General features: G+C 53.5%; 53 protein-coding genes (2 of these 53 cut by a window edge). 26 read left to right on the top strand and 27 right to left on the bottom strand.

What is annotated here, in order from left to right:
• Window positions 1–2,278 carry the 3' portion of a YhdP family phospholipid transporter gene (locus RG807_RS13975; protein WP_309045432.1) on the top strand. It extends 1,487 nt beyond the left edge of the window, so 2,278 of the gene's 3,765 nt are visible here — the last part of the coding sequence; its start codon lies beyond the left edge, outside the window; it ends in the stop codon at window positions 2,276–2,278.
• A gap of 18 nt (window positions 2,279–2,296) precedes the next feature.
• Here RG807_RS13975 and yjgA read toward each other — a convergent pair whose 3' ends face one another.
• From yjgA to RG807_RS13915, 12 genes are all read right to left on the bottom strand, one after another.
• Window positions 2,297–2,821, bottom strand: coding sequence for a ribosome biogenesis factor YjgA (gene yjgA, locus RG807_RS13970; RefSeq protein WP_309045431.1), 525 nt, complete (start codon window positions 2,819–2,821; stop codon window positions 2,297–2,299).
• 22 nt (window positions 2,822–2,843) lie between these two features.
• Window positions 2,844–4,205, bottom strand: coding sequence for a magnesium transporter (gene mgtE, locus RG807_RS13965; protein ID WP_298448251.1), 1,362 nt, complete (start codon window positions 4,203–4,205; stop codon window positions 2,844–2,846).
• Between the two features lie 68 nt (window positions 4,206–4,273).
• Window positions 4,274–4,543, bottom strand: a complete 270-nt coding sequence (locus tag RG807_RS13960) for an HPr family phosphocarrier protein (RefSeq protein WP_309045430.1) — start codon at window positions 4,541–4,543, stop codon at window positions 4,274–4,276.
• 6 nt (window positions 4,544–4,549) lie between these two features.
• Window positions 4,550–5,434 (bottom strand): RNase adapter RapZ, encoded by an 885-nt coding sequence (rapZ, locus tag RG807_RS13955; protein ID WP_309045429.1) that lies wholly within the window; start codon window positions 5,432–5,434, stop codon window positions 4,550–4,552.
• A 29-nt stretch (window positions 5,435–5,463) separates the two neighbouring features.
• Window positions 5,464–5,934, bottom strand: a complete 471-nt coding sequence (gene ptsN, locus RG807_RS13950; protein ID WP_309045428.1) for a PTS IIA-like nitrogen regulatory protein PtsN — start codon at window positions 5,932–5,934, stop codon at window positions 5,464–5,466.
• Between the two features lie 84 nt (window positions 5,935–6,018).
• Window positions 6,019–6,327, bottom strand: a complete 309-nt coding sequence (gene hpf / locus RG807_RS13945; RefSeq protein ID WP_200202516.1) for a ribosome hibernation promoting factor — start codon at window positions 6,325–6,327, stop codon at window positions 6,019–6,021.
• A 103-nt stretch (window positions 6,328–6,430) separates the two neighbouring features.
• Window positions 6,431–7,966 (bottom strand): RNA polymerase factor sigma-54, encoded by a 1,536-nt coding sequence (locus RG807_RS13940; protein WP_309045427.1) that lies wholly within the window; start codon window positions 7,964–7,966, stop codon window positions 6,431–6,433.
• A gap of 174 nt (window positions 7,967–8,140) precedes the next feature.
• Window positions 8,141–8,866 carry an LPS export ABC transporter ATP-binding protein gene (gene lptB / locus RG807_RS13935; protein WP_298448245.1) on the bottom strand — a complete coding sequence of 242 codons (726 nt, stop codon included), beginning with the start codon at window positions 8,864–8,866 and terminating at the stop codon, window positions 8,141–8,143.
• Between the two features lie 27 nt (window positions 8,867–8,893).
• Entirely contained in the window at window positions 8,894–9,430 is a 537-nt protein-coding gene (gene lptA, locus RG807_RS13930; RefSeq protein ID WP_410802497.1) for a lipopolysaccharide transport periplasmic protein LptA, read from the bottom strand.
• Complete coding sequence (lptC, locus tag RG807_RS13925) at window positions 9,414–10,034, bottom strand: LPS export ABC transporter periplasmic protein LptC (protein ID WP_309045426.1); 621 nt, start codon at window positions 10,032–10,034, stop codon at window positions 9,414–9,416. Before lptC ends, lptA begins: the two co-directional genes overlap by 17 nt.
• A gap of 2 nt (window positions 10,035–10,036) precedes the next feature.
• The gene (locus tag RG807_RS13920) at window positions 10,037–10,600 is read right to left on the bottom strand and encodes a KdsC family phosphatase (RefSeq protein ID WP_309045425.1); all 564 of its coding nucleotides are present in this window, start codon (window positions 10,598–10,600) and stop codon (window positions 10,037–10,039) included.
• A gap of 46 nt (window positions 10,601–10,646) precedes the next feature.
• Window positions 10,647–11,627: a KpsF/GutQ family sugar-phosphate isomerase gene (locus RG807_RS13915; protein WP_309045424.1), complete on the bottom strand. Its 981-nt coding sequence runs from the start codon at window positions 11,625–11,627 to the stop codon at window positions 10,647–10,649.
• Between the two features lie 313 nt (window positions 11,628–11,940).
• Here RG807_RS13915 and RG807_RS13910 point away from each other — a divergent pair, with 313 nt between their 5' ends.
• The 11 genes from RG807_RS13910 to RG807_RS13860 all read left to right on the top strand — a co-directional run bounded on the left by RG807_RS13910 (window position 11,941) and on the right by RG807_RS13860 (window position 20,422).
• Window positions 11,941–12,753, top strand: coding sequence for an ABC transporter ATP-binding protein (locus tag RG807_RS13910; RefSeq protein WP_309045423.1), 813 nt, complete (start codon window positions 11,941–11,943; stop codon window positions 12,751–12,753).
• The gene (gene mlaE, locus RG807_RS13905) at window positions 12,750–13,532 is read left to right on the top strand and encodes a lipid asymmetry maintenance ABC transporter permease subunit MlaE (protein WP_309045422.1); all 783 of its coding nucleotides are present in this window, start codon (window positions 12,750–12,752) and stop codon (window positions 13,530–13,532) included. Before RG807_RS13910 ends, mlaE begins: the two co-directional genes overlap by 4 nt.
• A gap of 34 nt (window positions 13,533–13,566) precedes the next feature.
• Window positions 13,567–14,016, top strand: a complete 450-nt coding sequence (gene mlaD, locus RG807_RS13900; protein ID WP_309045421.1) for an outer membrane lipid asymmetry maintenance protein MlaD — start codon at window positions 13,567–13,569, stop codon at window positions 14,014–14,016.
• 85 nt (window positions 14,017–14,101) lie between these two features.
• Complete coding sequence (locus tag RG807_RS13895) at window positions 14,102–14,716, top strand: MlaC/ttg2D family ABC transporter substrate-binding protein (protein WP_309045447.1); 615 nt, start codon at window positions 14,102–14,104, stop codon at window positions 14,714–14,716.
• Window positions 14,713–15,021 carry an STAS domain-containing protein gene (locus RG807_RS13890; protein WP_309045420.1) on the top strand — a complete coding sequence of 103 codons (309 nt, stop codon included), beginning with the start codon at window positions 14,713–14,715 and terminating at the stop codon, window positions 15,019–15,021. Before RG807_RS13895 ends, RG807_RS13890 begins: the two co-directional genes overlap by 4 nt.
• Before the next feature lie 25 nt (window positions 15,022–15,046).
• On the top strand, window positions 15,047–15,289 hold the full coding sequence (locus tag RG807_RS13885) for a BolA family protein (protein WP_298448233.1): 243 nt from the start codon (window positions 15,047–15,049) through the stop codon (window positions 15,287–15,289).
• Window positions 15,290–15,317: 28 nt separating this feature from the next.
• Window positions 15,318–16,580, top strand: a complete 1,263-nt coding sequence (murA, locus tag RG807_RS13880; RefSeq protein WP_309045419.1) for a UDP-N-acetylglucosamine 1-carboxyvinyltransferase — start codon at window positions 15,318–15,320, stop codon at window positions 16,578–16,580.
• Window positions 16,581–16,609: 29 nt separating this feature from the next.
• The gene (gene hisG / locus RG807_RS13875; protein WP_309045418.1) at window positions 16,610–17,248 is read left to right on the top strand and encodes an ATP phosphoribosyltransferase; all 639 of its coding nucleotides are present in this window, start codon (window positions 16,610–16,612) and stop codon (window positions 17,246–17,248) included.
• A 26-nt stretch (window positions 17,249–17,274) separates the two neighbouring features.
• Window positions 17,275–18,585: a histidinol dehydrogenase gene (hisD, locus tag RG807_RS13870; RefSeq protein ID WP_309045417.1), complete on the top strand. Its 1,311-nt coding sequence runs from the start codon at window positions 17,275–17,277 to the stop codon at window positions 18,583–18,585.
• A complete protein-coding gene (hisC, locus tag RG807_RS13865; protein ID WP_309045416.1) occupies window positions 18,578–19,630 on the top strand; it encodes a histidinol-phosphate transaminase in 1,053 nt (350 codons plus the stop codon). The genes hisD and hisC overlap by 8 nt, the downstream gene beginning before the upstream one ends.
• A gap of 48 nt (window positions 19,631–19,678) precedes the next feature.
• Entirely contained in the window at window positions 19,679–20,422 is a 744-nt protein-coding gene (locus tag RG807_RS13860; protein WP_309045415.1) for a Nif3-like dinuclear metal center hexameric protein, read from the top strand.
• Between the two features lie 32 nt (window positions 20,423–20,454).
• On the opposite strand, the gene RG807_RS13855 is transcribed toward RG807_RS13860, so the two are convergent.
• A complete protein-coding gene (locus RG807_RS13855) occupies window positions 20,455–20,883 on the bottom strand; it encodes a Z-ring associated ZapG family protein (RefSeq protein WP_298448223.1) in 429 nt (142 codons plus the stop codon).
• 194 nt (window positions 20,884–21,077) lie between these two features.
• Between RG807_RS13855 and zapE the strand changes: the two genes are divergently transcribed.
• From zapE to RG807_RS13835, 4 genes are all read left to right on the top strand, one after another.
• Window positions 21,078–22,211 carry a cell division protein ZapE gene (gene zapE, locus RG807_RS13850; RefSeq protein ID WP_309045414.1) on the top strand — a complete coding sequence of 378 codons (1,134 nt, stop codon included), beginning with the start codon at window positions 21,078–21,080 and terminating at the stop codon, window positions 22,209–22,211.
• Window positions 22,212–22,466: 255 nt separating this feature from the next.
• A complete protein-coding gene (locus tag RG807_RS13845) occupies window positions 22,467–24,323 on the top strand; it encodes a DUF1302 domain-containing protein (protein WP_309045413.1) in 1,857 nt (618 codons plus the stop codon).
• 33 nt (window positions 24,324–24,356) lie between these two features.
• Window positions 24,357–25,715: a DUF1329 domain-containing protein gene (locus RG807_RS13840; RefSeq protein WP_309045412.1), complete on the top strand. Its 1,359-nt coding sequence runs from the start codon at window positions 24,357–24,359 to the stop codon at window positions 25,713–25,715.
• A 163-nt stretch (window positions 25,716–25,878) separates the two neighbouring features.
• Window positions 25,879–28,566, top strand: coding sequence for a LuxR C-terminal-related transcriptional regulator (locus tag RG807_RS13835; protein WP_309045411.1), 2,688 nt, complete (start codon window positions 25,879–25,881; stop codon window positions 28,564–28,566).
• A 10-nt stretch (window positions 28,567–28,576) separates the two neighbouring features.
• On the opposite strand, the gene yihG is transcribed toward RG807_RS13835, so the two are convergent.
• From yihG to pilB, 12 genes are all read right to left on the bottom strand, one after another.
• Window positions 28,577–29,494 (bottom strand): 1-acylglycerol-3-phosphate O-acyltransferase, YihG family, encoded by a 918-nt coding sequence (yihG, locus tag RG807_RS13830; RefSeq protein ID WP_309045410.1) that lies wholly within the window; start codon window positions 29,492–29,494, stop codon window positions 28,577–28,579.
• A gap of 44 nt (window positions 29,495–29,538) precedes the next feature.
• Window positions 29,539–30,462, bottom strand: coding sequence for a glucosaminidase domain-containing protein (locus tag RG807_RS13825; RefSeq protein ID WP_309045409.1), 924 nt, complete (start codon window positions 30,460–30,462; stop codon window positions 29,539–29,541).
• A gap of 103 nt (window positions 30,463–30,565) precedes the next feature.
• The gene (locus tag RG807_RS13820; RefSeq protein WP_309045408.1) at window positions 30,566–32,755 is read right to left on the bottom strand and encodes a hypothetical protein; all 2,190 of its coding nucleotides are present in this window, start codon (window positions 32,753–32,755) and stop codon (window positions 30,566–30,568) included.
• A gap of 173 nt (window positions 32,756–32,928) precedes the next feature.
• Window positions 32,929–33,489 carry a YfaZ family outer membrane protein gene (locus RG807_RS13815; RefSeq protein ID WP_298448207.1) on the bottom strand — a complete coding sequence of 187 codons (561 nt, stop codon included), beginning with the start codon at window positions 33,487–33,489 and terminating at the stop codon, window positions 32,929–32,931.
• Window positions 33,490–33,610: 121 nt separating this feature from the next.
• Window positions 33,611–33,799, bottom strand: a complete 189-nt coding sequence (gene yacG, locus RG807_RS13810; protein WP_309045407.1) for a DNA gyrase inhibitor YacG — start codon at window positions 33,797–33,799, stop codon at window positions 33,611–33,613.
• Complete coding sequence (locus tag RG807_RS13805) at window positions 33,796–36,120, bottom strand: response regulator (protein ID WP_309045406.1); 2,325 nt, start codon at window positions 36,118–36,120, stop codon at window positions 33,796–33,798. Before RG807_RS13805 ends, yacG begins: the two co-directional genes overlap by 4 nt.
• 70 nt (window positions 36,121–36,190) lie before the next feature.
• Window positions 36,191–36,934, bottom strand: a complete 744-nt coding sequence (gene tsaA, locus RG807_RS13800; RefSeq protein WP_309045405.1) for a tRNA (N6-threonylcarbamoyladenosine(37)-N6)-methyltransferase TrmO — start codon at window positions 36,932–36,934, stop codon at window positions 36,191–36,193.
• A gap of 5 nt (window positions 36,935–36,939) precedes the next feature.
• Window positions 36,940–38,055 carry a hypothetical protein gene (locus RG807_RS13795; protein WP_309045404.1) on the bottom strand — a complete coding sequence of 372 codons (1,116 nt, stop codon included), beginning with the start codon at window positions 38,053–38,055 and terminating at the stop codon, window positions 36,940–36,942.
• Complete coding sequence (gene coaE / locus RG807_RS13790; protein WP_309045446.1) at window positions 38,027–38,626, bottom strand: dephospho-CoA kinase; 600 nt, start codon at window positions 38,624–38,626, stop codon at window positions 38,027–38,029. The genes RG807_RS13795 and coaE overlap by 29 nt, the downstream gene beginning before the upstream one ends.
• Before the next feature lie 17 nt (window positions 38,627–38,643).
• Complete coding sequence (locus RG807_RS13785) at window positions 38,644–39,519, bottom strand: prepilin peptidase (RefSeq protein WP_309045403.1); 876 nt, start codon at window positions 39,517–39,519, stop codon at window positions 38,644–38,646.
• Window positions 39,520–39,630: 111 nt separating this feature from the next.
• The gene (locus tag RG807_RS13780) at window positions 39,631–40,851 is read right to left on the bottom strand and encodes a type II secretion system F family protein (protein ID WP_309045402.1); all 1,221 of its coding nucleotides are present in this window, start codon (window positions 40,849–40,851) and stop codon (window positions 39,631–39,633) included.
• 2 nt (window positions 40,852–40,853) lie between these two features.
• Window positions 40,854–42,569: a type IV-A pilus assembly ATPase PilB gene (gene pilB, locus RG807_RS13775; RefSeq protein WP_309045401.1), complete on the bottom strand. Its 1,716-nt coding sequence runs from the start codon at window positions 42,567–42,569 to the stop codon at window positions 40,854–40,856.
• 387 nt (window positions 42,570–42,956) lie between these two features.
• Here pilB and RG807_RS13770 point away from each other — a divergent pair, with 387 nt between their 5' ends.
• The 3 genes from RG807_RS13770 (at window position 42,957) to RG807_RS13760 (ending at window position 45,821) form a co-directional block, all read left to right on the top strand.
• Entirely contained in the window at window positions 42,957–43,415 is a 459-nt protein-coding gene (locus RG807_RS13770; protein WP_309045400.1) for a pilin, read from the top strand.
• 110 nt (window positions 43,416–43,525) lie between these two features.
• Complete coding sequence (locus RG807_RS13765) at window positions 43,526–45,310, top strand: PglL family O-oligosaccharyltransferase (RefSeq protein ID WP_309045399.1); 1,785 nt, start codon at window positions 43,526–43,528, stop codon at window positions 45,308–45,310.
• Window positions 45,311–45,383: 73 nt separating this feature from the next.
• The gene (locus RG807_RS13760) at window positions 45,384–45,821 is read left to right on the top strand and encodes a pilin (RefSeq protein WP_309045398.1); all 438 of its coding nucleotides are present in this window, start codon (window positions 45,384–45,386) and stop codon (window positions 45,819–45,821) included.
• A gap of 197 nt (window positions 45,822–46,018) precedes the next feature.
• Here RG807_RS13760 and RG807_RS13755 read toward each other — a convergent pair whose 3' ends face one another.
• Together RG807_RS13755 and RG807_RS13750 are read right to left on the bottom strand one after the other, a co-directional pair.
• Window positions 46,019–48,220: a mechanosensitive ion channel family protein gene (locus RG807_RS13755; protein WP_309045397.1), complete on the bottom strand. Its 2,202-nt coding sequence runs from the start codon at window positions 48,218–48,220 to the stop codon at window positions 46,019–46,021.
• Entirely contained in the window at window positions 48,217–49,578 is a 1,362-nt protein-coding gene (locus tag RG807_RS13750; RefSeq protein ID WP_309045396.1) for an MBL fold metallo-hydrolase, read from the bottom strand. The genes RG807_RS13755 and RG807_RS13750 overlap by 4 nt, the downstream gene beginning before the upstream one ends.
• A gap of 161 nt (window positions 49,579–49,739) precedes the next feature.
• Here RG807_RS13750 and cysQ point away from each other — a divergent pair, with 161 nt between their 5' ends.
• The 7 genes from cysQ to pseB form a co-directional block, all read left to right on the top strand.
• On the top strand, window positions 49,740–50,516 hold the full coding sequence (gene cysQ, locus RG807_RS13745) for a 3'(2'),5'-bisphosphate nucleotidase CysQ (protein WP_309045395.1): 777 nt from the start codon (window positions 49,740–49,742) through the stop codon (window positions 50,514–50,516).
• On the top strand, window positions 50,513–50,992 hold the full coding sequence (gene rfaH / locus RG807_RS13740) for a transcription/translation regulatory transformer protein RfaH (protein ID WP_309045394.1): 480 nt from the start codon (window positions 50,513–50,515) through the stop codon (window positions 50,990–50,992). The genes cysQ and rfaH overlap by 4 nt, the downstream gene beginning before the upstream one ends.
• A gap of 134 nt (window positions 50,993–51,126) precedes the next feature.
• A complete protein-coding gene (locus RG807_RS13735) occupies window positions 51,127–51,912 on the top strand; it encodes a Wzz/FepE/Etk N-terminal domain-containing protein (protein ID WP_309045393.1) in 786 nt (261 codons plus the stop codon).
• 156 nt (window positions 51,913–52,068) lie between these two features.
• Window positions 52,069–53,559: a capsule assembly Wzi family protein gene (locus RG807_RS13730; protein ID WP_309045392.1), complete on the top strand. Its 1,491-nt coding sequence runs from the start codon at window positions 52,069–52,071 to the stop codon at window positions 53,557–53,559.
• A gap of 60 nt (window positions 53,560–53,619) precedes the next feature.
• The gene (locus tag RG807_RS13725; RefSeq protein WP_309045391.1) at window positions 53,620–56,121 is read left to right on the top strand and encodes an SLBB domain-containing protein; all 2,502 of its coding nucleotides are present in this window, start codon (window positions 53,620–53,622) and stop codon (window positions 56,119–56,121) included.
• Complete coding sequence (locus RG807_RS13720) at window positions 56,121–57,080, top strand: Wzz/FepE/Etk N-terminal domain-containing protein (RefSeq protein ID WP_309045390.1); 960 nt, start codon at window positions 56,121–56,123, stop codon at window positions 57,078–57,080. The genes RG807_RS13725 and RG807_RS13720 overlap by 1 nt, the downstream gene beginning before the upstream one ends.
• 1 nt (window position 57,081) lies before the next feature.
• Window positions 57,082–57,671: the 5' portion of a UDP-N-acetylglucosamine 4,6-dehydratase (inverting) gene (gene pseB, locus RG807_RS13715; protein WP_309045389.1), read on the top strand. Its footprint extends 409 nt past the window's final position; 590 of the gene's 999 nt are visible here — the first part of the coding sequence; it begins with the start codon at window positions 57,082–57,084; the stop codon falls past the right edge of the window.

The raw sequence follows: 57,671 nt of genomic DNA, 5'->3' as shown, positions 1-57,671 counted from the left end.
CGTTTATTCAGACGATATACGCATGACCTATGGTGACAATACTCATCTGAGCGGAGCTTTCGATCTCAAGCTTGACCAGAAAGGTGAGGACAACCTCGGCCTCCGGGTTAGTGTCGAGAATGGCGACGCCTCTATGCTGGCTGCATTTGTTCCTGAGAAGATCGTGGATGCCGGGCTTTATGAGTGGTTAACCACGGCCATCACTGAAGCGGATATACTGTCTGGCGTCTACTATGGTCACGGCCAGATCGGTAGTGACGCCCCCTCCGGCTCGTTTGTTTCTTCCATGTGGTATGAGTTTGAAAACGCCAGCGTTCGCTACGATAAGCAGTGGCCAGAGGTAACGGGCGCGCGCGGGCGGGTCGACATTCAGAACGGCGATACATTTGTGATGCTTGAGGCGGGAAACACCGGTGGCCTGGCAATTGATCCGAGCACTGTTTTCGTGATTCCAGAGGCCGAAGGTGCACTGGTGCGGGTGGATGTATCAGCACCTGTGCCGGCAGATGCCATCAGCTACTGGATGACCAACAGCCCGTTTGGCGCCATGGCCGGGCCCGAGGCAGCAAAGCTGAGCTATGGTGGGGATTACAAGCTTGATCTGTCGATAGACTTGCCTCTCAAAGACAATGTGGCACCTGTGGTTGAGGCCAGGGTTGGCACGGAGAATGGCACGGTAGCCTATCCAGGTACCGATCTGCGCTGGGACAGAATCAACGGTAGGCTGACTTACCATTCTGAAAAGGGCTTTTCGAAAACGCCTCTGATGGCCCACTTTCTGGATGAGCCGGCCAAGATTGTATTCAGTCAGCCGGGAGCAGCGCAGGCACTGCGGATTGAGCAAACGGGCACCTTGCCTGTACTCAGCGTGTTTCGACAGTTCGAGCTTGTAGATCCTCAAAAACCGAGTGGTAGCGATGCCGGTAGCAGCCGATACGGGCTCAAAGGTGCTTTTGGTTACTCTGCACGGTTGGATGTCACAGAGGGCAGCTCGCCACGGGTAACGGTTCGCTCCAGCCTCGAGGGGCTCACTATCGATTGGCCTGGCCCTTTTTCCAAAAAGGCAGGGCAGATAGCACCTTTGCTAGCCGAGATACATACAGGGGATGAACGAGGTCTGGGTATTTCTGGAACCTGGGAGAATCGCGCGACCTTTGACCTTTTATGGAAAAACTCCGGAATTGAACTGACCTTTGATGAGCTCTACCTCGGGGATCAGATACTGAAGAATATAGAGTTGGAGGCATTTGATCTGGGAGACCGCTGGGTCTTGAGCACCCATTCCGAACGGGCCGTTGGCCGAATTGAAATCCCGAATGATAACAGTCTGGTCACAGCAGATTTTGCCGTGGTGCACCTGGTTCGGGACGAAACTGCCGCCAGGGAAGCGCCGGAGTTGTTGACTATAGAGCAGCAACTTGAAGCCTTCCGGGCAATGGACATGGAGGCGTGGCCAGATGTGGATATTGCAGTATCTGAACTGCGCCTCAACAATGATAGCTTGGGGCGCTGGTCTTTCCAGTTGCGGCCTGAGCGCCAGAAACTCAATATTCGCAGTATCGAAGGTCACCTCAAATCCATCACGCTAGCGGGTGATATGACCTGGAGCGTGGTTGATGATAGGGAAGTCAGTCAGTTTACTGGTTCTGTAACCGGTGGGGCGCTGGCGGACCTGGGTGAGCTTTTCGATACTGAAGTACCTTTGTCGAACAAGCAGACCAACATTGAGCTGAACCTGGACTGGCCAGGGCGTCCTGATGAGTTTGATCTGGCAAGCCTCAGCGGTAATGTCAGTCTTCGCCTCGATGATGGCGTGATTTTGGAGAGCAACAACAGCGCGCAGGTGTTCAGGATATTCAATCTGCTCAACTCCGATACGCTGTGGCGCAGGCTTAAGCTGGATTTTTCGGATCTGTATAAGCGTGGTGTAGCCTTTGATGCAGTATCCGGCAAGGCTCGCCTGGAGGATGGTTTGCTCACAATGGACCCGGAAATGCAGGTGGTTGGCCCATCTGGCGCGTTCAAGCTCAGTGGAAGCACCAATCTGGAGGAAGAGGTGTTCGATATGCGCCTGGTTGTTGTTCTGCCACTCACCCAGAACCTGCCACTGGCTGCCCTGCTGATGGGTGCCGGCGCACCTATTGGAGGTGCTCTGTTTGTACTGGATAAGGTGCTGGGAGACCCGCTCAGCAGGCTCACCAGCGCCACCTACAATGTGACCGGCCCCTGGGATGAACCTAAAATCGATTTGCGCAGCGTATTTGACACAGGTAAATAACCTGAACTGCTGCGAATATCAGGCTTCAGCTTCGTCAACGCATTCCCGTAAGTAACGGAACAGCTTGCGGGATTGCCCGGTATTTTTCTGTTTTTCCAGATCTTTACGGGCATTGCGAACAAGATTGCGCAAATGCTGTATGTCTGCACCTGGACAGTAGTTGAAGAATTCGCCTGCAACCGAGTCGCCCTCAGCAATCATCCGGTCACGCCAGCGCTCAGCCAGGTGGTGGCGGCGTGTATGCTCTTCACTTCCCGAGTCGAAGGCATCAATCGCTCGCTCAACCGCCTCGGGGTCATCTTCCTGCCGGATAATTTTGCCAATGTACTGCAGGTGACGGCGCTTGGCTTCGTTCTGCTTGATCCTGCGCGATTCTTCAATGGCGTGTCTCAGGGTATCGCTAATCGTCAGGGTATCAAGCTGTTCGTTGCTCAGGTCGAGCATGCGTTTTCCAATGCCCTGAAGCGCGTGCATTTCCCGTTTGAGTTGGGATTTACTCGGCCCCGAGTATTGCGGCGCTTCGTCGTCGTGGTCGTCGATCATGTTTTCATCCAGATTTGTCAGTTCACGCGTAAAAAATAGTCGCCAGGCCAAGAAATGACATGAAACCGACCACATCCGTGACGGTTGTCAGTATAACGCTGCCAGCCAGCGCCGGGTCGATATTTCGGGATTTCAGGAACAGCGGTAATACGGTACCTACCAGCGCTGCGGCCACCAGGTTGATAATCAATGCGGCGGCAATGATGGCGCCTATTAACAAATCCTGAAACCAGGCAGTTGCGGCGGCAGCTACTACGCCGGCCCAGAGTATGCCGTTGAGAATACCGGAAAGAAACTCCCGGTTCAGCAACCAGCCCACATTGGTGCCGCTGATTTGCCCAACCGCCATACCCCGGATCACAAGAGTGAGGGTCTGGCTGCCAGCAATTCCGCCCATGCTCGCTACAATGGGCATGAGCACCGCCAATGCGACCACCTTTTCGATGGTGTCTTCAAACAGACCAATAACGCCAGAAGCGATGAAGGCCGTGATCAGGTTAACACCCAGCCAGATCGCCCTGCGCCGTGTGGTTTTCCAGACTGGGGCAAAGGTATCTTCATCATCATCCAGGCCGGCCATGCTCATCAGTGAATGATCCGCATCTTCGCGGATAACATCCACCACGTCATCGATGGTGATTCGGCCCAGAAGATGACCCTCCTGGTTCACAACCGGTGCAGAAATCAGGTCGTAGCGCTCAAACAAGGTGGCAACTTTGGTATCCGAGAGCATGACGGGGATGGGTTCTATATCCGTATCCATCACCTCCCGAACCGTTGCTGCCTGGTTGGAAACAAGCATCTTGGTAATGGGCAGCATTCCGATAAATTCATCGCGCCGGCTCACAACAATCAGGCTGTCGGTCATCGGCGGAAGTGCACGGTGCCGCCGCAGATACCGCAATACCACATCAATACTGATATCAGGGCGGACAGTAATGGTGTCCGTGTTCATCAGGCCGCCGGCGGTGTCTTCCGGGTAGGAAAGGACTTCCTCAACCCGTTGCCGATCCTGTTCGTCCATGGTGTCCAGAACTTCCTGGATCACCTTATCCGGTAATTGCTGCAGAAGGTCGGCGAGATCGTCGGACTCGAAGTCCTCGATGATATCCGCCAGTTCCTGGGCGTTGAGTCGGCTCAGGTATTCGGCACGGATGTCTTCGTTAAGGTACTGGAGAACATCGCCTTCGAGCTGTTTGTCTACCAGATTCCAGAGCAGGGCACGCTGGCGGGGCGGCGATGATTCAAGCAGGTGCGCGATATCGCTGGGGCTCAGGCCGCCGTTGAGAATGCGGGCAACCTGTTTCAGCGCACCACTGTCCAGCGCTTCACTCAGGGAGCGTAAGCGTTGGCGGGCCTGGCTTTTTTCCAGAATATCGGACATGAATCACCTGCAGTCAGAAAACGCCTGCATTATAACGAAGTTAGCCGAAACACGTGAGAAAGAGTGGGTTATTCGCCTTCGCCAAAATAGTCATTGATCAATTCTGAAAGGGCTTCAATGGCCTTATCTTCATCCGGGCCATCGGCCACCAGTTCAACTTCTGTGCCTTTACTGGCGGCGAGCATCATCACATGCATGATGTTTTTTGCGTCCACTTCGCGTCCTTTGCCACAGATTCTCACGGAGCTGTCGAACTGCGAGGCCGTGGCCACCAGCTTTGCCGTGGCCCGGGCGTGCAGGCCAAGCTTGTTAATGATAACAATGGGATGGCGTATCACAGCAGGTCAGACCTCTTTCCGGGCCTGCAGATGCGGCAGCTCGGCGTGGCGTACTTGCACGTTGCTGCAAGTTTCGCGGAAGTGCCGTCCCAGCTGTTCGCAGATATACACTGAGCGGTGTTGGCCGCCGGTACAGCCAATGGAAATGGTCATGTAGCTACGGTTGCTGTCAGCAAAGGACGGGATCCAGCTCTCCAGAAACCCGATCAAATCGTTAACCATTTTCGTGCTGGCAGGCTCGGCCTCAAGAAACTCGATAACAGGCTGATCTAGGCCGGTAAACTTGCGCAGGCTGTGATCCCAGTAGGGGTTGGGCAGGCAGCGCACATCGAATACATAGTCAGAGTCCAATGGCACACCGTGCTTGAATCCGAAAGACTGGAACAGCAGTGCAAGCTCCTGATCTTTGCGCCCGGCAATCCGCTGCTTCACCATATCCCGCAACTCATACATCGACAGCCCTTTGGTGTTGATGTGCAAATCTGCAAGCTTTGAGAGAGGTTCAAGCAGTTCTTTTTCGTTGCTGATGGCTTCTCTCAGAGACGTCTTGTCGTCGCTCAGGGGATGCTTGCGCCGGGTGGCATGAAACCGTTGCAGGAGAGACTGTTCATCCGCATCCAGGTAGATCACTTCAACCTGGATCTCATCTCTGCGGAGCTTGCGATGGATCTCCTCGAAATTGGCCAGCTCACCCGAAAGGTTGCGGGCATCAATACTGACTGCCATTTTGTCGAGCCTGCCCGGCGCCGTCTGGTTTGCCGCTTCTCGTGTCAGGGGGAACAAAAGCCCGATAGGCAGGTTATCAATGCAGTAGTATCCCAGGTCTTCCAATACGTGCAGAGCGGTACTCTTGCCGGAACCTGACCGGCCACTGACGATGATCAGCTTCATAGTGAAATAACCTGTTGCCCGGGTGGATATCAGCCACTGGTGGCTGTCATGCGTTGGAAAAGTGTGTGCGCATCTTCGCACTGCCTGAGAGCGTCGCAGAATGAGCGTTCGTTAAATTTCTCGGCGAGTTGGCTAAGCAGCTCAAGATGCTCGCTGGTAGCTTCTTTGGGCACGATCAGTGCAAACAGAAGGTCCACCGGCTGGTTGTCTATTGCGTCAAATTCGACGGCTTCTTCCAGGGTCATCAGCACACCGATAACCTGTTCAAGGCCTTCGAGACGGCAATGGGGGATGGCTATCCCCTGGCCTATTCCGGTGCTCCCAAGCCGCTCTCGGGCAATCAGATTGTTGAAGATCTGACTTTCGTTGACCGAATCATTGTGCTCGCGAATCTGCTCGGCAATGGTCTCCAGCACCCGCTTTTTGCTTGATGCGGGCACATTGCACAGGGTCAGCTCCGGCACAAGGATGTTGTCTATTGTCAGGGATGTGTCGCTCATGAATCGACCGCGCTTCCGTGAAAAAAGCTGCGACGCGTAGACCGCGCCGCAGCTTGATTAGATGACATGCCTGAAAACACTCGCCTAGCGGGCGGTGTGTCCCTGCATCCTGTCTACAGTCTTTTCTTTGTGCTTGAGGATCTGTCGATCCAGCTTGTCGACGAGCCCGTCGATGGCTGCGTACATGTCCTCGTTTTCCGCCTTTGCGTGAATCTCACCACCAACCACGTGGAGCGTCGCATCTGCAATCTGCCGAACCTTATCTACTTCCAATGTTACCTGGCAGTTGCTGATGTGGTCGAAGTGCCGCTCGAGTCGTTCAAACTTTTCGGCTACATAGTCTTTCAAAGCGGGAGTCAGCTCTACGTGACGGCCTGAAATGTTGAGTTGCATAGACGTCTCCTGTTGTCATTCTTTCCGGCTCTGGGAGCCGGTCTGAGTGCTGGCGCATGGCTGCACCAGCGAAAACCACTTGAAACTGTTCGACGCGCCAGATTTACACCAGCCGCTTGCGTTCGTTTGAGGGGGGAATGTTCATGGCCTCGCGGTATTTTGCAACCGTGCGTCGCGCCACTTTGATCCCTTCTTCTCCCAGCATGGCTGCAATCTTGTTATCACTCAACGGCTTTTTCGGTGTTTCTGCAGCAATCAGTTTTTTGATCATTGCTCGAATAGCCGTTGATGAGCACTCTCCGCCTTCGTCGGTGCTGACATGGCTGGAGAAAAAATATTTCAGTTCAAAAACGCCCCGGGGTGTGTGCATGTATTTTTGCGTGGTCACACGGGAAATGGTGGATTCGTGCATTTCCACAAGCTGGGCGATATCCGAAAGAATCAGCGGCTTCATCGCTTCTTCGCCATGGTCCAGGAAACCCTGTTGGTATTCAACAATCCGGGTTGCAACCTTTAGCAGCGTTTCGTTTCGGCTTTGCAGACTCTTGATGAACCACTTTGCCTCCTGAAGCTGGTCGCGCAGGTAGGTGTTATCTGCGCTACTATCCGCCCGCTTTATTAATGAAGCATAGCTCGCATTCACGCGTATGCGCGGCGCAATTTCAGGATTCAGTTCAACGCGCCAGCGGTCATTGTGTTTGCGCACGATCACGTCGGGAATAACATAGTCCGGCTCGGTGCGATCAATGATGTCTCCCGGGCGCGGGTTGAGGCTGGTAATCAGTGCCAACACATCGCGCAGTTGGTCCTCTTTAAGGCGACTGCGGCGAAGTAGCTGGGCGTAGTCACGGTTGCCCAGCAGGTTTATATAATGTGTGATCACCAACCGTGCCTGAGCAAGCCAGGGTGTTTCCGGTGGCAACTGATTTAGCTGGATCAGCAGGCAGTCCTGGAGATCTCGGGCAAAAACGCCAGGCGGATCGAAGAACTGCAGTCGGCGTAGCACGGCCTCTACTTCGTCCATCTCCAGAGGGTCGTCATCGGAATCGTTCGTCAGGCCGCTGTAGATCTCTTCCAAAGGGCTTGTGAGGTAGCCTTGCTCGTCTACTGCGTCCATAAGCGCGTGAGCAATAGCCTGGTCCCGTTCCGTCATGGGCGTAAGGTTCAACTGCCACTCAAGATGGTCCCTAAGGGTTTCACTTGGGGAGTTACGGGTCTCGAAATCGTGGTCGCTTTCGTCTTCGTTGCGCGCTGCAGGAGCAGGGGCGGACTGATAGATATCGTCCCACGCGGTATCGACGGGAAGGTCGTCCGGGATTGCGTCAGGGATTTCGTTTTCAGTTTGCCAGTCTGGCCCGTTCTCGCTTTCATCCCAATCAGAATTGGACGAATCGGAGGCTGTCTCTGAACTGGTAATGTTCGAAGTGTCGTCGTGGCTCTGCTCGGTATCCGCAGCAGGCGCATCAATCTGGTCGTCGTCATCCTGGGATTCCAGCAAGGGATTGGATTCCAGTGCTTGCTGGATTTCCTGCTGGAGGTCGAGGGTTGATAACTGTAAAAGCCTGATCGCCTGTTGCAGCTGGGGCGTCATTGTCAGGCTCTGACCCAGCTTTAATTGTAATGAGGCTTTCATAACCATCGCTCAGGATCCGTCACTTATACCCGATCTAAATTTCTTGCTTCGGCTAAAAATTCTTTGTGTCACGGCTACTTGCCGCCAAAAAAGATTATCCTAGCAAGTTCTCTGCCGAGTTTACTTGCTCCGGGTCGGCAACACAATCGAGCGGGCGCGCCGCCATGCTGAAAACAAAGCTTACAGCCGGAACTCATTGCCAAGATAAACTTCTTTTACCTGCTGATTGGCAAGGATGGTTTCGGCATTACCGGAAGCTATTATGTGCCCGCCGGAAACGATGTAAGCGTTCTCGCAGATATCCAGAGTTTCGCGCACGTTGTGATCGGTGATCAGCACGCCGATGCCCTTGTCCCTTAGGTGGCGAATAATCTGTTTGATATCGCTGACGGAAATGGGGTCTACCCCGGCAAAGGGTTCATCCAGCAGGATGAAGGCGGGCTCCATGGCCAGAGCGCGTGCAATTTCTACCCGACGCCGTTCGCCGCCGGAAAGGGCCATCCCCAGGCTGTCACGAATGTGGGTAATGTGGAACTCTTCCAGTAACTGTTCAACCTTGCTCAGGCGCTCGGCTCGGCTCAGACCCTTGCGGGTTTCAAGAATCGCCATGATGTTGTCGCGCACTGACAGCTTGCGGAATACAGACGCCTCCTGGGGCAGGTACCCAATGCCTTTGCGCGCCCGGCCATGCATGGGCAGGGGGGTGATGTCCTGGCTGTCGATGGTGATACGGCCATTATCCGCGTTAACCAGCCCGACAATCATGTAGAAACAGGTAGTTTTGCCAGCTCCGTTGGGCCCGAGCAGGCCAACAATCTCGCCGCTGCGAATTTCCAGCGACACATCGATGACTACTTTTTTCTGCTTATAGCTTTTTGCCAGGTTACTCGCTCTGAGAACTGCCATCGGATTCCTGTCTACTGTAATCGGCTGTTATTGGGTGGAGTCTGTGCTGTTGCCACGGGGCTGGATAACCATCTCGACCCGCCCAGGGCCGGCTCCGGTATCCTCGCCGCCTTCTGCCGTGACCACTCGTTGCTCAGTATCGTAATGAATAATGTCGCCACGAAACACGTTGCCATTCTGCTCAATGACGGCTTCCCGTTCAAAGGTGAGCTGTTTGTCCGTGGCAGACCAGGTTATGTTTTTGGCTTGAGCATCCGTTTTACCTTCACCGCTGGTTACTGGCTGCTGATAGCGGGCAGGGGAGCCGCTGGCCTCGATGCGGTTAAGTCCTTCGGCACTGCGATAGAGAACTACACGCTCTGCGGACAGCCGGGTTTTCCCCTGAGTCAGCTCAACGGCACCTGTGTAGGTGGCAATGCCTTTGCCGTCGTCCAGGCGAGCGCTGTCAGCGCTCACGGTGATGGGCTGATCAGAATCAAGATCAAAGGCCATCGCTGAGTTCATAAGGCCTGCTGCCACGGCGGTGATCAGAAGCCTGCGCAGGGTGTTATTTAACGGTTTCATAGCGTCCTTCTACCTGGGAGTTCAGTTCCAGAATGCGCTCGTCGATCCACGCTTTCATGCCTTTGGCCTGTGTGGTGCCAAGGGTGTCGGTGATTTTAACCGGGTCATCGGTATAAACCATGCCCTGTTTGTTATCCAGGGTGAGGCTTTCGGTATTCAGCGTTGCCTGCCGTTCTCCTATCGTTCGCACAACACGAACGTTTCCGGAGAGATAAAGCAGATCATCGTTCTGGCGCAGGGTGCCATTCTCGGCATTCAGGAGCCAAGGGCCTTCTCCGGTTGCGCCAAACAGTTCGGCGCTGGGCGATTCCATAGCGGCAAGGTTGCCTTCTTCGAACTGCTCGATCCGCGGGCTGGTGAATACGATTTTGCGTTGCCCGTCCTCACCGTAAGAGGTGTAACTGCCGTTAATCACGAATCCGTCAGGCTCTGATTCGCCGCGGAGCTGCCTAGCATCACTGTAGCTACTTAGCGGGGGCTCGTCACTTTGCCATAGCAAAAAAGCAGTGGCTGCAATGGTTATTGCCAGCCCCAGCATGCGCAGCCGGGGCCTGTTTGCCAAGGCCAGTTTTGAGAGCAAACTGCTTTTTGCGCTCTCCTCCATTGTTAGGACTCCAGGTAAGGGGTCAGTGTGGCGTTCAAGTGCCCCCTGGCGGTCAGTAGAAGATCGCACAGTTCCCGTACGGCGCCGTGGCCTCCTGCAGCCTGGGTGCAGTAATCAGCATGCTCTTTTACCAGCCAGTACCCGTTGGGCACCGTTACACCCAAACCCGAAAAACGGATGGCGGGTAAATCGGGCAGGTCGTCGCCCATGTAGGCGATAGCTTTTGGTTCTATGTTCAGCGTGCTGACTAACTCTTGAAGTGCGATCTTTTTGTCCTCACGACCTTGCATCAGGTGCGGGATTTTCAGGTCGTGCATGCGCTTTTCAGTCAGTGGCGAAGAGCGCCCGGTAATGACGGCGACAGTGATCCCGGCAGCCATGAGCTGCTTCAGCCCCAGTCCATCCAGAATATTGAATCCTTTGAGCTCATCGCCGTTGGCACTGAAGTAGATTTTGCCATCACTCATGATGCCATCAACATCCAGTGCAACAAGCTTGATGCCCGCAGCCTTCACCAGAAGGGATTCCGGCCAGAGCTTTTGCAGTGGGCTTTGCAGTTCTTTCATCATGATGCCTTGTGTGCTTGCTCTTAAATTTGTTTCTGAGCTGGCTTTAAATAACACCGGCGCGTAACAGGTCGTGCATATTGATGGCTCCGACCAGGGCGCCGTCAACATCAGTCACTGGCAGCGCACTGATCTTGAGGCCTTCCATCACGTTCAGCGCTTCTGCAGCAAGCTGGTCCGGCTGAATGGTTCTGCCGTTGCGTGTCATCACGTCCCGTATCGGGGTTGTGTGTACATCAATGGGCTTGTCGAGGGTGCGGCGGAGGTCCCCGTCTGTGAATATGCCGGTCATGGTGCCGCTAGCGTTTACCACCGTAGTCATGCCCAGCCCCTTCCGGGATATCTCCAGCAGGGCCCCGCTCAATGTGGTGTCTTCATTCACGATAGGGATGCGGTCACCAGTGTGCATGATGTCCGATACCCGTAGCAGGAGCTTGCGGCCCAGGCTGCCACCGGGATGGGAGAAAGCAAAGTCCTCTGCACTGAAGCCCCGGGCTTCCAGCAAGGCAACAGCCAGCGCATCGCCCATGACTAACGTGGCGGTGGTGCTGGAGGTAGGCGCCAGACCAAGTGGGCAAGCCTCTGTTTCAACACTGACATCCAGATTTGCCACGGCTTCTTTTGCCAAAGTGGACGTTGGGTTGCCAGTCATGCTGATTAATGGAGCGCCCATGCGTTTGATCAGTGGCAAAATGGTAACCACTTCGCTGGTATTGCCGCTGTTCGAAATAGCAATAACCACGTCCTGACTGGTAATCATCCCCATGTCACCGTGGCTGGCCTCCCCGGGGTGGACAAAGAACGAAGGTGTTCCGGTGCTTGCCAGTGTGGCTGCTATCTTATGACCTATGTGGCCCGATTTACCCATGCCGGTCACTACAACCCGGCCTTTGCAGGCCATGATGACTTCGCAGGCACGTTTAAAATGATCATCAATGCGGTGTTCAAGGGCACTGATGGCATCCCGCTCAATGCGTATGGCCTGGAGTGCAGGAGTACGGAAATCGTATGTTCTCTTTTCAGTCATCGGGCGAAAAACCTGCTTTTTCGTTAGCACCGTATGTATGAAATAACCTGGTGCTATCTATGTGAAAATAGAAGGGTGCGATTAGATTAGCGGAGTATAACATTTCCCGCGAGCTGAGCAGTCTGGTTACCGCAAGTTAAACCGGGTGATCAGTAAAACTGATCATTGCTATCAATTCATTTTGGGAAGCATTGATTGAGCTTGAGGGCTCCTTGGCATAATGTAGCCGCTCCCTGCAGCCATAACCTTTATGTGTTGAGAGCTTAAGGCTGCGGGGTGAAGGCTAAAAGCGATGGGCTGAAAGGTAAGGAATATGGGGTTGGACTCGTACATTACATTAAAGGACGTTGTGTTTTCACGTTCTGAGCGCCGTGTTTTTAATGGTGTGTCTGTGGAGATTCCCCGAGGGAAAATCACCGCCATTATGGGCCCCAGCGGCAGTGGTAAAACCACCTTGCTTCGTTTGGTCGGCGGTCAGCTTCGGCCGGATTCAGGCAGTATTGTGGTAGATGGCCAGTCGATCGGCGAGCTTCGCCGTAAGGAGCTTTACAAGTTCCGGGAAAAGATGGGCATGCTATTCCAGAGTGGTGCGTTGTTTACGGATTTGAGCGTATACGAGAACGTGGCCTTTCCCATGCGCGTGCACACCAAACTGCCGGAAGACATGATTAACGACATAGTGTTGATGAAGTTGGAAGCGGTTGGCCTGCGAGGTGCTCGCAATCTCATGCCTTCTGAGCTTTCCGGTGGCATGAACCGGCGCGTGGCCCTGGCGCGCAGTATTGCGCTCGACCCGGAGCTTATCATGTACGATGAGCCCTTTGCGGGGCAGGACCCTATTGGCATGGGCGTACTGGTGAAGCTGATTCGCGATCTGAACAGCTCCATGGGGCTCACCAGTGTTCTGGTGTCCCATGATGTGCAAGAGTCCCTGAGCATCTGCCATTACGCCTGTATTATTGCAGACGGCAAAGTGATTGGAGCGGGCAGCCCCGCCGAATTGCAGAATCACCCATCTGAGCAGGTACAGCAGTTTTTGAACGGGCACCCGGATGGCCCCGTGCCATTCCATTACCCGTCTTCCGCGGCTGCCGAGGATTTCGGGCTTGCAGGAGGTGTCTCTTGATCGACAAAATTGCTTCCTTTGGGCGTAGCGGGGCAGATCTCGTTATCTCCATAGGCCGTGCCGGTCGCTTTCTGGCGGGCGTGCTGTCAGGCGTTCCCCGCCCGAAAACCGGCTTCCCCCTGTTGATGAAACAACTGTACTCCGTTGGCGTCCTGTCGCTTGCGATCATAGTGGTTTCGGGACTGTTTATCGGTATGGTGCTGGGCCTGCAGGGCTACACCATACTCAGCGATTTTGGCTCCGAAGCGGCTATTGGGCAGATGATTGCGCTTACCCTGGTGCGTGAGCTCGGGCCTGTGGTAACTGCCTTGCTGTTCGCCGGGCGTGCCGGGTCGGCGCTGACCGCTGAAATCGGCCTGATGAAAGCAACCGAGCAGCTTTCCAGTATGGAAATGATGGGCGTAGATCCCTTGCGCCGGGTTATTGCCCCCAGGCTTTGGGCTGGGTTTATTGCTATGCCGATTCTGGCCATCATCTTCTCCATGGTGGGTATCTGGGGCGGCATGCTCGTGGGCGTAGAGTGGCTTGGCGTTTTTGAAGGTTCCTACTGGGGCAACATGCAGGCTTCGGTGGACTTTTGGGACGACGTCGTGAATGGCATTATCAAAAGCGTCGTGTTCGGTTTTGTGTGTGCCTGGATTGCGGTTTACCAAGGTTATGATTGTGTGCCCACATCGGCAGGCATCAGCTCGGCTACCACCAAAACTGTGGTGTATTCCTCGCTGGCTGTCTTGGGGCTGGATTTTGTGCTGACTGCCGTAATGTTCGGCAACTTCTGATCAACGATTGACGAGATAACACCGGGAGCCGGTAATGACACAAAGAACAACGGACATCACAGTTGGCCTGTTTATGCTGGCTGGCTTGGCAGCGCTGCTGTTTTTGGCACTTCAGGTAAGCGGGCTGTCCCCAAAATCGGCCAAAAGCACCTACACCATTTACGCGGACTTTAATGACACCGGCGGGATTACCCCCCGGGGCAGGGTGTCCATGGCGGGTGTAACGGTGGGTAGTATCGATTCGATTACCCTGAACAAGGAAACCTTCCAGGCGCGGGTGGCTATGTCCATTCATGGGGATGTAGACAATATTCCGGCGGACAGCGCAGCAGTAATACGCACATCCGGACTGCTGGGTGAGCAGTATATTGATATATCCATAGGTGGTGAAATGGACTCGCTCCAGCCTGGTGATACCTTTTATTCCACCCAGTCGGCGATGAATATCGAGCGGCTGATCAGCAATTTTGCGTCTGGTAAATAAGCCAGTCGAGCGACAGAACAGGAGAAGCGAGATGACTGTTTTAATACAGCACGTTACACAGCGATTTTTTCTCGCCGTCACACTGATGGCGTTTTGCGTGGCATCGGTACAGGCCGGCCCGGAAGACGATTTGCAACAGTATGTCGATGAAAACACGCAGCGATTGGTGAACAAGCTCAATGAAGAACGTGGCCTCTATGAAAGTGACCCGGAAGCTTTTTACCAGAACATGGACGATGAGCTGGAAGGTTTCGTGGATTTTCGCCGGATTGCTGCCCGTGTAATGGGGCGCTATGCGCGCCAGGCAACGCCTGAGCAGCGGAACGAGTTTGTGGTCAAGTTCAAACGCAGTCTTTTTGATAGCTACGCGCAGGCGCTGATGAGCGCAGACAATTTCGAAATCAAGGTGCGGGGCGCTACAATTAACCCCGGTGACGACAACCGGGCGTCGGTAGCCATGGAAGTCATTACTGCGTCTGGAAACCGTCATTCAGTTACCTATTCCATGTATCGCAAGGATGAAGGCAGCAACTGGATGATGGAAAATGTCATCGTTGAAGGGGTTAACATTGGTCTTTCCTTCCGGGACCGCTTTACCCAGGAAATGGAAGCCAATCGCGGTCAGGTTGAGACAGTGATTGATGGTTGGAGCGATGCGGTGAAATCCCTCAACCTGGAAGATGAAGTGAATAAATCATGAGCACGGAAGCACCGGCAGTTCGGCTGGAGGCAGGTGCGCTGTTTGTCTCCGGCGCGATCGATGCCCACAATGTTGCTCCCCTGCGGGCTGAAGGTGAGCGGCTTATCACCGCTGCCGGAAATAGCGTGGTAGTAGATCTTTCGGGCTTATCTACCACTCACAGCGTTATTCTCTCCATGTTGCTATGTTGGAGTCGGCTGGCGGAAAAGCAGGGGGTTGTATTGTCTTTTGCCGGTGCCCCTGATCGTCTCGTTTCTCTTGCCGCTTTGAGCAGCCTCGCAGATTGGTTACAATCCCGCCCCTGATTTCATAAATATCTGAGGATTTACTATGGACGCCACCGAAGTCACCCAGTTGGTCGAGGAAGCACTGCCCGGTTGTGAGGTGCAGGTACAGATCGACGGTAACCATTATATGGTGGTCGTTATAGGTGACGTTTTTGAAGGCCTGTCGAGCATCAAACGACAGCAGCTGATCAACAAAGCGCTATTCCAGCAAATTATGGATGGCACTATTCACGCCCTTCACCCGAAACCTTTTACCCCGGCTGAATGGGCTGCGCGTCAGGGCTGAGCCTCTCGCACACAACAGGATTACTATTGTGGACAAACTTCTAATCCGAGGCCGTAAGCCTCTGGACGGCGAGATCCGGATTTCCGGCGCCAAAAACGCAGCGCTTCCTATTCTTGCGGCAACTCTGCTGGCAGACGAGCCGGTTACCGTTGGTAATCTGCCACATCTGCACGACGTGACCACCATGATCGAGCTCTTGGGCCGCATGGGTGTGGATTTGATGATTGATGAGAAAATGAGCGTGGAAATTCACGCCAACACCATCAAGCATTTCCATGCCCCTTACGAGCTCGTTAAAACCATGCGCGCCTCCATTTTGGTGCTGGGGCCGCTGGTCACACACTTTGGTGAGGCGGAGGTCTCTCTGCCAGGTGGGTGTGCCATTGGTAGCCGCCCGGTAAACCTGCATATTCAGGGCCTTGAGCAAATGGGCGCGGATATCACCGTGGAAAACGGTTATATCAAAGCGAAAACCAATGGCCGCTTGAAAGGCGCGCACATTTTCATGGACGTGGTGACTGTAACCGGCACCGAAAACCTGTTGATGGCTGCAACCCTTGCGGATGGTAAAACTATCCTCGAAAACGCGGCTCGTGAGCCCGAAGTTGTAGACCTTGCCGAGTGCCTCATTGCCATGGGCGCGAAGATCACCGGGCACGGTACTTCAACCATCGAAATTGAAGGTGTTGAGCGCCTGCATGGTTGTCACTACAACGTACTGCCAGACCGTATCGAAACCGGAACCTATCTGGTGGCAGCAGCAGCGACTGGCGGCCGGGTAAAACTGAAAGATACCCGCGCAGATTTGCTGGATGCAGTGCTGCTCAAACTGGAAGAGGCAGGGGCCCATATCACCTCCGGCCCTGACTGGATCGAGCTGGACATGAAAGGTAAGCGCCCGAAGGCGGTTAACATCCGCACAGCACCTTACCCGGCGTTTCCCACGGATATGCAGGCACAGTTTGCGGCCATGAACGCGGTAGCAGAAGGCACCGGTACCATCATCGAGACGGTGTTCGAGAATCGCTTCATGCACCTGCAAGAACTGACCCGCATGGGTGCGGACATCACGCTGGAAGGCAATGCCGCGATTATCAAAGGTGTTGACCACCTGACGGGTGCTCCGGTCATGGCAACTGACTTGCGAGCGTCTGCCAGCTTGGTTATTGCAGGCTTGATGGCAGATGGAGATACGATTATTGATCGTATCTACCATATTGATCGCGGGTACGAATGCATTGAAGAGAAGCTGCAGCTGCTTGGTGGAAGTATCCGCCGCTTGCCAGCGTGACAGACACATACGGGAAACCGGAAGGACGCATGACAGATTCCATCACCATCGCCTTGTCGAAGGGGCGAATCCTGGAAGAAACCCTGCCACTGCTGGCGGAAGCCGGAATTGAGCTGATCGACGATATCAAGAAATCCCGTAAGCTGGTGTTCCCCACCTCGGACCCGAATGTGCGCGTGCTCATTCTCCGCGCCACCGACGTACCTACTTACGTGCAGTACGGCGGTGCGGATTTGGGTGTAACGGGTAAGGATGTGTTGATGGAGCACGGCGGGGAAGGGCTATACGAGCCTCTGGATTTAAATATTGCTCGTTGCCGGCTGATGACCGCAGGCCCCGTAGGTGAAGCACCCCCCGTTGGGCGTATTCGTGTAGCCACCAAGTTCGTCAACATGGCTCGCCGGTACTATGCAGCGCAGGGCCGGCAGGCCGACTTCATCAAGCTATATGGTGCAATGGAACTGGCGCCGATTCTTGGGTTAGCGGACGAGATTGTCGATATCGTAGATACCGGCAATACCTTGAAGGCCAATGGCCTTGAAGCTCGCGAGCTGATTGACCATATCAGCACCAGGCTGGTGGTTAATCGTGCTTCCATGAAGATGAAACACGATCATATTAATCCCATTATCGAGAAGATGGCGGTGGCTGTAGATAAGCGTCGCTAGAAACAATCCAACGCAGGATTTGAGACATGACCGTTAGCATCAAACGATTGAACGCCTCCCAAGCTGACTTTAATAGCCAGCTGGCCACGCTGTTGGCTTGGGATGACAGTGTTGATCATCAGGTGAACGAGTCAGTACGGCATATCCTGCATCAAGTAAAAACTCGTGGTGACCAAGCGGTTCTGGAGTTCACGGAGAAGTTTGATCGTTTGACAGCCAGCAGTGTTGCAGAGCTGGAAATGAGCCAGAGTCGCTTACAGCAGGCTTTGGAAGCTATTCCACAGAATCAGCGCGTGGCACTGCAGCAAGCCGCAGACCGGGTGCGGGATTACCACGAACGTCAGGAGCAGAAATCCTGGCAGTATCAGGACGAAGACGGCACTGTGCTGGGCCAGAAAGTAACGCCTCTGGATCGCGCGGGCCTTTACGTGCCGGGTGGCAAGGCGGCTTATCCATCGTCTGTATTGATGAACGCCATTCCAGCAAAAGTGGCTGGTGTGGGCGAAGTCATTATGGTTGTCCCTACTCCGGATGGCCTAGTGAACGACTTGGTACTGGCCGCTGCGGCCATCGCAGGTGTTGATCGTGTATTTACGGTAGGCGGTGCGCAAGCAGTTGGTGCTCTTGCTTACGGCACAGAAACCATTCCGGCAGTAGACAAAATCGTTGGCCCAGGCAACATCTACGTAGCCACTGCCAAGCGGGAAGTCTTCGGCACGGTTGGTATAGATATGATCGCCGGCCCTTCGGAAATCCTCGTAATCTGCGATGGCAAAACCAATCCCGACTGGATCGCCATGGATTTGTTCTCCCAGGCGGAGCACGACGAACAAGCCCAATCCATACTGATCAGCCCCGATGCGGAATTCCTCGATGCTGTAGAAGCCAGCATCAACAAACTGCTCCCCACCATGGAACGCGCCGACATCATCCGCACCTCCATGACGGATCGCGCAGCGCTGATTCACGTTGCAGACCTGAACGAAGCCGCAAAAGTATCCAATCGCATAGCGCCCGAACACCTGGAACTCTCTGTCGAAAGCCCCGAAGCCTTGCTCGAAGAAATCCGCCACGCTGGTGCCATCTTTATGGGCCGATACACCGCCGAAGCATTGGGCGATTACTGTGCTGGACCTAACCACGTGCTGCCTACCAGCGGCACTGCCCGGTTCTCATCCCCGTTGGGCGTTTACGATTTCCAGAAGCGCTCCTCCATCATTGGTTTTAGTGCCAAAGGTGCCGATCGTATGGGGCGGGTTGCTTCGGTGTTGGCAAGGGGAGAGGGGCTAACTGCCCACGCACGTTCAGCTGAGTACAGGATTAAAAGCGATGAGTAAATTCTGGAGTCCTCTGGTCAAAAGCCTGGTCCCCTATGTGCCAGGCGAGCAACCAAAAATGGCCAACCTGGTAAAACTGAACACCAACGAAAACCCTTTCGGCCCCTCGCCAAAGGTAATCGAGGCTATCCAGGCAGAACTTAACGACAGCCTGCGCCTCTACCCGGATCCGGAAGGCTCAAGCCTGCGCCAGACCATTGCCACCTACCACAGTGTAAAACCCGAACAAGTGTTTTTGGGCAATGGCTCCGACGAAGTTCTGGCTCACATATTCTGCGCCCTGTTCCAGCACGGCCAACCCGTGCTGTTTCCGGATGTAACCTACAGTTTTTACCCGGTGTACTGCGGCCTTTACAACATCGACGGCAAAGCAGTACCCCTCACCGACAGCTTCGAAATCAACCCTGAAGACTACAAGCAGCCAAACGGTGGAGTCATCTTCCCCAACCCAAACGCGCCCACCGGCCGTTATCTTGGGCTGGAGCATGTAGAGACAATCCTTCAGGCCAACACCGAGCGTGTTGTTGTAGTCGACGAAGCTTATGTAGACTTTGGCGGCGAATCTGCCGTCAAACTAGTGGGTCAGTATCCCAACCTGCTGGTTTGCCAAACCCTTTCCAAAGCCCGTTCTTTGGCTGGCTTGCGGGTCGGCTTCGCCATCGGTCACCCGGATCTGATTGAAGCGCTAAACCGCGTTAAAGACAGCTTCAACAGCTACCCGTTAGACAGGCTTGCACAGGCAGGTGCAAAAGCTGCGTACGAAGATGAGGCTTGGTTCCAAAAGTCGTGCAAGGGCGTGATCTCTGAGCGGGAGCGAGTCACTAAGGCCCTGGAAGGTTTGAACTTTGAAGTCTTGCCGTCCAAGGCCAACTTCGTTTTTGCTCGTCATAGGGAGAAGTCTGGTGAAGGCCTTGCGCAAGATTTGAGAGAGCAGGGCATCATCGTGCGTCATTTCAATAAGCCGAGAATCAGCGAGTTTTTGCGGATTACTATCGGTACCCCAGAGCAAAATGACGCCCTAATTGCCGGCCTTAAATCTCTGTAAACCACCAAAGCCGATAACTCCCAAGTCTAAGGCAAAAGAGGATAAAGCATGGCAACCCGTGACAGTATTCTCGCTAAACTCAATGAGTGGCTAAAGCCGGGCGAATTCCAGGACTACTGCCCAAACGGCCTGCAGGTCGAAGGCAAAAGTGAGATCAGCACCATCGTCACCGGCGTAACCGCCTCCAGAGATCTCATAGAAGCCGCCATAGCAGCAAATGCCGACATGCTGATCGTTCACCACGGCTACTTCTGGAAAGGTGAAGACCAAGCCATCCGAGGCATGAAACGCGAGCGCATAAAACGCCTATTGGATAACGACATCAACCTTGTAGCTTACCACCTGCCGTTGGATGATCACTCGGAATACGGCAACAACCGCCAGTTAGCAGATATCCTGGGCATCGAAAATCCAAGGCCGCTAAACGGTCTGGTTTGGGAAGGTGAGCTTAAGGAAGCGATCAGTCCCGAAAAATTCGGGTTGCACATCGCAAGAGCACTCCATAGAGAACCCTTAAGAGTCGGCGACGGCAAAGCAGAAATCAAAAGGGTAGGGTGGTGTACAGGCGCAGCGCAAGGATTCATCAACACCGCAATTGATGCGGGCCTGGATGCCTATATCAGTGGTGAAATCTCCGAGCCGACTACACATACAGCCCGGGAATGTGGAATTCACTATTACGCTGCCGGCCACCACGCAACAGAGAGGTATGGTGTAAAGGCGCTTGGAGCAGCACTAGAAAAAGAGTTCGGGATCAAGCATCGCTTCATTGACTGCGACAATCCAGTTTAACGAAGCGGAACAGAGGCCAGCGGCAGGCGAAATCAAGCCTCCGCCGACTTGTCACCCTTCTTGAGCCCGAAATCTTCAGACAAGGTGCCAGAAGTTTTTGGCGCATAGTCCCTGGGTGGCTCAGCACCATCTTCGGAGACCTCTTCCAGGCGCTTGCGAGACGTTTCCTCTGCCAGTTCAGCCATCCACTCCTCGTCGTTACACAACCGATTCGCACCACGAGCCATGTGCTGGTTTACGTCTCGGTATGCATCGTTAAAACGGCGTAGCAAGTGGGCTGACTCCATAAAATGCTCATTTACCTGGGCCTGGTAGCGAGTGTACTCATTACGCACCTCCTCGGCCTGCTGCTCGGCACGGCGCTGCCGCAGCGTGGAACCTTGTCCTGAGCGGCCAAAAATCGCTCCGATGACAATGCCAACAATCAATGCGGCAATCGCTGCCAGAATCAGGTTTGTCATATGCTATCTCGTCCTGTTGCCTTAAAAATGAGCAAATCCATATCGGTCAGTATAACGCTCGTAGCGTCATCAGCCCATGCCTGAATACTGCGCCGATCGTCGTATTGCCCGGTGGGTCTTCAGCATGGCGAAAAAAACGTATATACGCGATAATACGCCGCCCAAAATCAACGATCTGACCCCGGGATTTCCTGATGACAGCTTCTTCGCCTTCTATCGCCACCGCAAACCAGACACCCTGGCAGCGTTACCAAGCGGATCTTGAGCGCCCGGAGTTTCATAAGGACGCGGCACAGGCTGATGCCGTTCAGCGCCTACAGACACTCTACGATAAACTGGTGGACGCGGAAAGCGAACGCGGTAAAGCGGTCACCAAATTGCGGCGCAAGTTGAAAAAAGGCCGGGAAGAACCCGTTAAGGGGCTGTACTTCTGGGGCGGTGTTGGTCGTGGCAAAACCTATCTCATGGACACCTTTTTCGAGTCGCTACCGTTCAAGCGTAAAATGCGCGTGCATTTTCACCGATTTATGCAGCGGGTACACCAGGAGCTGAAAAACGTTAAAGGCGAAAAGAACCCCTTGGATCTGGTGGCAAAAAAATTCGCCAATGAAACTCGGGTGATCTGCTTCGATGAGTTTTTTGTTTCTGATATTGGCGATGCAATGATCCTGGCAACCTTAATGGAAGGCTTGTTCAAGCGAGGCGTTACCTTGGTGTGCACGTCCAACATTGTCCCTGACGGGCTCTATAAGGATGGTTTGCAGCGGGCTCGTTTTCTGCCCGCTATCGCATTGGTAAATAAATACACCGATGTGGTGAACGTCGACGGCGGCATCGATTACCGGCTGCGAACTCTGGAACAAGCTGAACTCTTCTACTCCCCGCTGGGTGAAGAGGCGGATGCGAGTTTGCGTAGAAGCTTTGACGCGCTGGCGGTGGAAGCGGGCAAGCACAGCAAGTCCATGGAGATCAACGGCCGCAAGATTCCCGCGCAGGCCCATGCCGACGATGTGGTCTGGTTTGATTTTAAAGATGTGTGCGACGGCCCGCGCAGCCAGAATGATTACATTGAAATGGCGCGCCAGTTTCACGCCATCATCGTCAGCAATGTGCCCGTGCTCGGGGGTGAGAAAGACGACCAATCCCGACGCTTCGTGAACATGATCGACGAGTTTTACGACCGCAACGTGAAGGTCATCATTTCTGCGGCGGCCCCCATTACCGAGCTTTATTCCGGCGGCCGGTTGAGCTTCGAGTTTGAGCGGACGGAATCCCGTCTTCTGGAAATGCAGTCGCAGGAATATCTCGAAGCACCCCATAAGCCCTAAATCAGCAAAAATCCATCAAAAGCAAAGTGGTTGCATCTGCAAATGTTGTCTATAGTGAAGGCGTGCGAGTAAACCCGGCGCCGATCGGGGCGGTGAGCAGGTAGTGAGAGCAAAATCATACTTTTGACTGATCAAAGCAGTGGACAGCGTTAGCTATAGTGCTTACATCACGAGCACTGTGCATGAAGCCTCCAATACATCGTGAATACCAATAATCAGAGCAGCGACTCAGAACAACAATGGAGTAGCCTTCCAATGACAAGAAAAACACACCAATGGCAGCGTTGGACAAAATTACCGCTTGCCGTGGCAGTTGCAGCGGGCCTTTCGGGCCAGGCATCTGCTTATTCTTTCTATGTTGGGGATGTGGAAGCCCAGATTAACACCACGCTATCAGCGGGTGTCGGTTGGCGTACCCAGGATCGGGACGCGCGCTTGATCGCCCAGGGTAACCTTGGCCCGAGTTACGCCCCCGGTGGCACTAACGCAAATATTGGTGCATCAACGAACAACTACGATGATGGCAACCTCAACTTTGAAAAGGGTGACACCTACTCCAAGATCGTCAAAGGCAACACTGAACTGTTCCTTGATTACGCGGTTGATAGCCAATACCTGACCCGTGTCGGTGGTTTGGCCCGTGTTCGCTACTGGTATGACTTCGAATTGAAAGATGAGGGGCGTGCGACGGACTATGTTGGTCAGCGACGTGAGCTCAATGATTCAGCGAAAGGCAATGCATCGGGCGGAGAACTTCTCGACGCTTACGTGTTTACCAACTGGTACCTGGGCGACGTGCCCCTGAGTGTGCGCTACGGCAAGCAGGTAGTGAGCTGGGGTGAGAGCACCTTTATCCAGGGTGGCATAAACGCCATTAACCCCATTGACGTGCCCGCATTTCGTGCGCCTGGCTCCGAGCTGAAAGACGCTCTTCTGCCGGTTGAAATGCTTTACATGTCGGCCGGTGTCACGGAGAACATCACTCTTGAGGCATTCGTGCAGACAGATTGGGCACCCGTTCGTGCGGATGACTGTGGAACATTCTTCTCCACCAACGATTTTACATCTGATGGTTGTGGCCCCGTGCTACTCGCAGGCCAGCTGCCCGATTCCCAGGCATACGCTCAGGGCTTTATCGCGCCGCGCTTAGGTGATGAAGAAGCAGATTCAAAGGATCAGTTCGGTGTTGCTATGCGTTGGTATGTGCCGGCGTTGAACGATTCTGAGCTTGGTTTTTATTACATCAAGTACAACAGCCGCCTGCCGTACGTGAGCGGAACAGTAAACGATGGCAATAGTCCTTTCCCGTCGTACTATGTTGAGTACCCGGAAAACATTAACCTGTACGGTATCAGTATCAACACCAACACCCCGGGTGGCTGGTCGCTTGGAGCTGAATACTCCTACCGCGATAATATGCCGCTGCAATGGAACGCGTTTGAGCTGATCTACGCAGGCTTGCAGAAGCGTGGCCCGAACGGAGAGGTTCTGGGCAAGCTGGAAGACCAGCGTCGCGAAGAACTTGGAACGCTTACCCCGGGAATGAAGGTGTCCGGTAACGATCGCTTTGGCGTATCTCAGGCACAGTTCACACTGATCAAGTTCTTTGATCAGATCATGGGTGCCAGCCGTATGTCGTTGATTGCTGAGTTCGGTGCTACCTATGTGCACGACCTCCCAAGCTATGATGAGGCAAGGTACGGCCGTTCAGGCACCTTTGGTATTGGTACGCTGCCGTTGGCCACAGGTGATATCTGTAAAGGCGAAGGCGGAGCTGCAGAAAACATTAACACCAACTACTGTAATAACGACGGGTTTACAACTGACTTCTCCTGGGGCTATCGCTCCCGTTTGGTATGGAACTACCCGAACGTCTTTGCAGGCATCAACCTGTCACCGCAGATTGCGTGGAGCCATGACGTGAAGGGCTATGCTCCTTCTCCTGGCGGTAACTTCAACGAAGGCAACAAGGCTCTTGGCCTGTCTGTTGAGGCTGTGTACCAGAACAAGATTACCGGTGAAATCGGTTACACAAACTTTTTCGGTGGCAAGCCGTATAACGAGTTGACTGATCGGGATTTCGTGAGTGCCAGCGTTTCCTACTCATTCTGAACCGTCAAAAATTCGTTTAACGAGGTAATTTAAATGAAACTAAACAAGAAATTACTGGCCACAGGCATTTTGGCGGCGAGTCTCGTTGCGGGCCAGGCTTGGGGTGCAGTTTCTGCAGGGGAGGCAGCCAAACTGGGTGACTCACTGACACCTATCGGTGCAGAAAAAGCAGGTAATGGTGGAGCGATCCCTGCATGGGATGGCGGCCTGACAACACCGCCTGCGGGCTACAAAGGCGACGGCATTTATGTAAACCCGTTCCCTAACGAGAAGCCCCAGTTCACGATTGATCAGAGCAACGTGGCGGAATATGCCGACAAGCTGTCCCCTGGGCAGGTTGCAATGATCAAGCAATACAAGGACTACGTGCTTCCGGTTTATGAAACCCATCGCACAGCAGCCTATCCCCAAGACATCATGGATGAGACCGTCAAGAACGCCACCAAAGCAGAAATGATCAAAGGTGGTAACGGCTTGGACAACTATCAGAACGCAACGCCGTTTCCGATTCCTCAGAACGGTCTCGAAGCCTACTGGAACCACATCACCCGCTATCGTGGTGGTTCTGTTCAGCGTAACGTCGGGCAGGCAACGCCAACAACCAACGGATCCTATTCCATTGTTAAGTTCCAGGATGAGCTTACATGGCGTACCTATTTGACAGATTACGCCCCGGACAAAGATCCCAACGTATTGTTCTACTTCAAGCAGGCAATTACCGGGCCAGCACGATTGGCCGGTAACGTACTGCTGGTACACGAGACCCTTGATCAGGTAGCTGAGCCACGTCGTGCCTGGGTATATAACGCTGGGCAACGCCGCGTTCGCCGTGCACCACAGGTTGCTTACGATGGACCAGGTACAGCGGCTGATGGCATGCGCACATCGGATAACTTCGATATGTTCAACGGCGCGCCAGATCGGTACAACTGGGAGCTGGTCGGCAAAAAGGAAATGTATATTCCGTACAACTCCTACAAGCTGGTCGATCGCGACTTGACCTATGACCAGATCATAAAGCCTGGCCATATCAACCAGAATCTTACGCGATATGAGCTGCATCGGGTTTGGCACGTGAAGGCTACTCTGAAAGAGGGCGAGCGCCATATCTATGCCCAGCGTGATCTCTATATTGACGAAGATACCTGGCAGGCTGCGGTTGTTGATCATTACGATGGTCGTGGAGAGCTCTGGCGAGTTGCTGAAGCTCACTCCATGCAGTTTTACGACCGGGATGTGCCTTGGTATGCGATTGAAACCCTCTATGACCTTTTGTCCGGCCGTTACCTGGTCAACGGTCTGACCAACGAGGAAACGAATCCGTACCAATTTGGCGTTCAGCGCCAGTCCAGAGATTACACGCCCGCGGCTCTTCGCCGTGCAGGTACCTAAGTGTAAACCTGGATCTTTCAGAAACGGCGGGCCTTGGCCCGCCGTTTCTGTTTCTGTGATAAAAAATTGCCGCCAGACATGCACCTTTAACGTCAAAACTTTGCAGCCAGCACCTCACTTGGTTTAACCTCCTATAATACCAAAGGCGTATTCGGGGCATCGTTTGAAATCATTTAAAGACGGCTATGCAGCCAATGACGAGTTTCAGTCTGCAAATAGCGGGCTTCAACGAGGTGAGTTAGTAAGAGATTTGCTCAGGCAAAGGCTGCAGGCACCGGTTGTGCCAGCAGATGCCTTGGCGCGTCCTCATCTCGCGGCGCTGGTTTCCGATGCATTAACACCTCGCGGTGTGTTGTTTGTTGATGCCCCTTGTGGCTATGGGAAATCCCATGCGGTTGCTTTGGGTATTCAAGCGTCAGGTATCCCTGATGACTCTGTTCGGTGGTTGCAGCTGAATAGCCAGGACAACGCACCAACCCGTTTTTTAGGGTTGTTGTCTGTGGCGCTGGATATACCTGAATCCTGCGAAAGTGGCCTGCAGGGGAGTACGACCTTCCCCGATGTTCTCGCCATAATGCTTTTGGCGCTGAAAAAGGCCCCAGAACAGAAACGCCATGTTCTTGTTCTTGATGGCCTGCACCACATATCGAACCCTGCCGTCGTTGCACTGCTTCAGCAGCTGGTAGCAGATATCCCGTCCAACTTTTCGGTTGCTATGCTTTCACGGCAGGCCCTGCCCTATGAAACGCATTCATTGGAGCTTGAAAACCGTTTCACCCGCATAGGCACCGAAAAACTTGAGTTCAGCAGAAGTGAAACCTTCGGTTTTTTCCAGGAAGTACTGAACAACCAACAGCTAACCAGTGTGGCTATTGACCATCTGTATGATTTAACCGAGGGCTGGCCTACGCCCTTGGCTCTCTATCGTCGGGATATCTTGCAAAGCTCCGAGAGGCACGCGGTTTCTGAGACGCCAGGAGTAGGGCGTTTTCTGAAGGAGTCTGTGCTGGGCAGTTTGTCGCAGGGGCAGGTGGGATCGCTCAGGGCCATGTCGGAACTTGGGCTTTGCTCTGATGAGCTGCTTTTAGCGCTGGAGCCGCCAATTCCCGGCGGCGTTCTGCTTCCATCTGAAGCGTGTGAGCGAGGCTTGCCGGTAAAAGTTATGCCGGGCTGGGGGCGCTGGTACAGAATCAATCCATTATTAATGGAATGGCTTAAAGCGCCAGTGATGGCAGGCTATACCGACAGAATGCTTGCTGCCAGCCTGTGGTTCAGCAATCGCAATCAGTTCCCGGAGGCACTGAAATATTCATTGCTTGCGGGAGATGCAGAAGAAATCATCCACATCGCTTCTGAGGGTTCTGAAGCACTTTTGCTGGGGCAGGATACGGCCTCCTTGTTGCGTTTACGTAAAAGCCTTCCGGCTCCACTGCTGGAACGCAGTGCGAGGCTGAGAATTGTGTATAGCTGGGTGCATGCCATAGGCGGCCAGTTTCGGCAGGCCAGGTCACTGCTTGACGGCATGGAAGGGCAGAATTATCAGGAATACGAGGCACGGGTTTTTGCGCTCAGGGCATTTATTTTGCGGGGAGAGGGGCAAGTAGCTCCCGCTCTGGATATGGCTGATCGAGCCCTCTCGGGGGGTGAGTTGTCACCTCAGGGCCAGTTGGTAACCCAAATGGTCCGGGCTAGCGCCCTGTGTGCGTCTGGGCGATTTGTGGAAGCGCGGGAGGCAAATCGGGCAGCATCCCGCTTGGCAAGGGAAGCGGGCGACCCAGGGTCAGAGGCTCTGGCAGTCTATGCTCATGCCCGTATTGAGCTTGGAAAGGGGGCGCTTAAGCATGCTGAACAGCTGCTTCGAACCGGTCTCGATACGGCCGTTCAGGAGCAGGCTCGCCCCGCAAGGATCGGTGAAACGAGGCTCCAACTCAACCTGGTGCTTGTGCTTTGGCACCAGGGGCGCGATGCGGAAGCGGATCGCTTGTTGGTAACCTGTGGTCGCCACGCCGAGCAGGCCCGCGACTTGGGATTGCTACTGGCAATGGCCATTCGAGTGTTGATGTGCCGGTCACAAGATCGTTTGGAAGATGCCTTTGTATGGATAGGAAGGGCTGAGCGGACCATGCACACCTGGCAGGTAGATGAGTCTCTTTATGTGCCGGTGCTCGAAGCACTCAAGGCCAGCTGCTGGCTGGCCCAGAACCAGTTGGACAGTGTCGCTCAGGCGCTCGCGAGATTGCAGCCATACCGGGATGCCGGTTGCGTGCCGGAACTCTTTCCCATGATGCCTGGGCTACTCGATTGTTTGCAGGTGCGCCTGGATCTTGCCCGGGGCGAAACGGTAAGGGCCCGTGAAACCCTGGCAAATACCCGCAAGCGTTATGAAGAGGCCATCCCTTGGGGAGTGGATCTCCACATGCGGTTGCTGGAAGCCATATTGATCAGTGAGGATAAGGGCCCGGCTGCCGCACAAAAAATACTCGTGAGTGTGGTGTCCGAAGCGGAAAAAGAGCACTTTATCAGCCCGTTTGCAGAGCTAAAGCTGGAGCTGAATGAGCTGATGGCACGGGCTTACGGCCAGCTACCAAGCACGCCCTTTCGGGACGCATTGGGCCGCTTATTTGCCATATCCGGGGCTGAGCTGCCTGCTTCGCTTGCTGAGCCTATCAGCGAGCGGGAACAGGTTGTGCTGGAGTTGATTGCCAAAGGGTTATCGAACCAGGAGATTGCAGACAAACTGCATATTTCTCTGCACACAGTCAAAACCCACGCCCGCCGTATAAACGCCAAGCTGGAAGTACGCTCCCGCACCCAGGCAACGGTTCGCGCCCGAGAGCTGGGCTTGTTGTAGAGAGCACAGCTTACGGGCGCTGAAGATCTTCGTTCTTCAGAGTTTCGATAAGGGCATCCTTTTCGGCCCATAGCTCACTTACCCAGCGCTGAAACTCCACCCGGGTTTCGCGATTGCTTTCATAGTCCATTCCCAGAAATTGCGGTGGAATCTCCCGAATTCTGATATCAATAATAATCCTTTCGATACGCCCGGAAAGGTAGTCCCAAATACCGATGCGCTGCTCCCCGGCACCGGGGTAAACAATGGTGACATCCAGCATGGTATGTAACATCTCCCCCATGGCACCTAAAACGAAGGCGGTGCCTCCGGCCCGGGGTTTGAGCAAGTTTTTATAGGGCGATTTCTGGCGCTGATGTTTGGCGGGCGTGAAGCGCGTGCCCTCCATAAAGTTGAAAATGGTTACCGGTGTATAACGGAACTTCTCGCACGCAGCTTCGGTAGCCGCAATATCTTTGCCCTTCAGTTCCGGGTTTTTGGCGATCTGCTCTTTCGTGTGGCGGTGCATAAAGGGGAAATCCAGTGCCCACCAGGCAATGCCCAGTAGCGGCACCCACATAAGCTCTTTTTTCAGGAAGAACTTGAGCAGTGGGATCCTGCTGTTGAGTACGTACTGTATTGCCGGAATGTCGGCCCAGCTCTGGTGGTTGCAGGTAACAAAGTACCAGTGTTCCTGGCTGAGATGCTGCGCGCCCCGCACATCCCACTCGATCTTGTGCAAGCTATCCATCACCAAGTTGTTAAACCCTATCCAAACGTGGGCGATGGTGTTCAGAACCACCGTGCAACCTTTACGAATGAAGGTAACGGGAAGCACCAGTTTCAACAGTGCAAACAGCATGAGGAATGGGAAAAGTGTCAGTGTGCTAAGCACTACAAGAAGAGCCGCCAGGGTTCCCTTTAGCGGCGCAGGCAAAAAATAAAACATTCGGAAGCGTCTCTGTCTGTTTGTCAGAAGGTTCGTTGGGGTGTTTAGCCCTCGGCCGACAAGCCAGCGCCTTGGCCGGGAAGCAACTGGTGCTCGGCACTTGCGGATGCAAGAACCTTCAGGTGCGATGGGCTTCGGTCACTCAAAATTTTACGGAATTCGCTGTCGTAGAACTCAAGGTTGTTATAGCGGATCATCGAGCGTATTTCATCAACATAATCCTCGCCACGTTCGGAATAACTGATCAACCCTCGGGCAAGGGCGAGCCCGGAGAGTGGATCGCCCGCTTCTCTGTCATCAAGGCGGGTGTCACGCAGTCCCTTGTAACTCCCATGCCGGTTCAGGTTCTGGATATAGGCACGAACGGAATGGTAGGGTGAGGGGAAGGCCGCCACTTCATGATTAGCGCCATCTGCACGGCTTAGCGGCACCAGACCGCACCCTTTCGAGAAACACCATTGGCCAAATAGATTATTACCGCGCAAAGCAAAGCGCGAGGTGCCCCAAGCGGATTCATTGGCAGCCTGGGCCAGAATCAGGGAAGGTGGGATAACATCCAGACGTTTTCTCAGTAGCGCAAATTGTTCAGGGCTGCCGGGTTCTTCATCTACGCGCAAACGCTTGGATTGCGCTGCGAGCCAATCATGTTCGTTCTTCGACAGGGTTTCCTTGTGGGTAAGGCTATCAAGATAATCCCTCTCAATGAGAATACGGGAATTGGCCAGAACAATGCGAGGATAGAGAAAGGAGAAAAAAGCCACTTTCTTTTCAGTGGTATCGCTATAACCGGTAAAGTCCGGTAACTCTGCGCGAGCCCATGCAGGCAGAGGTGGGAGAGAACTGAGGGCAGGCTCTGAACCCGAATTGTCGCTGCTATCTGTGTAGTCCGGGGGTGAGTATAGAGCTCCCGCAAGCGCAAAAGCCACCAAGGGAATTACCAGCATTAGCGAGCGCATTGCGGGAAACATAAAACCTCTCGTCACAACCTGTTTGTACGCCCGTTAAGCTTATATGCAACGAGCCATGTGTGCCCAATTATAACAGGTTGTACGGGAAGGGTTATCTGTCGGTTCACGGCACCTTGGTTGCGAGCAGAATGCCGCGACGTTCTTCTCCGTTGAGATTATTTTTGTACAGCAAAAAGAATTGGTTCTGATCGGCGGTTACAAAGCCGGTAAGAGACAGACCGCCGGCGCTGAAGCTTACCTGCCCGTCACCGCCATCGGTATAGGTCAGCAGGGGCGTGGTCAGTTGGACTGCCGCCGGTGTGGAAACGGTTGCGTTGTCCACGGAATGCAGTACCTCAAAGGTATTGCTGCTCAGGCTTGCGGTGCTGCCAGAAAGTTCCAGAGTGCCATTGTCCAGATGAATCAGCCTGTTGAAGCCATCCTCCATGCCCAACATAAAGCCTTGAACCCTGTAGCGCCCTGAAGCTGGTGCCGCGGAAGGGGCTTTCTCTGCCGCAATGAGCAGACCATCGCCAATGACAGCGCCACCGGACGACGCGGCGTTAGCCAGGTTAAACGCCAGTAAAGAACCATCGGGCACGCTGGCACCGACACCCAGATCTGGTTCGCCAAAGGCGCCGGCGGGATTGTTAACATCAAGATTAAGCCGGCCAATGTTCTTGTCACCGGTGCTTAATCGCGCGGTGCGGGAGCTGAGTACCCAGTTGTCAGAGCGGGTGCCGGTGCTGCCCGCCACTACCGCGCCGGAGCTGTCACGGTTCAGGGTGGTATAGTTCTGAGACTGGGTAATGGTGCTGACATTCGAGCCCGCACTAACTTGCCAGGAGCCAGTTCCCAACTCGACCTGCAACGGTGACGCAGAGCCTGCCGAAAACCGGGTTGCCAAATAGAGCATGTTGTAACCACGATTGTTCAGAACGCTTACATCGAAACCTTCTTTCCTCAGGAGGTTCAGCTCAAGAGCTGAAACAAAATGGGCTTCCAGCTCATCTTTTCGCGCAAGCTTGCCTTGCTCAGACTCAAGCTTAATGGCTTTGCCAGCGCTGAAGTAGCCAGCCAGCGCCCGATCAGGGCCAGTGTTGGTGCTGCTAGCGGCGCCGACATAGGCATCCAAATAGTAGGGGTTGCGAGTCCAGCCAATGATTCTGGAGCTGTTGCGGCCGGTGATGCTCTGGTAAAGCGCGCGAATGGCCAGCAATCGAGTATCGCTGTCCAATGTGGCGCCACCGGGGGAGGACGAATGAGTGTTCAAGTCCCAGGTCTCAGAGCCCCGCTCAAAAAACGTATTGCCTTGCTGATGGATCAGCGTTTTCCTGTCATAGGGAATTTGCGCTGCAAGAGAGGTGATTTTGATGCCAATGAAATCGAGGCTTGCGAGGGTTGATCCCGGGTAGCTATAGGTTGTGGGGCTGGTAGGCTCTTCCCTTCCCATGCGAATGCCCCACTGGCCAGATCCAGCCAAGCTGCTTTCCAGAAATGTTTGCCCCAGCTCCATACCCATGAAAACCGAGTTGTAATCCGCTGAACTTGCTGAAATGTCACCTACGGATTGATCATCCAGAAGCGGGTAGTTCGCCGCCGAGGCAATATAACTTACGAAGTCTGCCCGTTGGGAGAGAAGATCCAAGGCGCTTGCGATGCTGGCCCCAGTGGGAATATTTATTTCGAAATCGTGAACCTGGTCGGCCAGAGCGGGCCATACGAGTTTGTTGAGGCACAGAGTGTCGCTGGCGTCATCGGCACAGTCCAGAAGGCGCTGAAACTCCCCGGAAGAATAATTTGGAAGCGTGTTGAGCAACAGGTATTCGGAGAAGGGATTAATCTTGATATCACGATCGTCATCAGCGGCCAGTGATCGCAGTTTGGTGTTGCCATACTGTGCTTCAATGACGACGTCTGGCGAGAGTGGCTGCCCATTCTCGAATTTGATAATGGTATAGCCTTCATCATCCTTGCGGGTGCTATACGCCGTGGAGCCAATATCCTTGAGGTTTTTGTCGATCTGGTACGCGCGAACGCTATCCGGCTGAACAATCCGCAGGTTGCGCCGTGTTGGCTCGCCGTCTGGCGCGAGACTTACGGGAAGCTCCATGGTGATGCGAACTTCACCGTAGCTGAGCCCACTGCTGTTGTTGGAGTCACCGGTACTGCCGGGGCTGAAATCATTTGCCGGGTTTTTTACACCCGCAAAGGAATTGGGCTTGTTTCGGGCGCCCTCAATTGCATACTCACCACTGCAGGCGGTAATCAGTGTAATCGCAGAGACGAGAAATAGCCCCAGTGTCAGTCGCATATCTGGCTGTCCATGCTAAAACGGTATTGTAGATGTTGGCGATGTCGGTGAGATCCCAAACGCCGATAATCAGTGTAGCAGTGCAGGGGATGGGAAAGCGTGAGAGAGGGCACGAAACAGGCGCCCAATACAGGGCGCCTGTTTTATACAGCAAGTTTAGATAGCGGCAAGCATCAGAAGAAGATTTTCATGCCTGCAAGAACACCTTCATCCAGGTTTACGTCGGGCTCTGAAGGATAGTCCAGTTCGGTGTTCAGGTAGCGGTAGCCCACAAACAGCTCTGCATTTCGGATAACTCTGTAGTTGGCGCGCAGCTCAAAGCTGGTCATGTCGTCAGAATCACCAAATGAAAGAATGCTGGGTGCATAGTAAAGACCGCCGGTGAAGGACAGGCCCGGTGCACGGGGAATGTTCACTGTGGCAAAGCCGCCCAGGCCCACAGCACCACCGTCAGCACGGTTTTGATCCCAGAAGATGCCACGCATGCCGATGCCGGCGGTTGTTGGCAGGTTGCCAAGAGCGGTGCGGCCCTGGGCGTGAAAATCCACGTTAGCAATATGCCGGCTGCCTTCATGGTAGGTGTAGCCAGCGCCCAGCTGAAGATCGTTGTTGTTTCCGAAAAAGTTTACCTGCCCCTTTACGGAGTCATTGGTCAGGCTCAAATCCATATCGGCTGCCATAACGGGAGCGGCGATCAGAGACAGGGCCAATACGGAAACGCGGGATACTTTCATTCTTTTACCTTCTAGATTGCGGTGCGAGTAATGGGTGCGAATGGTAACGGGCTACCTGCCACACCACAACTTACAAGCATGTAAGCGGGGAGATAGAATCGCGATTGTTTACGCGAAACAATCAATGGCGTGTTGTTTCGCCACCCTGATCAAGATCGTCGGGAGACGCTGTTTCCGCCGGTACCCGATATTCCTCGTTGGCCCAGGCTCCAAAATCGATCAATTTGCAGCGTTCTGAGCAGAATGGGCGCCAGGCGTTGGCCTCAATCCATTCAACAGATTTTTTACAAGTAGGGCAGTTTACGTTCATGTTTTTGGACCTCCATGGGCGTATTGTTCCAGTACGGCCCGCAACATTTCAATATTGACAGGCTTGGCAACGAAAGAATCCATGCCGGCACGGCGGCAGCGTTCCTCATCTTCTTCCATGGCACTGGCAGTGAGCGCCACCACAGGAACGCGGCTGCGCTTGTGGGTTGCTTCCCATACCCGCAGGCGCCGGGTAGCTTCAAAGCCGTCTACATTAGGCATTATGCAGTCCATGAAGATGAGATCAAACGGGTGCCACTGCCAAAGGCTGGATGCCGCCTCGCCGTCATTGGCCGTCATCACGTCGCACCCGAGTTTCTCCAGAAGCCTGCGAGTCAGAGTTCGATTGACCGGGTTATCCTCCACCAGCAGAACCTTCATGGTGCGGGACCAACGCTCACGACGCTTTTCAGTGTCGCTGCTCGCCTGCAGGGAAAAACGGGTAAGGAAGCGCCGCTCATCCTTTGCGGAATCCTCAAAAATCTGGTTGAGGATAGGTGTAAGGCAGGATTCTCTCAGGGATTTGCTGAGAAACGCATCCGCTCCGGCCTGCCGGAAATGCTCGGCGTCGCCGCGCTGGGGATTTGAAGAGAGAATGAGAAGGCGCATCTCAGACCAAAGCGCGTTGCCACGAACTTGCCGACACAGCAAATCACTGTCCATATCGGGTAAAAAACCATCCAGAATGATGGCGTCGAAGGGTTCCTGACTGTCGAACGCCAAGCGCAATGAGGTCAGGGCTTCTCCTGCAGACTTTACCGCCTCGATGTGAACGTCGTGGCGTGACAGCATTTCCAAGGTGATCTTCCGGGACAGCTCATAGGAGTCTGCGACCAGAACCCGCTTGCCCTTCACCATCCGTGCATCGGGGCGCACTCTGGAAGTGCTTTCAGGCGCGGTAGGGAGGGAAAGCTCAACCCAGAAGGTGGAGCCTTCACCAGGCCGGCTTTCTACATCCAGTGAGCCTTGCATCAAGGTGACAAGCTGGCGGCAAATCGTCAGGCCCAGCCCGGCACCGGGCAGCTGGCGCTGGAATCTCTGGCCAAGCTGAACATAGGGCTCATAGACCAGTGGGAGGTCTTTCGGGTTGATACCAATGCCGGTATCTTCCACCGCCAGGCGCAGGCGAACCTTGTCATCTCGACGCCCCAGCACCTCAATGCTAATCAGCACATGCCCTGAATCTGTAAACTTGATGGCGTTGGACACCAGGTTCAGCAGCACCTGGCGAATGCGCGCAGGATCGCCCCGCAGTGCCCAGGGCAGCTCTTCATCAATGCGTAATTCCAGTGCCAACCCTTTCTCCCGGGCACGTTCGCCCAGCATGTGTACGAGGTCATTCAGGGTTTCCCGCAGATCAAAGGGAATGTCTTCAAGCTCCAGCTTCTGAGCCTCCATGCTGGAGATATCCAGAAGGTCATTGATGATGGATGAGAGGCCTTCTGAAGCGCTGAGCAGCGTTTGCACGTATTCCCGCTGCTCCTGATCCAATGGTGTGTCGGTAAGCAGGTTGGCGTAGCCAAGCACCGACTGCAGAGGCGTGCGCAGTTCGTGGCTTACATTGGCGAGAAACTGGTTTTTCGCACGATTGGCCCGAATCGCCTCATCGCGTTCACCCTGCGATTGAATGGTTGTTTGCCGGAGTGAGCGAGTATCTTCCAGAATTTGCAGGCGCATCTTATTAAGTGCGTACTCCAACTCTGATAACTCATCCGGATTTTTGCGGGCTTTGCGCTTCAGGTGCAAGGGATCTACCAGTGCATCAAGATTAAGCCGTGCGGCGTAATCCGCCATAGACTCCAGATGGCGGGACAGCGTAAGGCGAACGATGACCAGCAGCCCGAGGGTGCCCAGCATCACCACGATAGACTGGAACAGCAGATTGATCAGAGCGCTGTTCCGAAGCTCCGTGTAGACCTGCTCGATCGACGAAGTAATGGTCAAGGTGCCCATATCCTCCGGGCCCCGGTAGGTGGAACGATTAAACACCAAAGGGAAGGTTTGTGAAATAACCCGGCCTTCAGGGTAGCTGCCGGTGGTGAACTGTTCGCCGGTAGAGGTGACAACCCTGGCGTAATGAATCGCCTCTACAGCCCGCATGTCATCGAGGCTATTGGCTACTTCGCTGAAGTTCATCAGCCAGATATTGTTGCTCATGCCTCCCGACACCAGGCCCGCTACTCGCTGCTGGGTTTCTTGGAGATCTGATTTGCGGCGCTCAAACTCACCGATCATTTGTACGCCGGTAGCAACCAGAGAAATGACAAGGCTGAACAGCAACACATACACAAGCAGCCGCATTGCAAGCGGCCGAATACCCATGCGCGTGAAAAACCGTTTTGAAGGCAAGGCACAAATTCCCTGTGTCGACTACAAAATTAACTGCCGAAGTTTAACAGACCGTTAGCACTTCGACACGTTTCCATGAATCCGCATTCACAAACCGGAACCGAACGTTGAGATCATAGAGGTGCGCGCCGTAAATACGGGCTTCATCACGGCCCCGACGAAACGACGGGCGCGGATCGTAGCTAACCACATCGGTAATCAGAAGCTTCAGATCCGGGTACTGCTCTGGCGACAGCTCAGCCAGGTGCGCTTCAGCTTCTGGCAGAAATACAACCTCCAGTCGCTCGGTGGGGGCGGTTTCAGCCCAGCCGAGGGCGGCTTCGGGAATCGCATCTGCAAAGGGCAGGTAAGGTTTGATATCCAGAATGGGTGTGCCTTCAATAAGATCGTGGTCGCTTATCTGTAGCGCCAACTGACCATCCTTGCGCACCAGCCCCTCGTTGCGTACTACCGAAAGCCCCAAACTATTGGGCCGAAACGGGGAGCGGCTTGCGAATACACCCATCTTTCGGTTGCCGCCCAAGCGAGGCGGCCGAACCACGGGACGCCACTCCGCGCGCACGGCTTCGTGAAACTGAAATATCAGCCACAGATGGCTGGCGGTTTCGAGGCCCCGAAAAGCATCTTCGCGATCATAGGGTGCCTGTATAATCAGATCGGCGCGGGCGTACCGGGTAAGCCCCGGTTGGCGCGGCACGCCGAACTTGTCTTTGAAGCAGGAGCGAGTGACCGCAATAGGTGTGAGCGCCAGTGCATCTTGGGCGGGTATAGCGTGGTGTCTGGGCATAGGGCCTAGTTCATGAAGTTTGGATTGATGGCACCGGAAAAGTACATTTCTACCCGAAAAAGAATGGAGCCTTGGTCTTTGAAGTTCTTCTCCCGGGGGAAGGTTAGCGCTGGTATGAGATCTGCAAACAACCAGTCGCTGTGAAGCCGGTAACGCCAAGTGAGGTCTGTAAAGGCTGAGGTGGTGCGCCAGTTCGGCTGGCTCTCGCCAAGCACGCCTATCCTCGGAGTTAGCAATGAGCGACTATTGAGCCGTTTACTTATGCTGAAGATCTGGCCCATTACAAACTTGCGGTCGTTGTGAACCCATTCAAGCTCGGAAGATGACCATAGCTGCCAGCCTCTCGCCAGATCTCTGCTGGCACCAAGCGAGGAGCGGGCGCCCCAGCCATCCTGGTGATAGTAGTAAAATTGTTGCTGAGCCCTTAACCCCCAGTGGTCGCCCGCGACCCACTGCTTGTCAGCCGTTGCGCGCCAGAAAGCATCCGGTGGCAGGTGAAGGCGCACACCCACATCGTTAGACAGGTTGATCGAGTCGCCTATCTGCGACAAATATCGCAAGGCACCTGTGCCTGTACCTTTCGTGCGGCTCGTTTCAGTGAGTTGCCGGTCGCGCTGACGCTCCCCCAAGGGAACCAGCTCGTCGCTTTCACTTTCAATGACCAGGCGCAGCTTGCGTTTTGTGGTGGGTATGTCCAGACGAAACCGGGCTTCTGGTTCGAACTGAAACACATTGCCGTATTCAGATTCTGTGGCGATGCCGATGCGCAAGTAGCTATCGTTCATTGGCAGCCTATGGGTTTCGCCAGAAAGAGTGCGATCTGCCCACTGCCCGAAAGCGTGAACTTTAGGGCTCTGAATACGTTCCTGGCGCAAAATGAAGTTGCTGAAATTCAGCCAGTAAGAGTCCCGTGGCTCAGCCCAATGCTCATCTGAGCTGAAGGTGTAAAAAGACAGGGGGAGAGCTTCTAGCGATAGTGTGTCTGGGATGGGCAGCTCTTGAGCTTTAAGCTCTGGCTCCATACCGCTGGAGTTTGTGCTGATCACAAGGGTATGGGCGGCAATTAGCCAAGCAAATGCGCGGCCGCGGCATTCAACCAAAGTCCACCATGAACGATTCATGTAATGCCCGAACCTCAGCTGCAACCGCGTTTAAAGACTGGTTATTATCAATCACTGCATCTGCACGAGCAAGCCGCTGTTCACGTGGCATTTGAGCGGCAATAATTCGCTCTACCTGCTCCCGGGAGTTCGTGTCGCGACCCATAGTGCGTTCTATTTGAACCTCCACCGGTACATCCACCACCAGTATCTGCTTTACCAGCTGGTGTTGGTCAGTTTCCAGAAGCAAAGGCGAGACCAGAAGAACATAGGGTAACGCATAATTTTGCGGATGCAGCTGACGAGTCAGCTCATCACGAATAATCGGGTGCAGCAGGCTTTCGAGCCAGATGCGCTGCTCCGGTTGTTCAAACACTATTTGCCGCAGCTTGGCTCGGTCCAGAGCCCCGTCACCCAAAAGGATATCTGCACCAAAGTGATCGGCGATTGCGGCCAGCGCGGGGGCGCCCGGCTCAACGACTTCACGGGCTACGTCATCCGCGTCCACCCAGTGAACGCCCAGGTTTCCAAACTGCCGTGCAACAGTGGATTTACCGGAGCCGATACCGCCCGTTAAACCTAAAACGACCATGCGATCTGCCAACCCCGTTAAACTCCCAGCAACCGATACCAGATTTCCTGAATCTCAATGCCAAACCACAAACACAGTAATCCCGCCGCTGCAAGGTAGGGCCCGAACGGAATCGGCACTTCCCGGCCATGCTTTTTAAAGACCATTAAACTGATACCAACAACCGCACCCACAGCCGATGACAACAGAATCACCACCGGAAGCAATTCCCAGCCCAGCCAGGCACCCAGAGCCGCAAGCAGCTTGAAATCCCCGTGGCCCATGCCTTCCTTGCCGGTTGCCAACTTGAACAACCAGTACACGGACCACAAAGAAAGATAACCAACAACCGCCCCAAGAAACGCGCTGTTAAAATCGCCCAGATACCCGAAATAACTCAACATCAGCCCGAGCCACAGTAAGGGCAGGGTGATGCTGTCTGGTAATAACTGGGTGTCGAAATCGATCACGGTAAGAGCAATCAGCGCCCAAACCAGCAGGAGCGCCAACAAGGTTGATTCCGAAGGGCCACCGATCACCACAGTGATCACCGAAAACAACGCCGTAACCGCTTCTATGATCGGGTAACGGGCCGAAATGTGCGTTTTACAACCGCTGCATTTGCCGCCAAGAAGCAGGTAGCTGATAACAGGGATGTTCTCCCAGGCACGAATCTTGTGCCCGCAGGAAGGGCAGGTGGAGGCTGGGCGGGAGAGTGTTACTGGCTCTTCCTGTTTGCGCTCGCCTTCTGGAACCTCAAGAAATGCCTCGCACTGACAGCGCCATTCCTGGTGCATCATTTTCGGCAGGCGGAGGATGACCACGTTCAGGAAGCTGCCGATGCAGAGGGAGATGAAGGTGACGGTTAGGTAAAGGAGCCAAGGGGTTGAGAGAAAAATATCCAAGGTAGCCATTCAAAACTCAGTTGTTGTAGCTTTAACTCTCCTCTCCCCAACAGGAGAGGACTGTTTTACTCCCCTCTCCCCTTGCGGGAGAGGGGCTGGGGGTGAGGGGGCTGCGCACCTTTAACCCACAACGTTCCCCATCTGAAATATCGGCAGGTACATGGCAATAATCAAACCACCCACCAATACACCCAACACAGCCATAATCATCGGCTCCATCAGTGCAGTCAGGTTATCGACCATGTCATCAACTACGGCCTCATAATGCACGGCAACCTTCTCGAGCATTTCATCAAGGTTACCGGATTCTTCGCCAATAGCCGTGAGCTGGACAGCCATAACAGGAAATACATCCTGCTGCCTCATCGAAGCCTGCAATTGAGTACCACTAGAAACATCAGCCTTAATGCGCTGAATAGCATCCCGGTATATCGCATTACCCGTAGCGCCCGCTACCGAATCCAGCGCATCCACAAGTGGTACGCCTGCGGCAAAGGTGGTAGACAGAACCCTGCCAAATTTGGCTACTGCTGATTTGTCGAGGATCTCACCAACAACCGGCAGCTTGAGAACGTACTTGTCTACAATATCCGAGAATTTCTGCGACCGGGTCTTGGCTTCCTTGAATAGGAAGATCGTGCCCGCTATGCCCAAAAGTACCACAAACCACCAGGACTGCATCCAGTCCGATAACCTTACTACCATCTGTGTAAATACTGGGAGTTCAGCTCCAAAACCCTGGAACAGACTTTCAAATTGAGGAACGACTTTCACCAGAAGAATGGCTGTAACAACAATTGCTACAACAACAACCGCGATAGGGTATGTCATCGCCTTTTTAACTTTTTTCTTCAGGAGCTCTGTTTTTTCAAGATAGAGAGCTATGCGATCCAGCATTTGTTCCAGTGCGCCGGCTTTTTCGCCTGAGTCCACTAAGTTGCAATACAAATTATCAAAGTGCTTGGGATGCTTGCGAAGAGATGCAGCAAAACTCGTTCCAGAAGAAATGTCATTCCGGATAGACATTACGAGCTTCTGAAGACCTTTGTTTTCAAGGCCGTCAGCAACTATGTCAAAGCTCTGCACCAGGGGGACACCTGCCTTCATCATGGTCGCAAGCTGCCGAGTAAGCATGGCAATGTCGAATGGCGTAATCTTTTTGCTGCCACCAAACAAAGGCTTTGGTTTCTTCTTTACTTTATCCGGAATGATACCTTGTTTGCGAAGCTGGGCCTTTACCAAGGCCAAGCTGGAGCCGGCAATCTCTCCCTTGGACTTGGCGCCCTTTCGGTCCTTGCCTTCCCAAACATACGATTCCAGTTTTTGCGATTTTTCTGACATGCTTAATCCTTCGTCACGCGGTTGGCTTCCTCAAGGCTCGTTACGCCCTCGATCACTTTTCTAAGTGCGGACTGGCGTAAGTTCCGGAAGCCCTCAGCCTCTGCCTGCTTTGCAATTTTAATGGAGCTGGCCTCTTCCATAATCATGCTGGCCAACTTCTCTGTAACCTTAACCACCTCATAAATACCGACGCGGCCTTTATAGCCACTACTGCATTTATCACAGCCCTTGGGGTGGTACAACGTGAAGCCTGTATCAATTTGTTCCTCTGTGAACCCTTCGGCCAAAAGTAGGTCTTTAGGAACCTCGCCAGGCTGTTTACAGGCGCTACAAAGTCGCCGGCCGAGTCGTTGGGCAATTATCAAGCTGACAGACGTTGCAATGTTAAATGCGGGTACACCCATGTTCATCATACGGGTGAGGGTTTCTGCTGCACTATTGGTGTGCAGAGTAGATAGGACCAAGTGCCCGGTTTGCGCGGCTTTGATCGCAATATTGGCGGTCTCAAGATCTCGGATCTCTCCCACCATGATTACATCCGGGTCCTGCCGCAGAAATGCACGCAGTGCCTCAGCAAAGCCCAGCCCGACACGAGTGTTTACGTTTACCTGGTTGATCCCTTCCAAGTTGATTTCGGCGGGATCCTCGGCCGTGGAAATATTGATATCGGGCGTGTTGAGGATATTCAGGCCAGTGTAAAGCGATACAGTTTTACCAGAGCCGGTTGGTCCCGTAACCAGAATCATCCCTTGCGGCTGAGACAATGCATCCATAAACAGCTGTTTCTGATCTTCCTCGTACCCAAGTACATCAATGCCAAGCTTCGCCTGGCTGGGGTCCAGGATTCGCAAAACAATTTTTTCGCCCCAAAGCGTCGGCAGGGTATTTACCCGAAAATCGATCGCTTTGGTTTTGGACAGCTTCATCTTGATTCGGCCATCCTGAGGAACTCGGCGCTCGGATATGTCCAGCTGCGCCATGATTTTTACACGAGCAGAAATCTTGGGTGCCAACTTAATAGATGGGCGAGACACCTCTTTCAAAATGCCGTCTGTTCTATAGCGCACGCGGTAGGTTTTTTCGTAAGGCTCAAAGTGAACATCGGATGCGCCTCCACGGATGGCGTCCAGCAACATCTTGTTCACATATTTAACGATGGGGGCGTCATCCACATCGCTGGCAGATACAGCCCCATCATCTTCCTGCTCGCCGCCTTCGGTTTCCACGCCCTCAAGATCTGCGTCGTCCAGATTTCCCATGGATGTGTCTTGGGAGTCCAGATACTTATCGATAGCATCGCGCAGCTTTGCGTCATCTACCAAGATTGCATCCGTGCTCAGGCCGGTATTGAACTTTATTTCGTCCAGTGCCTGGATATTGGTGGGGTCTGATACCGCAATAAAAAGACGATTTCCGCGCTTATAAAGAGGCAGGGCGTTGTGTTTGCGCACCAGTTTCTCATCAACCACGCCTTCGGGCATCATCTCCGGGTGAAACGATGAGAGGTCAAGAACTGACACTCCAAATTCCATGGCGGCTGAGAACGCTAGCTTGGCGCTATCCGCCAGTTTGTTTTGGGTGAGGTAGGTGATTAATGGGATACGGTTTTGTGAGGCCTGTACAAAGGCATCTTTGGCGGTTGCTTCATCAAGAAGGCCGTCTTCCACAAAGCGCCGGGCCAGTCCTGTTAGGGTGATGTTGCTTTTGTTAGTAGCCATAAACGAATTAGAGAGTGCTGCCTAAGTGATTGAAAAAGATATTTCATGATTGCGGAGAGTTTAGATGGCTGGTGTGGGTTTGGAAAGGTGTGGGTGTAACTGAATCGGTGACGTCTTCCCAGTTGGGGTGATAGGAAGTGCTCATTGAGGGTGACAAATATTGTCAGTGGGTGACGGCGGGCGGCCTTGGTGTTGTTGTGGGAGTGTGTAGCGTATGGTTGCTCACCGAATTCAACCCGCTGATTCGATTGAGGTAGTGGCTTTGGTCTATTTGTTGGCATGGAAGGTGCTTGTTGCTGAGCAGGCTCACCAAAACCGGTTGCGGGGCAAAGCTCCACCGGCCCCGGGCCAAAATGACGTAACAAAACGACAACACAGAGGTCGAATATGAAAAATATTCAAATTAACCACGCTCAGAAAGGTTTTACCCTGATTGAACTGATGATCGTTGTAGCGATCATTGGTATTTTGGCGGCGATCGCTATTCCTCAGTACCAAGACTATATTGCGCGTACCCAGGTTACTCGCGTAGTTGGCGAAATTTCCGCACTCAAGACCGCTGTTGAAGAGAGATTGGCCCGTGGCGTAACAACGAATACGCTAGGCGAACTCGGCTATGTGGGCTCTAATTTGACCACCGCTAACTCGAGCACTTCGGCAAACTTCACGGGTGGCGCTGGCAACATCTCGGTTGTGCTAGGTGGTAACGCCGCTACAGGTATTGCGACGACAGGAATAGCTTTGAAGCGCACCGCAACAGGTGAGTGGACTTGCTTGATTGATGGTAAAGGCGCGGCTTGGGATACAAGTTTCATCCCCGCAGGTTGCACATCAGGTACCCCGTAATAGTTAAAAGCAAACTCTAAAAAAGAGGGGGGAAACCCCCTCTTTTTTTTGGTGCATGAAATGACTCTGTTTGTCGGAGCATGGTCATAAACCGTATGAGGCGGAAGCCGATGATGATCTATAGTGCACTCCTACTTTGGCTTTTGGCATTTGTTTTTCCTATTGGGCTTTATCCTTTCCAGGATTTTGCTAGAGGGGGCGTGACGGTTGGTGCCGCGTTATTGCTTTTTTCTTATTTGTTTTCGAAAAGAAGTGAGGTGGTTTACTGTCCTAGAATTTTCGTATTTCTTCCGTTGGGGCTTCTTGGCCTTTTGGGAAGCTATCATTTTACGAGCCCCTCTATTTCTATTTCTTACAATAGCTACTTGGTTGTTTTGCTGGCCTGCGGCTGGATTTCATTATCAGCAGCGGAGTTAAGGTCGATTTATGGAAAAGAGTTCGTTGTAGGACGATTCGCTTCATTTTTGCTGCTGGCTTCAATGTTGTGCGGCCTAGTTGGCCTTCTTCGATATTATGGTGTCCTAAGGCATGTAATTCCGCTTATCGCTGAAGATGGGGATAGGTTGTTGGGCTCGCTTGGCCAGCCAAATCTCACAGCTGTTTTGTTAGCGATAGGTTTTAGTGCTTTGGTATTCTTAAAATATCAGACATCTTTAATTAAAGGGAGTTGGTATTACGGCGCTTTATTATTTTTAATCTACTGCGGCACGCTGACGGGCAGCAGAACTTGGTTTGTTGTTATGTTTGCGGTTTTTCTGGTGTGGGGTGCGCACTGCTTTAAGTTTTGCTCCGACTCCAATAATGGCAATGCTCGGTTGCAGCAACGGTTTTGGCCCTCTTTGTTAATATCGTTCTGTCTATTTCTGGGGGCGATATGGGGGGCGCCGGTGTTCGATAATTTGGTTTCCAAGCATTTAATCGATACTGGGTACGTCAATCGTGTCAGCGCCGAAACGATGTATAAGCAGAGAGAGATGGTTGGCTCATCAGGGCGGGTGGCCGAATGGCGTAAGGTTCAGAGCATTAACGTCACTTCCAATGAGTTTTGGGTCGGCTATGGCGCTGGCCGTTATGGTGTATTTAGCAATGAAGTGGCGGTGAAGAAGCATCTGCAGGGTAATGGTGCTATCTGGAATAATGCTCATAATATATTTATTAATTTCTTTATTGAGTTTGGAGTTGTGGGGATGTTGTTCATTCTTGCGTGTTGCCTCTATATTGCAAGAATGGTTTTTAGAGCTGAGATGTCCGTGACTAATAGTTTTCTTGTGTCGATTATTGGGGTGCTTGGTCTTCACAGTCTAGTAGAGTTCTCGCTTTGGTCCCTTCCATTTCTTTCTGTGTTTGTAATTTCAGTTTCTTTACTAGATAAAAGTTTTCTAATTAAATTCTCTGATTTTAAGGTGAAGAGAGGAATTGTTGTTTTGTGTTTGATCGTTTTCCTGCCGCTGGGAGGGTATGTAGGTCGGGACGCTTTAACGGTGATCGGTATCATGTACAAGCAAAACCCTGATTCAAATGATCGGTTTGCGCTGGATGATGTCAGAAGAAGCTCTATTATTGGAGATAAAGCAGCTTCTGTGTTGATTCTTAAGTTTCAACCACCAATTTCCGGCATGAGCAATGCTCTTGCACAAATGCGAAAGTTGGCTGATTGGAGGCCTGAGCCATTGTTTGTGCTGAGGAAGTCCTCTCTTCTGGCAGCAACCGGCCAGTATGAAGAGGCGTGTTTAGCTATAACTCATATGATTAAGTTGTATCCAATTACAATAGAGCCTCTACAGAAGGAGCTTGATTATTATTCTGACCAAACTAGTTTGGATTCGGACGTTTATTATAAGTGTATATTTTTAGGGGTTGGGAGTTGGCTGGGAGCGCCGGCATTGAGCTTATAAGTTGATCGTGTTTTTGAGTTGGAAATGTTTACATTAAATGGTTTTAGCAAAACACTATATGTTGGCATCTGTAATGAGAAATAGCACCGGTTTTACCCTTGTAGAGTTGATGATTGTTGTTGTGGTTATTGGGATTCTTACTGCAACCACTATTCCCATATACCAAGGCTACATTGTGAAAACTCAGATAGATCGTGCAGTTGGTGAGCTGTCAGCTTACAAAACTCCGTTTGAAGAGCGTGCAGGTTCAAATGGGGGGGTGACAAATCGCGACATCGGGTACACGCCTTCCAATCTCACCACAGGCAGCCAAGTTTCCGATATTGCAGCACTTAACAGTGATGGTTCTGGTTGGCTGCAAGTGATTATGGGTGGCAAAGCGCACCCAAACTTGGCAGGTTTGATCGTTAGATTCGAGCGCAGTTCGTCTGGAGTCTGGGAGTGTGTATTCGACAAGAGTGCGGCAGCTACTTGGAAGTCATCTTATTTGCCGTCTGGGTGCAGGCTGTAAGTTCATCTAAGATCCTTGGGAACCGCCACAAAGCTTGTCGAAATTCACGAGGCTCCGGCTTTTTTTTAGAGTTTAGTCGATCGTTGAGCGGTGCTCCTAATTTATAGTCTCGGGAACGGGTTCAATGGTGAAGTAAATTTGATCGATGATTGCGTGTTCAAGTTGGCTGGCAGCGAATCGCAGGCAGTCAAACCCAATCACACGTCTACCGGGCTGTGCTTCTCCACATACGCCGACCTACTCCCACCTTCCCCTTCCATACTCACACTAATCCGCGGCGCCGCAACATCAATATACCGCTCTTCCATCTTCCGCTTCAGTAGCAGATTAAATGCCCTCGAAACATCCCACTGATACTCTGGCTTAGTCCGCATTCGCATCCTTAGCACCGGGCAACCTTCCTCAAAAGCATGAATCCCCTGCATCTCAAGAGGCGACCAAATCAGCCAGCGCATATCCGGCAGTGTGCGAAGTTCCTCAGCGGTTTCTGTCATCAGTAGAATTGCATCATCAATAGGCAGTTCCCGGGGAATGCGGATTTTGAGCAGCGCGATCCCAAACTGTCGCGACATGTTGTGAATGGAGCTGATTTTGCTGAAGGTAATGTGGTGTACAACCCCTTCAAGGTCTCGCAGGCGCACCGTGCGCAAGTTGAAACCCTCTACCGTTCCCATGAAGCCGTTGATCTGCACAAAATCCCCAACCGACATGGAATCCTCAACCACAATAAACAAGCCGGTGATCAAATCCTGAACCAGTGTTTGCGCACCAAAGCCGACGGCCAGGCCGATGATGCCGGCACCGGCGAGCAAGGGGGTTACATCAACTCCGAGAGTGGAAAGACTCACTAAGGTAGTGATGACCAGAATTGTGATCAGCAGGGTGTTCCGGGCAATAGGGAGGATGGTCTGGGCTCTGGCCGGGTTGATGCGCTTGTTGCGGTCGCCTCCGCGCATGGCTCTTTCGAGTAGCTCGTCTACAAAAATCCAGGTCAGCTTTGCCGCAAGCAAAATAAAGGTCACGCCAAGCAAGCTCCCAGCCACGCCCGTGCTCACCGACGGCTTTCCTCCAAGACTGAACAAGGACAGCCCCCAGATTTGCAGGATTAGCTCGAAGAATAACAGCCAGGCAGCCGCCTGAATCAGGTTGTAGCCAAAACGCACCAGCCTGCGGCTGAAGGTGCTGAGGGCTTGGTGCTTGGGTCGGTTTTCTTGAATGCCGATCAGTCCTTGCAGAGCAAGCGTTAGTGCCAGTAGCAAGGCGCAGATCATGGCTTTGCCCAAGGCAGCATCCGCTTCCCCGCCATTCACAAACACCGCGACTACTGAGGCGCTGATGGCAACCAGCATAGGTATGTGCCAAAGCCTGGCGAGCAGAGCGGTGACTTCACGCCCTACGCCTTGGTCTTTACGTTGTTTGTAAGGTCGGTTTCGAATCAGATGGGTGACCGGCCTGCGGTTTCGAACAATCAGGAAGAAGCTGAGCAGGGCGGCAATAACGCTGAATACCAGCGCAAGTGCACTGGCGAGCTCTGTCCCGAGTTGGTCGGTCAGCTCGGTTGTACTTAACGCATCCTCTAGGGCAAATAGCACGCCGATGATAAACAGCGGTAAGAGCATTCGCCGGCGCAGAATCATAACGGCGGCAAGGCGGTGGCCACTGGAAAAAATGGAAATCATCACATCGAAAAGTGAGGTCAGCCCGCGGGCACTCAAGCCTGCATAGGCCAGAATAAGTATGGTGGTTTGGGCGTCATCCGACATGCCGAATGTGGGCAGCCCCGCCAGTAGCGCGGTAAAGGTGAGTAGCCAGGGTAAAATGCGCCTTGAAAAATGGGCGATCAGCATCCAGGGCCGGGGGTGCCTTGGCATTTGGAGAGGCCATGCGCGCCATGAGAAAAACATGCTAAGCAGGCGCGACAGGCCCCATAGCGCGGCCATCCATGCGATGAGGCCGGCAGTGATTTCTGCTAGAACTCGGTAAGAAGCACCGGTCAGTAGTTTTTTTGCTGCGCTGTAGGCATTACGGAAATGTGTTTTCCAGATTGTGAGCGGAGTTTCTGCTGTGCTGTCAGCGTTGGTTGCATCATCAAAAAACACAGCAAGAGCGCCTAACAAACCCTCCCCGCCAGAGGTTCTATTCCCCGCTTGCGAAGATTCTGCCTGCAATCCCTGCTGGATGACTTTGAGTTGTTCCACCAGTGCCTTTCTGCTCTCGTCGTCTTCCAGAGCCTGAATGGCTACCTCAATAGAGGCTTCAAGTTCTTCAGCTGAGGCTTCTTCTTTATCTGGCTGCCCCGAGAACCCGGGAATGCCGGGGAGCGTGAAGGGTTGCGCCTGGGTCGCGCCCACAGCAGTAAACAGCAAGATAAAACCAAAAAAGAACGCGGTTAACCTCAAATCTCTACCTCTTCAAACAAATCGGGTACCTCGGCATCCCAGCCGAACTTTTCACTGATGCGCTTGCGCATAATGTCGCTGGCTAACATCTGACCGTGGGTAACATACACTTTCTCAGGTTCAAGCGCGCCCTGCTCAAGCCACTGCAGGAGTTCATTGTAGTCGCCATGGGCTGAGAGGGAGCCCATGTTGTGGATCTCGGCCTTTATTGGCCAGTACTCACCGTGAATTTTTACTGATTCCACGCCGGCAACCAGCCTGTCACCTCGGGTTCCGGCTGCCTGAAAGCCCGCAAATACAACGCTATTCCTGTAATTTGGCAGCAGGGTTTTCAGGTGATGAAGCACCCGGCCACCGCTGGCCATGCCGCTGGCAGACACAATAATGCAGGGGTAGCGCACAGAATCCAGCTTGATGGATTCATCAACCGTGCGAACGAACTCGGTGTGACTATCAATCATCTCGCATTGGCTGGCGCTCAGCTTGTGCTCTTTGTGATGTTTGCAAAAAATCTCTGTGGCTTTGATGGCCATAGGGCTGTTGAGAAATACCGGCAGCTTGGGAATGCGCCCGTATCTCATTATTTTGTGAATCACATAGAGCAGCAACTGCGCCCGGCCAACGGCAAACGACGGAATCAGTACGATGCCGCCACGGCCTGCGGTGCGAGTGATAATCTCAGCCAGCTCGGTCTCCGGGTCTGTGTCCTCGTGCAGTCTGTCGCCATAGGTTGATTCAACCACAAGCACGTTGGCTTTCTTGATGGGCTCCGGTGGGCGCATGATCGGGTCATTCTGCCGGCCCACATCACCGCTAAATACTACGGTGCGGTCATGGGCCTTGTGATGAACGTGCACACAGGCTGAGCCTAGAATGTGCCCAGCAGGTGTGAAGGTTACTTCGAAGCCCTTCACAGGCTCAAACGTCTCGTGGTAGTGGAAGGGCTCGAAGTGCTTCAGCGCTTCCCGGGCATCCTTCACTGTAAAAAGTGGTTCAGGGTTTTCGTGCCTCGAGAATTTTTTTCGAAAGGCGTACTTGGCATCTTCTTCTTGCAGGTAACCCGCATCTGGAAGCAGCACTTTGCACAAGTCGTGGGTGCCCTGAGTGCAGTAAACCTTGCCCTTAAAGCCATGTTTAACCAGCGCGGGCAGGTAGCCTGAGTGGTCGATGTGAGCGTGGGTGAGCACTACGGCATCGATAGTGCTTGGTTCCACCGGAAACTTCGCCCAATTCCTCCTGCGAAGGGTTTTAACCCCCTGGTACATGCCGCAATCAATCAAAACGCGATGTTTATCGTCGGATAACAGATAGCGCGAACCCGTTACCGTACCGGTACCGCCGAGGAAGCGAAGTTTCACAATAGAACTCCTTCTGGGTAGCCAGGCTGAAGTGCGCCTGAAACAGATCCCTCAAGACTGCCTGAAAGCGCGCCTACAGAAAAGCCCGCATACGGCCGGCGGCCAATATTTGCTACTATTCGCCTATACCGCATGATTATTAGCGAAGCAGGATGCCGGCTATGGAATACAGCTCAATACTCCCGGAAGTGATCAGGGTGGCCGATGAGGCCAGCACGAGAGTGCTCCACATTTATCAATCTGATTTCAAAGTGAGCTATAAGGAAGACGAATCGCCCATCACCGCCGCGGATGTCGCCAGCCATGAAATCATCGTAAAAGGCCTGCGTAACATCAGACAGGATATTCCTGTTCTCTCGGAAGAGGGTGCCCAAGCTCCTTGGGAGGAGCGAAAGCAATGGCGCCGGTTCTGGTTGGTAGACCCCATTGACGGCACCAAAGAATTCACCCAGCGTACGGGCGAGTTTACGGTGAACATTGCGCTGATTGAGGATGGTGAGCCGGTGTTGGGCGTTGTCACCGCTCCCGCGTTAAAAGAGGCGTTTTGGGGAATAAAGGGTGAGGGCGCTTATAAGCGAGACCGAACAGGCCGGGAGCATCGCATCAGAGTGGCCGAGTTGCCCGACATCATTCGGGTCGTCGCCAGCAAAAACCACATGAATGATGAGACCCGTGATTTCATAAGAGCGCTTGGCCCCCACAAAACACTTCAGGCGGGCAGCTCCCTCAAGTTTTGCCGAATCGCCGAAGGCCACGCCGATCTCTACCCACGTATGGGGCTCACCAGCGAGTGGGACACGGCGGCAGCCCATGCCGTACTGATTGCCGCAGGAGGCAGTGTGAACACCATAGACGGCAAGCCTGTGCGGTATGGCAAGGAGGATGTGCTTAACCCGTATTTCATTGCGGCGGGAAGCTGGTATATTCCGCGCCCATGACTTGGTACGCACTTCAACACAAGCCTGCACAGGGCGATCGGGCACTGGCGCACCTGCAAAATCAGGATATTGCCTGCTTCTACCCGAAAGTACAGGTTGAGAAAATCAAAGCCGGAAAGCGTACCCAAAAGCTGGAGCCGTTGTTTCCCGGCTACCTGTTTATAAATCTGGAACAAACAGACCCTGCCTGGGCAAAACTGCGATCCACCCGTGGGGTGCTGCGAATTGTGAGTTTTGCTAACAAACCTGCCGCTATCGCGGACGGCGTGATACAGCACATCAAAGACAGCCTGGGCTCCGTAGTTCAGCAGGGTGGGCTAAAGTGTGGAGAGGCGGTTCAGTTGGGCGAAGGGCCGTTTGAAGGTATTAATGCGGTTTTTCAGGCGTATGATGGGGCAGAGCGGGCTATTGTGCTGATCAGCTTTATGCAGAAGCAGCAGAGGGTGAAGGTGCCGGTTTCTGTGATAAGGCCCTAAACCCCGAAGTCTTAACGCCCGGTAACGGAAAATACTCGCCGCAATCTGTAGAGTGTGGCGCACTAACAAGAGTAATTGGGCTTAGTACAGTGTTCTGCGCCCATCTCAGGCAACATATTCCGGACCGAAACTGAATGAGCGATACACAACACCGCGTTCCCGGCGATCAGCAGCCAGAATACTCTGACGAAATAAGCCTGGTTGATCTTGTTGCAACCCTCATCCGCCGACGCCGGGTGTTTTACGTTGTCTTTGTTTCTACTGTGCTCGCAGGCCTTGCGTACGCGCTACTGGCACCGAATAAATACGAGCATATCAGTCTTATTCAAGTTGCTCAAAAAGACGGCGAAGCGTTTTTCCAGTCACCAGAAGCTACCATCGCAACACTTGAAAGTCGTTGGTTACCGGAGGTGCAAGCAACTTACCGTGCAGAGCATGATAAAGAGCTGCCTTTTCAGGTGTCATTCAGCAATCCCGAGAATACCGGCCTCGTTCGGCTCACCACAGCCGCCTCAGAATCTGAGGGCAAAGCGGTTAGCTCAGTGCACAATTCACTGATTAACGGCGTACGCGCGCATCAGGCGAAGCTGGTTAAGAGGGAGCAGTTGAGCCTGGAGCGCCAAATGTCGTCTTTGGAGAGCGCCGTTGAAGCCTTGATGGGGCAGGCGGGAGCGGGTGAAGCGATTGCTGGCGCAATAGAGCGGCAGTCAACGCTTGAAGGTAAGCTTAAAAGTCTCCAAGGCGTTGAGGCGCTTGTTATCAGCCGACAAAGTGCTGAAAGCACTGCCCCAAAACAAAGCCTGGTTATCGTTTTGGCGATATTGCTAGGTGGCATGCTGGGTATCTTCTCTGCCTTTATGAGTGAGTTCGCCGCTTCAGTTAAAAAGCAGCTGGCGAATGAGGGTGGGGAGCACAGTTAGTTTCGGTGTCAGACCTTTTGGCACTTGTTTGTCTCATGTGATGGCGTAAAATCGCCACGCTTCAGACATGGAACATTCACACACTGACAGGGATGCAGTTGGGAGCGTATCTTCCCCTCTTGGTTGTCTCTCCGTCATTGCTGGCAATTTATATCTATGACCTTAAAACACTGGGCCCTGGTCGGTGGGGCGGTAGCGTGCTTGAGCAGCAATATAGCGACAGCAGCGCCATGGCTAGAGGCCGGAGATGTGCGAGCGCGTTATGCCGTGCAAAAACTGGCGGACAGGGGGCAGCTCGACAGGCCGGTTACCAGTTGGCCCATCATGTGGGGGTCCATAAGCAATGGGTTGGATGAAGCCGGCAAACAGCCTGCTTCTGAAACCGGGTTGGCTCGCAGCTATCTTGAATTTGAGCGTGTTCAGCAAGCTAAACCAGGATTTCGGGCTGAGTTTGAAGTGTCTGGCACCAATGAAGTCGCTATTGTTCAAGGGTTCGAACGCGGGCCAATGGCAGAGGCTGAGGCCAAACTGACCCTGCAGTGGCAGGGGCAGAATTGGGCATTTGGCCTGAGCCCGGCCTATGCTCACAATCCTGACGATAATGAAGAGGCCCGCCTTGACGGCTCCTACCTTGCGGCAACTGCAGGTAACTGGGTATTTGGTGCGGGCGCGATTGATCGTTGGTGGGGTCCAGGCTGGCAATCCAGCCTTATCCTATCCAGCAACGCTCGGCCCATGCCCTCCGTATGGTTGAATCGCAAAGATGCCTCTGCACCTGAAAGTAAATGGTTGAGTTGGATTGGCCCTTGGCAGTTCACATTGCTTGCAGGGCAGTACGAGCACGAACGCGCAATTCCCGAGGCGAAGTTGATCGGTATGCGCTTGAATCTGCGCCCGCTGGATGGGTTAGAGCTTGGGTTCTCTCGGGCGATTATGCTTGGCGGGCAAGGCAGGCCTGAAAACGGCTCCACTCTATGGAATGCGTTGATCGGCAGAGATAACGGCCAGCTGGAAGAAGACGACCCAGGCAATCAGCTTGCTAGCGTAGATGCGCGTTATGGGTTCGCAATTGGTAAGCAGTCAATGGGCCTGTACGCCCAAATGATGGGAGAAGATGAAGCTGGCGCATTCCCGGCGCGGAAATCCTGGCTATTCGGTACCGACTGGACAAGCCAGCTGCTCAACGGCGAGCAACAGTGGTTTGTTGAGTACGCTAACACTCTAGCTGACGACTTCCTCGGTGATGCCATGCCCAACATTACCTACGACCATTCCCGTTATCACAGCGGTTACCGCTACTACGGTCGCACCATGGGGGCTAGCTTCAGTGGCGATGCAGAGGCCATTACCCTGGGTGGCTTCCACTTTTTCGATGACGGCCGAAACCTTACAGCCAGCGTGAGCGTTGTAGAATTCAATAAAGACGGTGTAAGCAGAACGCCCGTTGTCGATGAGCGAATCAAATTAATGGTGCCTGCTGAGAACGCGGAACAAGTCATCGCCAAAATCGGTTACGGTACCCAGGCATTAAGTGGCTGGCTGGATGTGAGTGCCCAGTACGCCGATAGAAAACTTGCACTGGTTAATCCTGCAGAAAACGAGTCTGGCCAATGGTCTGTAGGGGCCAGTTGGCGTTATCGCTTCTAGTTCCTGGCCGAAGCCGCCCCAGAACTAACTAATTTAAGTAATAAACTGGATCCTTAAACCGTGAATCTAAAGAATCTACTGCTTTCTTTAACTTTCCTGCTCCCCATACCAGCTCTGGCGCAATCCATAACGCCGGCACAGATCGAGCAATTCAAATCTCTACCCAAGGCCGAGCAAGAAGCCTTGGCCAGCCAATATGGGGTCGATTTGTCTGCACTGGGTAGTGGCGGGCAAAGCACGAACCAGCGGCCCCAGCCGGTGCAGGTAATTGAACCTATTCGCAACCAGCAAGCGGATGAAACCGAAAGCAAACCAGAAAAGCAGGCTGAAACTGAAGAGAGCAAAAAAAATGGCGGCCTGAAACCCTACGGCTACGATCTCTTCGCAGGCAGTCCCACCACCTTCGCACCGGTGACTGAAATTCCTGTGCCCTCTGAATACACCCTGGGCCCCGGTGATGTACTGCGGGTTCAGCTCTGGGGTAAAGAAAACCGCAACCTGGAACTGCCGGTGAGTCGCGATGGCAGCATCAGCTTCCCGGATTCAGGGCCTCTGAGCGTGGCGGGCCTCAGCTTCAACGAAGCCCGGGAACAAATCCGCAACAAGGTAACGGAGCAGTACATAGGTGTGCAGGCCAGTGTCTCCTTGGGCGAACTGCGCAGCGTGCGGGTGTTTGTGCTTGGTGAAGCTCGTAATCCTGGTTCCTACACGGTTAGCTCCCTCTCTACCCTTACCAACGCCTTGTTCGTGTCTGGTGGTATTCGAACCACCGGTTCATTGCGTAACATACAGCACAAGCGCAATGGCAAATTGGTGGGCACGCTAGACCTATACGACCTCCTGCTCAAAGGCGACAGCAGCGCCGATAAGCGCATACAGCCTGGCGACGTGATCTTTATTCCACCAGTCGGCAAGCGCGTGGGTATAGGTGGCGAAGTGTACCGCCCCGCGTTATATGAGCTAAAAAATGAAAGCCGGCTGGCAGAACTGGTGCAGATTGCGGGCGGCCTTACCCCGCAGGCTTACCCTCAGCGTGTCAACATCATACGTACCAATAGCGACTTCCTGCGGGTGATTGCCGAAGCCGATTACACCCAGCCTCAGGGCCGCAATGCCCAAGTGCAGGCGGGGGACACCATCACTATCCCTTCGATTTCCGACATCACCGGCCAATACGTGGAAATCCGCGGTGCCGCCACCAGAGCAGGAAAATTCGCTTGGGTTCCGGGCATGCGAGTGAGCTCCATCATTAAGGATCTGGACGCCGACCTAGTGCCAGCAGCCGACAAGCGCTACGCTGCCATCGTACGCACTAATCCAAACACCGACGCGGTATCGGTACTGAATCTGCGCCTCCGCGAAGCCATCACTCAGCCTGGCAGTGAATACGACCTGCAGCTGGAAGAAAAAGACACAATCCTCGTGTTCTCCGATGCTGGCAAGGTTAATGGTGGAGAAAGCAGAGAGGACGATGAAAATTACACTCGTGAAAGCCTGTTCGCACCTGTACTTCAGCGCCTGAAAGCCCAAGCTAAACCCGGCGCGCCCCAGCAAACCATTCGCATCAGTGGCCCGGTACGTTACCCGGGTGAATACCCATTACCCGCTACCCGCAGCGTGGCAGATGCCATCTTTGTAGCCGGCGGCTTGAAAGACGCGGCCTCCCTGCAGCAGGCAGAAGTGGCCCGTTATACCACCGATGAAAACGGCATTGGCCAAACTCAAATCATCAACCTGGATCTGGCTGAAGCCATGGCTGGCAAGAGTATTCTCAAGCTGCACAGCCGCGATACCATTTTGATTAAGTCTATCCCCCAGTTTGCTCAAACCAGAACTGTCACCCTCAGCGGGGAAGTGCGGTATCCCGGCCAGTACACCTACCGCGATGGAGAAACCCTGAAGGATGTCCTTATACGAGCGGGCGGTCTCACTGACAACGCCTTCCCGAGAGGCGCGGTATTCACCCGCGAGAAGCTCCGGCAGCTGGAAGCCCGGCGCCTGAGGGAAGCTGAAGAGCGGCTGCAGGGGGACCTACTGGGAGTTCAGCTCAAAGGCGATAATTTCGGCGGGCAAAATGCCGATCGTGTGAAGCAGGTTGAAGGGCTATTGGAGGACGTTCAAAACAGCCGACCGGTTGGCCGCATGGTCATCGACTTGGCTTCTGTGCTTAGCGATGATAAGTATCAGTCTATCCGCCTGCAAGACGGCGATGCGCTTACCGTACCAACCATCCCGCAAGCGGTATCAGTCTTCGGCGAAGTGCAATTTCCTACAAGCCACCTGCATGAACCTAGCCTCACCGTCGATGACTACCTCGAACGCTCTGGCGGCCCAACCCGCCAAGCTGATGATAGCCGTGTTTACGTGGTTAAAGCCGATGGATCAGTGATGTTGCCTGAAAAAAGTGCTTGGTTCGGTGGTCGGAGCCAGCAACTACACCCCGGCGACACCATCATAATGCCCATCGATGTGGACCGGCTGAACCAGCTGGAACTCTGGACCAACGTAAGCCAGATCGTTTACCAGATGGCGCTTGGTGCGGCAGCGGTGGGGAATCTTTGATGAATCAGCCCACGACTAACCAAATGGCTGAGCAGCCCCACTACCCGGATGACGAGATTGACCTGCGCGAACTCTTTGCGACCCTGTGGCGTGGCAAGTGGGTTATCCTTTTGTTCACTATTGTCTTCGCGGCAGCGGGCGCAGCCTATGCTCTGTCCAAGCCCAATATCTACCAGGCCAACGTTTTGCTAGCCCCGGCACAGGATGAGGGTGGCGCTAGCGGCCTGCGTGGCCAGCTTGGCGGCTTGGCCAGCCTCGCGGGCATCAGCCTGGGCGGTGGAGGCGGGGCCAACCCTACCATCGTCGCCAAAGAAGTATTGCAGTCCCGCGCTTTCATCGCAGGTTTCATTCACCGTCACAACCTCGCAGTGCCGCTTATCGCAGCAAAAGGCTGGGATGAGCAGAGTGAGGAGTGGATTGTTGACCGGGAAATTTATAACCCCGAAACCAGCCAATGGCTTAAAGACAAGAACGGTGAAAGTCAGAAGCCCACAGACTGGGACATGGTGAAAAAGTTTAAAGAAGAGCACCTGAGTCTCTCTGAAAACAAAGACAGCGGTATGATCACCTTAAGCGTGAAAAACCTGGCCCCACCCGCCGCCAAAGACTGGGCTGCAAAGTTAGTCCGCGACATCAACGAGCACATGCGCGAGCAAGACGTAGCTGAAGCAGAGACTCGTATTGCGTACCTTGAGAACAAACTGCGCGAAACCAACGTTGCTGGGATGCAGCAGGTGTTCTATCAGTTGATTGAAAGTGAAACCCGAACCGTGATGCTGGCGAACGCCCAAAGCGAATATGTATTCAAAACGATAGACCCTGCGGTGGTGCCTCAGGAAAAGAGCGAGCCCAAGCGTGCGCTGATCATGGTGCTTGCGGCGATGTTGGGGGGGATGTTGGGAACTTTTGTAGTGTTTGTGCGGGCGTTTATTAAATCGAATCAATCTAAGGGAATTTAAAGTGCTCAGAAACTCAACTATCTTAATCACTGGCGGCACCGGATCCTTCGGCCACAAATTCATCCCCATGACTCTGGAAAAATACAACCCCAAAAAAATCATCATCTTCTCCCGGGATGAGATGAAACAGTGGGAAATGGCCAAGTTGTTTCAAGGCGATGATCGCCTCCGCTTCTTCATCGGTGACGTACGCGATAAAGACCGCTTGTACCGGGCCTTGGACGGTGTGGATTACGTGGTACATGCTGCGGCCACAAAAATCGTTCCTACCGCCGAGTACAACCCTTTTGAATGTGTCAAGACTAACATTCATGGCGCAATGAATTTGATCGATGCCTGCATTGATAAGGGCATCAAGGGTGTTGTTGCCCTTTCAACTGATAAAGCCAGCAGCCCCATTAATCTGTACGGTGCGACTAAGCTGGCATCGGACAAGCTGTTTGTTGCTGGTAACTCCTACGCCGGTGGCCATAACACGAGGTTCTCTGTGGTGCGCTATGGCAACGTCATGGGCTCCCGAGGTTCCGTGATACCTTTCTTTATGTCCATTAAAGATAAAGGTGTTTTGCCCATCACTGATGAGCGCATGAC

The organism is Marinobacter sediminicola (assembly GCF_031157525.1).
In the GTDB taxonomy this organism is placed as follows: Bacteria; Pseudomonadota; Gammaproteobacteria; order Pseudomonadales; family Oleiphilaceae; genus Marinobacter; species Marinobacter sediminicola.
This window is presented reverse-complemented; position numbering and strand designations above follow the sequence as displayed.

Excerpts from the sequence above, each read along its gene's own strand:
- RG807_RS13895 (WP_309045447.1), top strand. The coding sequence starts at position 14,102 with ATGGCGTTTTGCGTGGCATCGGTACAGGCCGGCCCGGAAGACGATTTG.
- RG807_RS13855 (WP_298448223.1), bottom strand. The coding sequence starts at position 20,883 with ATGACAAACCTGATTCTGGCAGCGATTGCCGCATTGATTGTTGGCATT.
- RG807_RS13915 (WP_309045424.1), bottom strand. The coding sequence starts at position 11,627 with ATGACTGAAAAGAGAACATACGATTTCCGTACTCCTGCACTCCAGGCC.
- zapE (WP_309045414.1), top strand. The coding sequence starts at position 21,078 with ATGACAGCTTCTTCGCCTTCTATCGCCACCGCAAACCAGACACCCTGG.
- RG807_RS13885 (WP_298448233.1), top strand. The coding sequence starts at position 15,047 with ATGGACGCCACCGAAGTCACCCAGTTGGTCGAGGAAGCACTGCCCGGT.
- RG807_RS13940 (WP_309045427.1), bottom strand. The coding sequence starts at position 7,966 with ATGGTTATGAAAGCCTCATTACAATTAAAGCTGGGTCAGAGCCTGACA.
- lptB (WP_298448245.1), bottom strand. The coding sequence starts at position 8,866 with ATGGCAGTTCTCAGAGCGAGTAACCTGGCAAAAAGCTATAAGCAGAAA.
- RG807_RS13815 (WP_298448207.1), bottom strand. The coding sequence starts at position 33,489 with ATGAAAGTATCCCGCGTTTCCGTATTGGCCCTGTCTCTGATCGCCGCT.
- lptC (WP_309045426.1), bottom strand. The coding sequence starts at position 10,034 with ATGGAGGAGAGCGCAAAAAGCAGTTTGCTCTCAAAACTGGCCTTGGCA.
- RG807_RS13805 (WP_309045406.1), bottom strand. The coding sequence starts at position 36,120 with ATGGGTATTCGGCCGCTTGCAATGCGGCTGCTTGTGTATGTGTTGCTG.
- yihG (WP_309045410.1), bottom strand. The coding sequence starts at position 29,494 with ATGTTTTATTTTTTGCCTGCGCCGCTAAAGGGAACCCTGGCGGCTCTT.
- hisD (WP_309045417.1), top strand. The coding sequence starts at position 17,275 with ATGACCGTTAGCATCAAACGATTGAACGCCTCCCAAGCTGACTTTAAT.
- hisG (WP_309045418.1), top strand. The coding sequence starts at position 16,610 with ATGACAGATTCCATCACCATCGCCTTGTCGAAGGGGCGAATCCTGGAA.
- RG807_RS13860 (WP_309045415.1), top strand. The coding sequence starts at position 19,679 with ATGGCAACCCGTGACAGTATTCTCGCTAAACTCAATGAGTGGCTAAAG.
- tsaA (WP_309045405.1), bottom strand. The coding sequence starts at position 36,934 with ATGCCCAGACACCACGCTATACCCGCCCAAGATGCACTGGCGCTCACA.
- RG807_RS13825 (WP_309045409.1), bottom strand. The coding sequence starts at position 30,462 with ATGTTTCCCGCAATGCGCTCGCTAATGCTGGTAATTCCCTTGGTGGCT.
- RG807_RS13780 (WP_309045402.1), bottom strand. The coding sequence starts at position 40,851 with ATGTCAGAAAAATCGCAAAAACTGGAATCGTATGTTTGGGAAGGCAAG.
- mgtE (WP_298448251.1), bottom strand. The coding sequence starts at position 4,205 with ATGTCCGATATTCTGGAAAAAAGCCAGGCCCGCCAACGCTTACGCTCC.
- hisC (WP_309045416.1), top strand. The coding sequence starts at position 18,578 with ATGAGTAAATTCTGGAGTCCTCTGGTCAAAAGCCTGGTCCCCTATGTG.
- RG807_RS13765 (WP_309045399.1), top strand. The coding sequence starts at position 43,526 with ATGATGATCTATAGTGCACTCCTACTTTGGCTTTTGGCATTTGTTTTT.
- cysQ (WP_309045395.1), top strand. The coding sequence starts at position 49,740 with ATGGAATACAGCTCAATACTCCCGGAAGTGATCAGGGTGGCCGATGAG.
- yjgA (WP_309045431.1), bottom strand. The coding sequence starts at position 2,821 with ATGATCGACGACCACGACGACGAAGCGCCGCAATACTCGGGGCCGAGT.
- RG807_RS13730 (WP_309045392.1), top strand. The coding sequence starts at position 52,069 with ATGACCTTAAAACACTGGGCCCTGGTCGGTGGGGCGGTAGCGTGCTTG.
- RG807_RS13820 (WP_309045408.1), bottom strand. The coding sequence starts at position 32,755 with ATGCGACTGACACTGGGGCTATTTCTCGTCTCTGCGATTACACTGATT.
- yacG (WP_309045407.1), bottom strand. The coding sequence starts at position 33,799 with ATGAACGTAAACTGCCCTACTTGTAAAAAATCTGTTGAATGGATTGAG.
- RG807_RS13770 (WP_309045400.1), top strand. The coding sequence starts at position 42,957 with ATGAAAAATATTCAAATTAACCACGCTCAGAAAGGTTTTACCCTGATT.
- RG807_RS13760 (WP_309045398.1), top strand. The coding sequence starts at position 45,384 with ATGAGAAATAGCACCGGTTTTACCCTTGTAGAGTTGATGATTGTTGTT.
- RG807_RS13890 (WP_309045420.1), top strand. The coding sequence starts at position 14,713 with ATGAGCACGGAAGCACCGGCAGTTCGGCTGGAGGCAGGTGCGCTGTTT.
- pilB (WP_309045401.1), bottom strand. The coding sequence starts at position 42,569 with ATGGCTACTAACAAAAGCAACATCACCCTAACAGGACTGGCCCGGCGC.
- hpf (WP_200202516.1), bottom strand. The coding sequence starts at position 6,327 with ATGCAACTCAACATTTCAGGCCGTCACGTAGAGCTGACTCCCGCTTTG.
- coaE (WP_309045446.1), bottom strand. The coding sequence starts at position 38,626 with ATGGTCGTTTTAGGTTTAACGGGCGGTATCGGCTCCGGTAAATCCACT.
- rfaH (WP_309045394.1), top strand. The coding sequence starts at position 50,513 with ATGACTTGGTACGCACTTCAACACAAGCCTGCACAGGGCGATCGGGCA.
- RG807_RS13795 (WP_309045404.1), bottom strand. The coding sequence starts at position 38,055 with ATGAATCGTTCATGGTGGACTTTGGTTGAATGCCGCGGCCGCGCATTT.
- rapZ (WP_309045429.1), bottom strand. The coding sequence starts at position 5,434 with ATGAAGCTGATCATCGTCAGTGGCCGGTCAGGTTCCGGCAAGAGTACC.
- RG807_RS13910 (WP_309045423.1), top strand. The coding sequence starts at position 11,941 with ATGGGGTTGGACTCGTACATTACATTAAAGGACGTTGTGTTTTCACGT.
- lptA (WP_410802497.1), bottom strand. The coding sequence starts at position 9,430 with ATGAAACCGTTAAATAACACCCTGCGCAGGCTTCTGATCACCGCCGTG.
- mlaD (WP_309045421.1), top strand. The coding sequence starts at position 13,567 with ATGACACAAAGAACAACGGACATCACAGTTGGCCTGTTTATGCTGGCT.
- RG807_RS13920 (WP_309045425.1), bottom strand. The coding sequence starts at position 10,600 with ATGAAAGAACTGCAAAGCCCACTGCAAAAGCTCTGGCCGGAATCCCTT.
- RG807_RS13845 (WP_309045413.1), top strand. The coding sequence starts at position 22,467 with ATGACAAGAAAAACACACCAATGGCAGCGTTGGACAAAATTACCGCTT.
- RG807_RS13720 (WP_309045390.1), top strand. The coding sequence starts at position 56,121 with ATGAATCAGCCCACGACTAACCAAATGGCTGAGCAGCCCCACTACCCG.
- ptsN (WP_309045428.1), bottom strand. The coding sequence starts at position 5,934 with ATGAGCGACACATCCCTGACAATAGACAACATCCTTGTGCCGGAGCTG.
- RG807_RS13785 (WP_309045403.1), bottom strand. The coding sequence starts at position 39,519 with ATGGCTACCTTGGATATTTTTCTCTCAACCCCTTGGCTCCTTTACCTA.
- RG807_RS13840 (WP_309045412.1), top strand. The coding sequence starts at position 24,357 with ATGAAACTAAACAAGAAATTACTGGCCACAGGCATTTTGGCGGCGAGT.
- RG807_RS13735 (WP_309045393.1), top strand. The coding sequence starts at position 51,127 with ATGAGCGATACACAACACCGCGTTCCCGGCGATCAGCAGCCAGAATAC.